This window comes from Pseudoalteromonas sp. PAR1 (genome assembly GCF_947311895.1).
GTDB lineage: Bacteria > Pseudomonadota > Gammaproteobacteria > Enterobacterales > Alteromonadaceae > Pseudoalteromonas > Pseudoalteromonas lipolytica_C.
On sequence record NZ_CAMZMY010000013.1, the window covers coordinates 57,672 to 115,342 of the forward strand.

The 57,671-nt window shown below is 41.1% G+C and carries 53 protein-coding genes (2 of these 53 cut by a window edge); 31 read left to right on the forward strand and 22 right to left on the reverse strand.

All coding sequences use genetic code 11. From position 1 onward, the window contains the following. Both QL229_RS12310 and QL229_RS12315 read left to right on the forward strand, forming a co-directional pair. Positions 1-121: the end of a hypothetical protein gene (locus tag QL229_RS12310; RefSeq protein ID WP_253038513.1), read on the forward strand. Its footprint begins 266 nt before the window's first position; 121 of the gene's 387 nt are visible here — the last part of the coding sequence; the start codon falls outside the window, past its left edge; the stop codon is at positions 119-121. Further along, positions 122-622, forward strand: coding sequence for a prolyl-tRNA synthetase associated domain-containing protein (locus QL229_RS12315; RefSeq protein WP_281546937.1), 501 nt, complete (start codon positions 122-124; stop codon positions 620-622). Here the strand turns inward: QL229_RS12315 and QL229_RS12320 are convergent. Next, positions 589-1,725 carry an MFS transporter gene (locus tag QL229_RS12320; RefSeq protein ID WP_281546938.1) on the reverse strand — a complete coding sequence of 379 codons (1,137 nt, stop codon included), beginning with the start codon at positions 1,723-1,725 and terminating at the stop codon, positions 589-591. The genes QL229_RS12315 and QL229_RS12320 overlap by 34 nt on opposite strands. Before the next feature lie 232 nt (positions 1,726-1,957). On the opposite strand from QL229_RS12320, the gene QL229_RS12325 reads away from it, so the two are divergent. The 5 genes from QL229_RS12325 (at position 1,958) to QL229_RS12345 (ending at position 8,435) form a co-directional block, all read left to right on the forward strand. Beyond that, positions 1,958-2,497 (forward strand): DUF2058 domain-containing protein, encoded by a 540-nt coding sequence (locus QL229_RS12325; RefSeq protein WP_135923280.1) that lies wholly within the window; start codon positions 1,958-1,960, stop codon positions 2,495-2,497. A gap of 105 nt (positions 2,498-2,602) precedes the next feature. Next, a complete protein-coding gene (locus tag QL229_RS12330) occupies positions 2,603-2,926 on the forward strand; it encodes a c-type cytochrome (protein WP_135923281.1) in 324 nt (107 codons plus the stop codon). Between the two features lie 128 nt (positions 2,927-3,054). Continuing rightward, entirely contained in the window at positions 3,055-3,822 is a 768-nt protein-coding gene (locus tag QL229_RS12335) for a class II aldolase/adducin family protein (protein WP_054552449.1), read from the forward strand. Between the two features lie 9 nt (positions 3,823-3,831). After that, positions 3,832-5,007, forward strand: a complete 1,176-nt coding sequence (locus tag QL229_RS12340) for a mandelate racemase/muconate lactonizing enzyme family protein (protein WP_281546939.1) — start codon at positions 3,832-3,834, stop codon at positions 5,005-5,007. Positions 5,008-5,414: 407 nt separating this feature from the next. Then, positions 5,415-8,435, forward strand: coding sequence for a TonB-dependent receptor (locus tag QL229_RS12345; RefSeq protein ID WP_199527642.1), 3,021 nt, complete (start codon positions 5,415-5,417; stop codon positions 8,433-8,435). Positions 8,436-8,553: 118 nt separating this feature from the next. Here the strand turns inward: QL229_RS12345 and QL229_RS12350 are convergent, their stop codons facing one another. Beyond that, complete coding sequence (locus QL229_RS12350) at positions 8,554-9,504, reverse strand: FHA domain-containing protein (RefSeq protein ID WP_281546940.1); 951 nt, start codon at positions 9,502-9,504, stop codon at positions 8,554-8,556. 120 nt (positions 9,505-9,624) lie between these two features. Between QL229_RS12350 and QL229_RS12355 the strand changes: the two genes are divergently transcribed. Further along, positions 9,625-12,189, forward strand: a complete 2,565-nt coding sequence (locus QL229_RS12355; protein ID WP_281546941.1) for a serine/threonine-protein kinase — start codon at positions 9,625-9,627, stop codon at positions 12,187-12,189. A gap of 1 nt (position 12,190) precedes the next feature. Here the strand turns inward: QL229_RS12355 and QL229_RS12360 are convergent, their stop codons facing one another. The 10 genes from QL229_RS12360 to QL229_RS12405 all read right to left on the reverse strand — a co-directional run bounded on the left by QL229_RS12360 (position 12,191) and on the right by QL229_RS12405 (position 18,915). Beyond that, entirely contained in the window at positions 12,191-12,670 is a 480-nt protein-coding gene (locus QL229_RS12360; RefSeq protein WP_138556689.1) for a hypothetical protein, read from the reverse strand. 70 nt (positions 12,671-12,740) lie between these two features. Next, complete coding sequence (locus QL229_RS12365; protein ID WP_135923286.1) at positions 12,741-13,103, reverse strand: hypothetical protein; 363 nt, start codon at positions 13,101-13,103, stop codon at positions 12,741-12,743. 152 nt (positions 13,104-13,255) lie between these two features. Then, on the reverse strand, positions 13,256-13,630 hold the full coding sequence (locus tag QL229_RS12370) for a hypothetical protein (protein ID WP_281546942.1): 375 nt from the start codon (positions 13,628-13,630) through the stop codon (positions 13,256-13,258). Positions 13,631-13,690: 60 nt separating this feature from the next. Further along, positions 13,691-14,533, reverse strand: coding sequence for an amidohydrolase family protein (locus QL229_RS12375; protein ID WP_235383132.1), 843 nt, complete (start codon positions 14,531-14,533; stop codon positions 13,691-13,693). After that, positions 14,530-15,255, reverse strand: coding sequence for an SDR family oxidoreductase (locus tag QL229_RS12380; RefSeq protein WP_135923288.1), 726 nt, complete (start codon positions 15,253-15,255; stop codon positions 14,530-14,532). Before QL229_RS12380 ends, QL229_RS12375 begins: the two co-directional genes overlap by 4 nt. A gap of 9 nt (positions 15,256-15,264) precedes the next feature. Beyond that, the gene (locus QL229_RS12385) at positions 15,265-15,753 is read right to left on the reverse strand and encodes a peptidylprolyl isomerase (RefSeq protein WP_135923289.1); all 489 of its coding nucleotides are present in this window, start codon (positions 15,751-15,753) and stop codon (positions 15,265-15,267) included. 64 nt (positions 15,754-15,817) lie between these two features. Continuing rightward, a complete protein-coding gene (locus QL229_RS12390) occupies positions 15,818-17,317 on the reverse strand; it encodes a LysM peptidoglycan-binding domain-containing protein (RefSeq protein ID WP_281546943.1) in 1,500 nt (499 codons plus the stop codon). A gap of 28 nt (positions 17,318-17,345) precedes the next feature. Further along, positions 17,346-18,332 carry an MBL fold metallo-hydrolase gene (locus tag QL229_RS12395; RefSeq protein ID WP_281546944.1) on the reverse strand — a complete coding sequence of 329 codons (987 nt, stop codon included), beginning with the start codon at positions 18,330-18,332 and terminating at the stop codon, positions 17,346-17,348. Between the two features lie 65 nt (positions 18,333-18,397). Beyond that, complete coding sequence (locus QL229_RS12400) at positions 18,398-18,685, reverse strand: cell division protein ZapA (protein WP_135923292.1); 288 nt, start codon at positions 18,683-18,685, stop codon at positions 18,398-18,400. Then, positions 18,685-18,915: a DUF904 domain-containing protein gene (locus QL229_RS12405; protein ID WP_130050403.1), complete on the reverse strand. Its 231-nt coding sequence runs from the start codon at positions 18,913-18,915 to the stop codon at positions 18,685-18,687. The genes QL229_RS12400 and QL229_RS12405 overlap by 1 nt, the downstream gene beginning before the upstream one ends. Positions 18,916-19,145: 230 nt before the next feature. Between QL229_RS12405 and rlmJ the strand changes: the two genes are divergently transcribed. Continuing rightward, positions 19,146-19,985: a 23S rRNA (adenine(2030)-N(6))-methyltransferase RlmJ gene (gene rlmJ, locus QL229_RS12410; protein ID WP_235383130.1), complete on the forward strand. Its 840-nt coding sequence runs from the start codon at positions 19,146-19,148 to the stop codon at positions 19,983-19,985. Between the two features lie 102 nt (positions 19,986-20,087). Here rlmJ and QL229_RS12415 read toward each other — a convergent pair whose 3' ends face one another. The 3 genes from QL229_RS12415 to QL229_RS12425 all read right to left on the reverse strand — a co-directional run bounded on the left by QL229_RS12415 (position 20,088) and on the right by QL229_RS12425 (position 22,412). After that, a complete protein-coding gene (locus QL229_RS12415) occupies positions 20,088-20,897 on the reverse strand; it encodes an META domain-containing protein (protein WP_138556694.1) in 810 nt (269 codons plus the stop codon). A 112-nt stretch (positions 20,898-21,009) separates the two neighbouring features. Next, positions 21,010-21,576: an alkylphosphonate utilization protein gene (locus QL229_RS12420; RefSeq protein ID WP_135923295.1), complete on the reverse strand. Its 567-nt coding sequence runs from the start codon at positions 21,574-21,576 to the stop codon at positions 21,010-21,012. Positions 21,577-21,656: 80 nt separating this feature from the next. Then, a complete protein-coding gene (locus tag QL229_RS12425) occupies positions 21,657-22,412 on the reverse strand; it encodes a transporter substrate-binding domain-containing protein (protein ID WP_281546945.1) in 756 nt (251 codons plus the stop codon). Between the two features lie 112 nt (positions 22,413-22,524). Here QL229_RS12425 and QL229_RS12430 point away from each other — a divergent pair, with 112 nt between their 5' ends. The 7 genes from QL229_RS12430 (at position 22,525) to QL229_RS12460 (ending at position 31,443) form a co-directional block, all read left to right on the forward strand. Beyond that, the gene (locus tag QL229_RS12430) at positions 22,525-23,802 is read left to right on the forward strand and encodes an HDOD domain-containing protein (protein ID WP_240704490.1); all 1,278 of its coding nucleotides are present in this window, start codon (positions 22,525-22,527) and stop codon (positions 23,800-23,802) included. A 53-nt stretch (positions 23,803-23,855) separates the two neighbouring features. After that, the gene (locus tag QL229_RS12435) at positions 23,856-24,470 is read left to right on the forward strand and encodes a paraquat-inducible protein A (RefSeq protein WP_281546946.1); all 615 of its coding nucleotides are present in this window, start codon (positions 23,856-23,858) and stop codon (positions 24,468-24,470) included. Positions 24,471-24,513: 43 nt separating this feature from the next. Beyond that, positions 24,514-24,867: a hypothetical protein gene (locus QL229_RS12440; protein ID WP_138556696.1), complete on the forward strand. Its 354-nt coding sequence runs from the start codon at positions 24,514-24,516 to the stop codon at positions 24,865-24,867. A gap of 104 nt (positions 24,868-24,971) precedes the next feature. Further along, positions 24,972-26,294, forward strand: a complete 1,323-nt coding sequence (locus tag QL229_RS12445) for a TolC family protein (protein ID WP_281546947.1) — start codon at positions 24,972-24,974, stop codon at positions 26,292-26,294. After that, positions 26,287-27,744 (forward strand): efflux RND transporter periplasmic adaptor subunit, encoded by a 1,458-nt coding sequence (locus QL229_RS12450; RefSeq protein WP_281546948.1) that lies wholly within the window; start codon positions 26,287-26,289, stop codon positions 27,742-27,744. The genes QL229_RS12445 and QL229_RS12450 overlap by 8 nt, the downstream gene beginning before the upstream one ends. Further along, positions 27,741-30,845: an efflux RND transporter permease subunit gene (locus tag QL229_RS12455; RefSeq protein WP_281546949.1), complete on the forward strand. Its 3,105-nt coding sequence runs from the start codon at positions 27,741-27,743 to the stop codon at positions 30,843-30,845. The genes QL229_RS12450 and QL229_RS12455 overlap by 4 nt, the downstream gene beginning before the upstream one ends. Positions 30,846-30,987: 142 nt before the next feature. After that, positions 30,988-31,443, forward strand: coding sequence for a hypothetical protein (locus QL229_RS12460; protein WP_135923302.1), 456 nt, complete (start codon positions 30,988-30,990; stop codon positions 31,441-31,443). A 21-nt stretch (positions 31,444-31,464) separates the two neighbouring features. Here the strand turns inward: QL229_RS12460 and ppx are convergent, their stop codons facing one another. The 3 genes from ppx to QL229_RS12475 form a co-directional block, all read right to left on the reverse strand. Next, positions 31,465-32,952 carry an exopolyphosphatase gene (gene ppx / locus QL229_RS12465; RefSeq protein ID WP_281546950.1) on the reverse strand — a complete coding sequence of 496 codons (1,488 nt, stop codon included), beginning with the start codon at positions 32,950-32,952 and terminating at the stop codon, positions 31,465-31,467. Next, positions 32,945-35,026, reverse strand: a complete 2,082-nt coding sequence (gene ppk1, locus QL229_RS12470; protein WP_281546951.1) for a polyphosphate kinase 1 — start codon at positions 35,024-35,026, stop codon at positions 32,945-32,947. The genes ppx and ppk1 overlap by 8 nt, the downstream gene beginning before the upstream one ends. A gap of 149 nt (positions 35,027-35,175) precedes the next feature. Continuing rightward, positions 35,176-35,682, reverse strand: a complete 507-nt coding sequence (locus QL229_RS12475; RefSeq protein ID WP_281546952.1) for an ACT domain-containing protein — start codon at positions 35,680-35,682, stop codon at positions 35,176-35,178. 344 nt (positions 35,683-36,026) lie between these two features. Between QL229_RS12475 and QL229_RS12480 the strand changes: the two genes are divergently transcribed. The 10 genes from QL229_RS12480 to QL229_RS12525 all read left to right on the forward strand — a co-directional run bounded on the left by QL229_RS12480 (position 36,027) and on the right by QL229_RS12525 (position 47,006). Continuing rightward, positions 36,027-38,261 carry an ABC transporter permease subunit gene (locus QL229_RS12480; RefSeq protein WP_281546953.1) on the forward strand — a complete coding sequence of 745 codons (2,235 nt, stop codon included), beginning with the start codon at positions 36,027-36,029 and terminating at the stop codon, positions 38,259-38,261. A 15-nt stretch (positions 38,262-38,276) separates the two neighbouring features. Then, positions 38,277-39,926 carry a phosphate ABC transporter permease PstA gene (gene pstA, locus QL229_RS12485; RefSeq protein WP_135923307.1) on the forward strand — a complete coding sequence of 550 codons (1,650 nt, stop codon included), beginning with the start codon at positions 38,277-38,279 and terminating at the stop codon, positions 39,924-39,926. Positions 39,927-39,952: 26 nt separating this feature from the next. Then, positions 39,953-40,780, forward strand: a complete 828-nt coding sequence (pstB, locus tag QL229_RS12490; RefSeq protein ID WP_135923308.1) for a phosphate ABC transporter ATP-binding protein PstB — start codon at positions 39,953-39,955, stop codon at positions 40,778-40,780. A 47-nt stretch (positions 40,781-40,827) separates the two neighbouring features. Then, positions 40,828-41,529: a phosphate signaling complex protein PhoU gene (gene phoU, locus QL229_RS12495; RefSeq protein WP_054552476.1), complete on the forward strand. Its 702-nt coding sequence runs from the start codon at positions 40,828-40,830 to the stop codon at positions 41,527-41,529. 150 nt (positions 41,530-41,679) lie between these two features. Continuing rightward, positions 41,680-42,357, forward strand: a complete 678-nt coding sequence (locus QL229_RS12500; RefSeq protein ID WP_135923309.1) for a TIGR00153 family protein — start codon at positions 41,680-41,682, stop codon at positions 42,355-42,357. A 41-nt stretch (positions 42,358-42,398) separates the two neighbouring features. Then, positions 42,399-43,667 (forward strand): inorganic phosphate transporter, encoded by a 1,269-nt coding sequence (locus QL229_RS12505; RefSeq protein WP_135923310.1) that lies wholly within the window; start codon positions 42,399-42,401, stop codon positions 43,665-43,667. A gap of 249 nt (positions 43,668-43,916) precedes the next feature. Then, positions 43,917-44,843: a hydrogen peroxide-inducible genes activator gene (locus QL229_RS12510; RefSeq protein ID WP_135923311.1), complete on the forward strand. Its 927-nt coding sequence runs from the start codon at positions 43,917-43,919 to the stop codon at positions 44,841-44,843. A 118-nt stretch (positions 44,844-44,961) separates the two neighbouring features. Beyond that, positions 44,962-45,504, forward strand: coding sequence for an RNA polymerase sigma factor (locus QL229_RS12515; RefSeq protein ID WP_253038484.1), 543 nt, complete (start codon positions 44,962-44,964; stop codon positions 45,502-45,504). Beyond that, positions 45,497-46,096 (forward strand): hypothetical protein, encoded by a 600-nt coding sequence (locus tag QL229_RS12520; RefSeq protein ID WP_281546954.1) that lies wholly within the window; start codon positions 45,497-45,499, stop codon positions 46,094-46,096. Before QL229_RS12515 ends, QL229_RS12520 begins: the two co-directional genes overlap by 8 nt. Position 46,097: 1 nt before the next feature. Continuing rightward, complete coding sequence (locus QL229_RS12525) at positions 46,098-47,006, forward strand: hypothetical protein (protein WP_138556704.1); 909 nt, start codon at positions 46,098-46,100, stop codon at positions 47,004-47,006. A gap of 29 nt (positions 47,007-47,035) precedes the next feature. Here QL229_RS12525 and QL229_RS12530 read toward each other — a convergent pair whose 3' ends face one another. After that, the gene (locus QL229_RS12530; RefSeq protein WP_135923315.1) at positions 47,036-47,239 is read right to left on the reverse strand and encodes a hypothetical protein; all 204 of its coding nucleotides are present in this window, start codon (positions 47,237-47,239) and stop codon (positions 47,036-47,038) included. 233 nt (positions 47,240-47,472) lie between these two features. Next, positions 47,473-49,983 (reverse strand): EAL domain-containing protein, encoded by a 2,511-nt coding sequence (locus QL229_RS12535; RefSeq protein ID WP_138556705.1) that lies wholly within the window; start codon positions 49,981-49,983, stop codon positions 47,473-47,475. Between the two features lie 169 nt (positions 49,984-50,152). Here QL229_RS12535 and queA point away from each other — a divergent pair, with 169 nt between their 5' ends. From queA to secF, 5 genes are all read left to right on the forward strand, one after another. Then, entirely contained in the window at positions 50,153-51,184 is a 1,032-nt protein-coding gene (gene queA, locus QL229_RS12540; RefSeq protein ID WP_138556706.1) for a tRNA preQ1(34) S-adenosylmethionine ribosyltransferase-isomerase QueA, read from the forward strand. Positions 51,185-51,334: 150 nt separating this feature from the next. Continuing rightward, entirely contained in the window at positions 51,335-52,462 is a 1,128-nt protein-coding gene (gene tgt / locus QL229_RS12545; protein WP_058583935.1) for a tRNA guanosine(34) transglycosylase Tgt, read from the forward strand. A gap of 29 nt (positions 52,463-52,491) precedes the next feature. Continuing rightward, entirely contained in the window at positions 52,492-52,830 is a 339-nt protein-coding gene (gene yajC, locus QL229_RS12550; RefSeq protein ID WP_036973302.1) for a preprotein translocase subunit YajC, read from the forward strand. A 22-nt stretch (positions 52,831-52,852) separates the two neighbouring features. Next, entirely contained in the window at positions 52,853-54,712 is a 1,860-nt protein-coding gene (secD, locus tag QL229_RS12555) for a protein translocase subunit SecD (protein WP_135923318.1), read from the forward strand. A gap of 8 nt (positions 54,713-54,720) precedes the next feature. After that, positions 54,721-55,668, forward strand: coding sequence for a protein translocase subunit SecF (gene secF / locus QL229_RS12560; RefSeq protein ID WP_135923319.1), 948 nt, complete (start codon positions 54,721-54,723; stop codon positions 55,666-55,668). Between the two features lie 115 nt (positions 55,669-55,783). Here the strand turns inward: secF and QL229_RS12565 are convergent, their stop codons facing one another. Together QL229_RS12565 and QL229_RS12570 are read right to left on the reverse strand one after the other, a co-directional pair. Beyond that, complete coding sequence (locus QL229_RS12565) at positions 55,784-57,292, reverse strand: mannitol dehydrogenase family protein (RefSeq protein WP_138556707.1); 1,509 nt, start codon at positions 57,290-57,292, stop codon at positions 55,784-55,786. Between the two features lie 3 nt (positions 57,293-57,295). After that, a protein-coding gene (locus tag QL229_RS12570) for a hypothetical protein (protein ID WP_281546955.1) crosses the window boundary here: on the reverse strand, positions 57,296-57,671 show its 3' portion. It continues 1,349 nt past the right edge of the window; only the last 376 of its 1,725 coding nucleotides appear in the window; its start codon lies off the right edge, out of view; the stop codon is at positions 57,296-57,298.

The following is a 57,671-nucleotide window of genomic DNA, read 5'->3' on the forward strand; positions in this document are numbered from 1 at the left end:
TCAAGCGGTCGAATTATTAAATGAAGAACTTAAAGCACGAAAATACTGCGACGATAAACACATTATTGACGAAGTATTATGGCGTGATTTAAGTGTGCAATTACGAGGACGTTGTTTGTAAATGTATGCAGATAAGAGCAAGTTGGCAGCTACGCTAGCTCAGTTAGATATCAATTATGAGGTGATTGAGCATCCACCATTGCACGGCAGCTTAGATGCCGACAAATTTATGCTCGATAGACCGGGCACACGATTAAAAAACCTGTTTTTACGAGATAACGAAGGCAAGCGCCACTTTTTAGTGATCACCGCTCACGATAAGCAGCTTGACTTAAAAGCTATTGCTCAGCAGCAAGGGCTATCGCGCTTAGGATTTGCATCTGATGAGCGATTAGCGCGTTATCTTAAAATGCCACCGGGCTGTGTTTCTATGCTGGCACTTTTAAACGATAAGCAAAATAATGTTACCCTTTGGCTAGACCAAGAAATTTGGTTTAACGAGCTTTTTCATTGTCATCCTTTTGAAAATACGGCTACATGGCTGATGAAAAAAGACGACTTAGAGCTATTTTTTGAAAGTACCGGCCATCAACCGCGTATTGTATTTCTCCCTGCCAAATAAACTAAGCTTAAACCTACTAAGCAAACTAAAAGTAGCACGGTCATAAAAGCAATTTGGCCGTGTTGCTGATACACCAGCCCTGGCAATAATGAGCCCAGTGCGCCACCACTGTAATAAAACGAAACATATCCCCCATTGGTTACACTTGCAGGAGCGTTGCTGATTTTATTAACCAGTGGGGCTGCACTAGAGTGGATCACAAACATTGCACCGCAAAAACCAGTAAAAGCAATGACAAAAAGTAATAATTGTTGGCTCATTAAAAGCACCATCGTCAGGCTATAAAAGACAAATACCCATGTTAGTAAGCGCCAAGGAGTTGATGACTTTCGTAACAGCCAAGGGGTAGCTATAGAGGCAAGTGCTCCCAATAAATAGCCACTGTAAACCAGACCAATATCTCGAGTATTAGTGATAGCAAAGCTATCTTGTAAGATGAAGGGCAAATAATTTAACAGCGCCGCAAAGCAAAAGAACATACAAAAAACGGCTCCGTAGAGCTTTAGCACAAGCGGATCTTTTAATTGTTTCAGATATAGCAGTGGTGACTGTGCTGCATGAATTGTGGCAGTTTTGCTTGATTTAGGGATAACGACAGCAAACAGTATTAACCCTAGTGCTATCACATAATAAAAACTTTGCCAGCTTAAAAAGTCAGTGAATAAGGCTGCAAGCATACGACCAAAGTATCCACCGACAATGGTGCTACCAATATAAAGAGTCATATTACGTTGTAATTGGTCAGCCTGATAAGTTACACCAATATAACTGGTCATGGCTGTGAGCGCAGCAGGCAGGGTGATCCCTTGAATAAAGCGTACCAGCAACAGCAGCTCAAAGCTTGGTGCTAAAGTAAAAGCAACGCAGCTTATAGCCAACACAAACATGGCAATCTTTAAAATTGTTAGCGGGTTTCGCTTAGCTAAAAATAAGCCATACACCAAAGGAGCAATGGCTAGTGGCAGCATAGTCGCGGTCATTAAGCTACCAGCAGTGGCTGGCGAGACAGAAAAATGACTAGCAAATAATCCAAGTAACGGTTGTGGGGCGTATAAAACAAAGAAAATAAATACAGAGCAAAGTAACAAATGTCGCAGCTGCATTTTTAGCTCCCAAGAGGAAAAGCTTTAGCTTATAGGGTACAGGTTTTTTTACAAGTTCAAAGACGACTAAAATGATAAATCTTGCGTTAAATCAATATGTCATGATTTCATCGCATGTTAATCTCACAGCAATATACTCGATTGCAGTGAATCATCTAAGCTGAACACTGTTATTTGTTCGTATTGCTGATTAAAATAACCCTAATTAGGCATTTTTATATGGAATTTAGTCATGGGTTCATTACAAGATCAATTACTTAAAGCAGGGTTAACAACGTCACATCAAGCTAAGGTGGCTAAAACTGAAAAGCGTAAGCAGCAAAAGAAGAAGAAAAAAGGTGCTACGAGCAACCCAAGTGATTTACAAAAGCATATTGAACAAACAAAGCTTGAGCAGCAGAAAAAAGCCGACGAGCTTAATAAAGCACGTTTAGAAGAGCAAAAACAGCGTGAGCAAGTGGCTCGCGTAAAGCAGATTTTAGAGCACCACAATCAAGATGAAATTCGTGGTGATCGCACCTTTAACTTCACTTATCAAAATAAAGTGAAGGAGCTAGAGGTAAATGAAAAAACACAAAAAGCCCTTGCAGGAGGCCGTTTGGCAATTTGTGTTTTAGAAGGCCAATTTTTTGTACTGGAAGACGAGCCAGCACGAAAAGTCGCTGAAGTTAGCGAAGACTACATAGTGTTCCATGTTGAGCCTGAAGATAAGCAGAAAGATGAAGATGATCCGTATGCTGATTTTGAAGTACCTGATGATTTGATCTGGTAGTTATCTTATACCGGCCACCATTACAATTTTCGGGTGCAATATTGTTAAATCATGGTCTACACTAAAGAAAATGTTTAATAACCCGTCAAAAAAGAGAAGACTAATATGAGCAAGATTACAAAAGTTTTATGTGGGGCTGGCATTGCAATGGCAGCAAGCCTATCTTTTAACACAATGGCAGCAGATGGTGCAGCACTTTACACAGCTAAGCTATGTCAAACATGTCATGGTGCAGAAGGTAAAGCACCTATCATGCCTCAGTACCCTAAATTAAATGGCCAAAATAAAGAGTACTTACTAGCACAAATGAAAGACATCAAGTCAGGTGCACGTAGTAACGGTATGGCTGCGGCAATGAAAGCAATGGTTGCAAACGTATCTGAAGAAGAAATGGCTGCAATTGCTGATTATTTATCGCAAGTAAAATAAACGCCACTTTAGCAAGAAAAGGCCACATCTGTAGATGTGGCCTTTTTGTATCAGCTATTGATCATCGATTAATAGTGTTTTAGACTTCTATACATCTATTTGTGCTTGTCACATATACAAGGTTTCCCATGTTTGACTTACCAAAACTCGATTTAAAAAATAAAGTATCTGAACAAGAATGGCAGCTACGCGTAGATTTAGCGGCATGTTACCGTTTGGTTGAGCATTTCCGTTGGGGGGATCTAATTTACACCCACCTATCGGCGCGCTTACCTGGTACGGATCACTATTTGGTAAATGCATTTGGTTTAAGTTTTGATGAAGTAACTGCGTCAAACCTTGTGAAGGTGGATTTAGCAGGCAATATTCTTGATGACACGCCGTTTAAAATTAACCCGGCTGGTTTCACTATTCACAGCGCCATTCACGAAGTACGTGATGACGCACACTGTGTTATTCATTTACACACAAAAGAAACCATCGCCGTTGCAACGCAAGAAAAAGGCCTGTTGCCACTTAGCCAATACTCAATGTTCTCATTGCCATCATTGTCTTATCATGGCTACGAAGGCTTAGCGGTAAACAGTGATGAGAAAAAGCGTCTACAAGATGACTTAGGCACCACCAACCACATGTTATTGGTTAACCACGGTGGTTTAACCGTTGGCCCAACAGTGGGTGATGCGTTTATGCGTTTTTATGATTTACAGCGTGCCTGTGAAATTCAATTAGCTATCCAAGCCAGTGGTCAAACAGCAATCCCAGTACCACAACCTATTATCGATAATATTTATAATCAAGCGAATGTCGTGCATAGCGGCAGCACCGGTGGCCAGTTAGCTTGGCCGGCAATGTTGCGTAAAGCTTATCGTCTTGATCCTAGTTTTGCTCAGTAAGGAGTAACCATGAAAGTTAATCGCGTCGAAGTGTTCGATATTCATTGTCCAGACAGACCTGTTTGGACACCTGTTTTTGTGCGTATTCACACTGATGAAGGTATTAGCGGTGTGGGAGAGGCAGGCCTTGCTTATGATTTAGGTCACAGTGCTGCAGCGGCAATGATCAAAGAAATGGCTGATGCATTTTTAATTGGTCATGACCCATTTCAAACAGAGAAATTATGGTCAAGAATGCTACGCGAAAGCTTTTGGGGTTTAGGCGGTGGTCCTGTTGTGTATGCCGCAATGAGCGCTATTGATACCGCACTTTGGGATATTAAAGGTAAAGCATTAGGCTTGCCTGTTTACCAGCTATTAGGTGGTAAAGTTAACGATAAGCTACGTACTTATGCATCACAATTACAGTTTGACTGGGACAGCGAATTTAAAGCACTTGTTCACCCACAGGAATACGCAGAAGCAGCGCTTAAGGCGATGGCTGAAGGTTATGATGCGGTTAAAGTTGACCCAATTCAGTACGATAAAAACGGTAACACTTATTACGATCGTACTAACATCATTTCTCGCGCAGAAATGAAATTGTATCGTGCACGTATGCAAGCCATTCGTGAAGCGGTAGGTGACGAAGTTGATATTATTTTTGAATGTCACAGTTTGCCAGGTGCGACATCTGCAATTCAAATTGGTGAAATTGCTGAAGAGTTCGATTGTATGTATTACGAAGAGCCAGTGAACTACTTAAATCACTCATTACATGCAAAAGTTGCCGACAAAGTAGCGGTGCCAATTGCTGGTGGTGAGCGTTTGTATAACCGATGGGGTGTGCGTCCATACTTAGAAGATCAAAGTATTGATGTGCTACAGCCAGACTTAGGCCTATGTGGTGGTTTCACTGAAACTAAAAAAGTGTGTGATTATGCCGATATTTTTGATGTGCGTATTCAAGCTCACGTGTGTGGCGGCCCAGTAGCAACCGCAGCTTCGTTACACTTAGAAACCGCAATTCCTAACTTCTTAATTCACGAGCATCACACTTATGCAATTAAAAAGTGGAACCGTGAATTGTGTATTCAAGATCCACAACCTAAAAATGGTTTCTTCCAAGTATCAGAAGAGCCAGGTATCGGTATTGAGTTAAATGACGAAGTGGTTATGCGCTCACAACGTGTTGAGATTAAATAACACTAGTTCACATTATCAGAGTTGAAATTTATCTTTAAACAATAAAAAAGCCCGTTAGGGCTTTTTTGTAAGAAAGTGTAATTGTTAACATTTGTTTATTAAGCTTTTTTATTAAATAATAGGTGTGTAGCTCAATGTTGATACCTTATTTTAACTCTTTAAAATGTTAAATATTTTGGTCTATTTTGTTGTTTTAACATTTTTCATATATTTATTGTTTATGTTTCTAAAATTATACATGTAAAATCAATTGATTACAAATGGTTACATTTAACCCGTAATTCTAATAAATATGGATTTTTTGTAATATATTTATATTTTTTAATTTACATTTTTGTTTCACTTTACTAATGTAATTGTGCCTTTTAAAAGGCGTGAATAATTATAATTTAAACAGGGATACAAAAATGAAATCAATGTTTCGGAAAAGCATAACCGCGATAGCAGTTACTGCATCGCTAGGTCTAGCCCTTCCCGCATCAGCATCAGACGTTATTGGTTCTGTTCAGAATGTGGCAAATACCTCTTCATACACTGTAAAAGTAAAAAACCCAGCAACAGGTTTAGAGCGTACTTTAAATATTTCAGAAAATGGAACGTTCCGCTTTGCATCACTACCTTCAGGTAACTATGACATTCAGATTCTAAAAGACGGTAATGTTGTTGCTGAAGACAAGGTTCGTGTTTCTTTAGGTGCTAACTCAAAGGCAAACTTTGATTTAGCAAGTGTTTCAAATTCGGGTCCTGAAGTTATTCAAGTTGTCGGTGCGCGTATTTCATCTATCGACTTATCTACAGCTGACTCAGGTTTAGTTATTACTGATGCTGAAATTGACCGTATGCCTATCAGCCGGGATCTTACGTCAGTTGCGTTACTTGCTCCTGGTGCGGTTAAAGGTGATAGTGCATTTGGTAACACAGCGTCATTTGGTGGTTCATCTGTTGCTGAAAATGCGTGTTATATCAATGGTCTTGAAGTAACGAATACGCGCCAAGGTTTGGGTTGTGGTGAAGTTCCATTTGAGTTTTACGACCAATTCCAAGTAAAAACGGGTGGTTACTCAGCGAAGTTTGGCCGAGCGACTGGTGGTACGATTAACACCACAACTAAAAGTGGTACCAATGAGTGGGAATTCTCTGCAGTTGTGCAATATGCTCCTGACTCGCTTCAAGAAGAAGGCTCAATTTCACGTGGTAATCAAGGTGCGGGGCAAATTTTCCGAGATGAAAGCTTAGCCTCTGATAATAGCGCTGATATCACCTTGGCAGTTGGGGGCCCATTAATAGAAGATACTTTATTCTTCTACGGCTTAGTGAACCCTCGTGATACAGAGTCTACATACACTTGGGGTGGTGACGAATTCTCACCAAACGATCAATACCGTAAAGAGTCAGCATCAGGTGGTGATAACCTTTTCTGGGGTGGTAAGCTTGATTGGGATATTACAGATAACCATCGATTGAGTTATTTTGCTTACTCAAACCGTCGTGATATTGAACGCTCTGTTTATGAGTATGATAATGGTGCAATTGGCGATCGTATTGATGGAGCACTTCTAAAGCGTGGTGGTAAAGCACAAAGCTTAAGCTATACCGGTATCTTAACAGAAGACTTAGTAGTTACTGCAATGGCAGGTAACATCAAAACTGAATATGAAACTCAGTCTGAAAATCTGGTTTGTCCAAGTGTAACTGACTCACGTGGTACTTCAAACCCAATCACCGGCTGTGGTGCTGGGGGTAGTTTTGGTGCAAATAACGATGACAATACACAATATCGCTTAGATGTTGAGTATGTGTGGGATGCACACGAAATTAGCTTTGGTATCGATTATCAAGAGCGTAAATCAGAGCGAATCAGCCAACCAATTGGTGGTCATAGCTATGACTATCGTACACTTGCTGCAAATGGTAGCTGGCAAGCAGATAATGGAGCGCTTACCAATAACACAGGTGCTGCACTTGATTATGTTGAAGATCGTATCTTTGACGGTGGTGGTAGCTTTGAATCAGAATTAACAGCTTACTATCTTGAAGATAACTGGCAGGTAACTGATGACTTTGCTGTGAAAGTTGGTTTACGTATCGATGAGTTCGATAGTTGGGGTACTACAGGTAAGCTATTAACGAGCTTCAAAACTGATATTGCACCGCGCTTAGGTTTTACCTGGGATCCAACAGGTACAGGTGATACGAAAGTTTATGGTACTTACGGCCGTTACTACCTACCAGTTGCAAATAACACGATTTTCCGCGCAGCATCAGGTGTAAGTGATATTACAACTGCATACACATATACTGGGGTTGATCCAACAACAGGTGCACCAACAGGACTTGCTCCTTTGGCTGACGCTATCGGAAGTGGTGGTTTAACTAATTCACAACAAGTAAGTGGTGTACCAGTTATCCCTGAAAAAGATATTTTCCAAGCAAAAGAAGCCGATCCGTTCTCTAAAGATGAGTACATCCTTGGTGTACAACAAGCGCTTAACGATGAATATACAGTGGGTCTGAAAGGTACCTATCGTGAAGTTGCAACTGCACTTGATGATTACTGTGGCCGTTATGCATACCCATATTGCGTCATGATTAATCCAGGTTCAACATCAAGCTGGTACAGCGATGGTTACTACTGGAATGGTACTGATTGGGGTGACTCAAGCTTTGATAATGATGGTGTTCCTGACGAAGGTTCACTGACAACTTACTCAGCTGAAACAATCGGCTTACCGAAAGCAAATAATGAGTATACATCAGTTGAATTCAGCTTAGATTACCGCGCAGAAACTATCCGTTATCAATTTGGTTATACTTGGGCACGTAGTGTAGGTAACTTCGAAGGTGCTGTTAAATCAGACATCGGTCAAGCTGATGCAGGTATTACGCAAGACTTCGACTTCCCAGCAGTAATGGATGGTTCACAAGGTTATCAACCTAACGATCGTCGTCATACCTTTAAGTTCTTCGGTAGTTGGGAGCCAGTTGAAAACTTAACTGTTGGTTGGAATGCAACACTTCAAAGTGGTCGTCCACAAAGCCTATTTGGTCAAGGTTACCCATCAAAAGATCCAAACCTAAATGGTGGCTGGGGTGATACTTTCTACATCTATACGAATGAGTGCCCAGACACGAATGGTGATGGTGAATGTCAACAAGACGAAAAAATCTATGAAAAACATAGCCGTGGTACAGCAGGCCGTACTCCATGGACATTTAACTTAGATTTATCAGCTGCATATAACTTCACAGTATCTGATATTGATATGCGTGCGACTATTAATGTATTCAACGTTCTTAATAGCCAAGAAATTACATCAGCTAATGAGCACTATGAACAAAATGAGGGTGAAGTTAACTCTTATTATGGTTCAGCGTATACATGGCAAGCACCTCGCTATGTGCGCTTAGGTTTTGAAGCTCGCTTCTAATATAAGAACAATCAATTTGATTGTCCCCTGACTAAAAAAGCCCGTAAGGGCTTTTTTTATATCTACTTTTACTGCTGTCATCGCCTTGCAACTGTGATACAACAGCCGATTTATCAGGCTACTCTGTTGATTCACATGTCTGTCCTTTGTAAATCACATAATGCTCACCACCAAAGCGAACTTTTCCTCGCTTACGTTCAATAAGTGTATCTGCTGACATATTATTAAATGATTCAATAAATTGCTTACGAGCACGGTGGATTTGAATATTGACATGGCATTCATTAATACCTAAATCGCGGGCTAGTTTTTTTACTTGCACCCAGCCTTGCACCTCGGGTGCAAATTTATTTTTAATATCTGCTAGTTTATAGCGCGCTAATAACACGGTGAGGTAATGATGCGAGCGTACATCAAAGTCTTGTAGTCCATCATTGTGCTTCACTTTTAACTCAGTTTGTTCTTCGTCTAAGCTTAAGCTGAAGATAAATTCTAAATCATTGGTGGAGATAGGGCTTAGGTCAATCGTGTTTTCTTGTGAGGTCATTTCAGCTTTAAACAACTGCCACTGTTGACCGTCGATAGCTATGGTTTGACCTTCTTCGAGGGGAGAGACCTGGTGATCATCGGTACTTTCGTAGCACCACATGTAATTGTGAGGATCAAAGTAGACGATTATTACGGGGTCGTGGTTGTTAGGCAGAAAGTGATATCGTTCCAGTACAATAGCATCAAGCGAATCATTAGCAACGGGTAATAAAAGATCCTTCGGTGACTCAATTGAGGTTAATTGATAAGTTACCTTATTAAGTTCAGAAAAGCTGATTTTATCATTTAAAGCTAATTGAGATTTGCTGTGTTTTTCAAGCTTTCTACCATTAAGCCACACGCCATTTTTACTCAAATCACGAATGTACCAATGTGGCTCAACCCACTCAATCACAGCATGTATCCGAGTGATTTCTGGATAATTTAATAGTGTATCTACAGAATGAGCTAAACGGCCAAAGCGATGGAAGTCGCGTAAATAAATGCTTTTACCAGAGTCTTTACAGGTAAGTAATGCCATAAATACATCCTTATATATGGAGAAATTATTTTATATTAGCATTTTATTATCATTTATTTTGCTTTTAATTAACATTGGGAGCTAAACTAATAAATATGCACTTAACTGACCGAGTTGTTTGTGTTTTTATTAAAGGATTACTATAAACAGGTACAAGTACTGGCGCAAGGAGGGATGAGCACAATATACCTTGCGACAGACGTGCAACTGAACAGGCAAGTTGTACTTAAAGTCATGAAGCTAAAGAGTGACAATGTTCAACGTGCCATAAACGAAGCACAGCTCATTGCAAGCTTTAATCACCCAAATATCGTGCAGCTCTATAGAATCCTTCATGAGGATGAACAGGTTTTATTAGAAATGGAATACGTTAAAGGGACCACACTTGCACATCTAATAAAAGAGCGGCAGCTCAGTATAACTGAGAAAATAGATATACTTTCGCATATTTGTGATGGCTTAGCAGGTATTCATGAAAAAGAGATTCTGCATCTCGATTTAAAGCCCGCCAATGTATTGATCAGTGAAAATGGTGCAGTGAAAATTGCAGACTTTGGTATTTCAAAAATAAAGCACAAAGACATAAACACACAGACTACAAGTTTTGGTAGTTTGAAAGCAATGTCACCAGAACAACTTAATAACGAGACATTAGATTTTCGCAGCGATCTATTTTCATTGGGGTTAATGGCATATCAACTATTTAGTGATGTTCATGCTTATATAAATCAAGCTAAAAGTACAGCAGATCAAGATATTGCTGCAGCAATAAAATCATCCCCTTGCCGTGCAAATTATGAATCTATTTATACTATATCACCCGATTTGGCAGTACTAATTAAAAAGCTATTGGCCTTTAAACCAGAAAATAGACCAACAAGTGCGGGCTTGGTAGCTGCACAGTTTAAAAGTATTTTAGCAACGCTCAGTTTTGATTGCCCTACTGTTGAAGTGAAAGATATCGAAAAGCAGCAAAGCGTCCCCCTAGTTGATAAAAGGCTTATGTACTTAATCGGCTTTACAGTGTGTTTTGGTTTGCTGATTTGGGCTTATTTGGCGATGCAAACGAAGGAGTATATTGCGCTTTTACCAATTGATTTTACATCGACAAGCGAAGTGACAGAAACACAAAAGAGGTTACTTAACTTGGGAGTCACTGACGCAGTAACTGAGTTATTGTTAGAGAGTCGGCATTATGCTTTGATTTCAGAACAAGAAATTAAACAAACACAAAACGTATTGGGAAAAGAAGCTAGTTTGAGCGGGTTGGCAAGTGCACTCGGTGCATCAAAGTTATTAGTACCAAAACTAGACTGCAATCCTTTGTCGTGTGATTTTAGTTTGAGTCAGCTTGATCAAAATGCCACAGTAGTGAGTAAATATCGTACCGCGACAGATAAAGAAAACTATCTAAATATATACAATTCGGCACTTTCTTCGGTGCAGAGCTTGCTTGATGTAAAGGTTGCTGAGCACAGTCGGTTATCCTTGTCTGATGAATTTGTTGATAAATATGTGTCACTTGTGGCACTCGTTGCCAATAACTTGGAAAGCTCTAAAGTAGAGAAATCAATAGCAGAGTCGTTGCTTTTTCAGCGTGCTGATTTTAAACCTCTTTACCCGCTTTATCGAAAAATTATGTTGCGACTTTATAAGATGACGCAAAATATTGCGCTTATAAAAGAGCTACAAACTCAGCTAGATAATTCACCCGAATCTTATCGTGAAAGCCCTGCTTACTTAATTGATTTGTTGGAAATATATCAACACGCAGGTGAGCAAAGTAAAGCTTACAAGGTTATTAAGCGAATTCAAAACTCATCATTAGAGGCATATCAAAAGCAGAGTATTTTAGCTGTTTACTATAATCGAATTGGCGATCTAGAAAGCGCATTAACGCATGCTCGCAATGCATACACACTTAGACCAACTTTGCTCGCAACAAGAAATTTAGCGATTGCTTACCTCACTCAAGGACATCGTGCTGAAGCTGCCACTTATTTAAAAGAGGTTTTACGCTACAACCCTTCGGATATTGTGACGCTAAAAACATTGGCTGATATTTCATTGTTATCTGGAGAATTAAAAGAGGCGCAACAACATTATCAAAAATTAATTGATTCAGGGCAGCAGAGCCCTTCTATACTTAGTAATTACTCTATCGTTCTCTCCTTGCAAGGCGAGTTAGATGAGGCATTAATATTTGCGAATCGAGCTATGCTATTAGCGTCAGAAACATCTACCTTGCAGCTAAATTACGCTGACTTACTTTATTTAAAGGGCCAGACTGCTGAGGCACTCTCCTTATATGCAAGAATTAATAAGCGCCTTGATGCTTCGCCAAAGAATATTGCTGAACAATTAGAAAAAGCGCAGGTATTGATTCATCTAGAGCAAAATCAATATGCTATGAATCAAATTGAGCAGGTATTAATTGCGCAACCTGATCTGGCAGAAGCATATTTTGTTAAAGCAATACTGCAAAGTGTACTAAATGAAAAATACTCAGCGCTAGCGTCAATAGATCAAAGCATTAAGCTGGGCTGGAGCCCAGTTTTTTATCGCTTAGGTTGGTTTAAACCGTTATGTTCCGAGCGTAAACTCGCCACTTTAATTGGTCAGTCTCATTATTTATTTTTATGTAATCATAATAAAAGCGCAGAGATAGACTCTGCGCATTTATAAATTAGGTTGGCTCCATGTCCTCAATGATGACACGAGGATCTTGAGAGAAGTAACGCATAAGCGAGTTAATGTCTCCATCTCTTTTGGCAATTAGTCGAAAATTGATCTCATAATTTGCTTTTTGATCTAATTGTCCTGCAATAGCCTTATTTGGACTGTTAGCTAATAATTTTGCTAGCTCTTTTGATAATGCTTGATGAGGTAAAATGTTCGAAATAGTGACAACCAATGCTTTGCCATTATTTGCGACAATACTGTTGAGTTGATAGTTGAAATTGTCTTTAGCATCAGAGAAGTAACTGCCATTTTCGGCGAAACTCCAATCGGATTCTTTAGCAAGTTCGTAATAGAGGTTCAGGCTGTCACCTGCAAGTAGATCTTTGTAGTTAATTTTAATTTCTTCGGCACTCGCGCCAGACTGAGAAGTGATTTCCCATGGGCCGTTGTCATTGGGAATAACAAAAAAGCTAAGATCGTTCATGATATAAAATCCTGTTTTCTAATTGAGGAGCTGCTTATTTAATTCATAAGCAGCTATAACTATAGGTTGTTTAACAAGAACCCCAAATTGTGCCGCTCCATAGCGGACTATTATTTGCGTATACCGTTGCTTTAATTCCATTAAATGGAGGAACACCAAAGCGAAATCCACACGTTTGCATACATACTTTAACCGATGTACCGCTTGGAATTGGTAAACTCACTGAAAAACAGATATTGCCGACTACTGGAAAATTAACGCAAATTTTGCCATTTTCATAACTGGCGCCAACGCACGCTGAAATCTGTGCGGCTAACGTGGATGGATGAAACTCAAGAGGTTGATTAGCTGCCGTCTCGCTGGTCGCTAAACTAATAGAATGATCTTTGGTTAGATCGGGTACTAAGTTGGTATTTTTATCGCTGTCACACATAGTCAAATTCTCCTTGCATAATTTTGAAGTGGCAACAAACAAATCTCTAAATAGGTAATTTGCTGTTTGCCTGTTTGTGCAAGGAAAAGGATAGGTAGTTCTATTACAGCTTGTTATTACAGATTATTACATGATGGTATTTTGTTTTAATATCAATTGATTGGTTTGCATTTTACCAAAGGCAGTGGCTCGGTTGCTTTACTATCTAAATGGCGAACAAAGCAGATTTGGTTTTTAATTAACAGCTCAAAGCGTTCTGGTATATTTGGATCTGAACCGCTGAGTGGATTCCCTTGTATATCAACGCCATTCAAGCTTTCGATGACAAGTATGCTGCTATTGATAAATGCCTCGTCGGATACCTGAATAGGCTTACTGTGCATTAACCTTGAAATGCCTTGTGCTATTAAGGTGCTTTGTGGCTCAGTAACGCGTGCGTGTTGAAGTTTAGGGGTTGGTTGTTGGGTATGTGAACTACAGCCAAACAAAACACTAAGTAGCAAGATACAGGTTAGATGGGCTCTCATCATAGCTCCATTAAGTTTACAGTGCCTAATAAAGGTTATCATATTGAATATAGTCAGCTTCTAATCAATTAGATAGATTGCACGGGCATTTTTAAAACTGAGTTGTTGCCATACATTGTACTGTTTACACAATGAAAAATAATGCTGCCAACATTGCTCATAGCTGGTATTGATTTGGCAAACAGGGAAGTTACTGGCAAACATGATTCGATGTTCACCAAAATAGTTTAACAGTTGATCCAGTAACCAGCGGTGCTTATTGGCCGCGAGCGTTGTAAATTCTAAACCAGAAAACTTAATCACGATATTATCGCAGCGACTTAATTTTATAATCGCACGTAGCCAGTTTTGCTCATTATTAATAAAGCCTAAATGATTTATAACCACCTGTAATTTAGGAATAGCACGACAGTAATGCAGTAACTGTTCGGTTACCTGTTGATTTTCAATCTCGAACTGAGCTTCAAATATTAAGTGTTTACTAGCAAGATAAGCAAGGTTCTCTTGGCAATGCGGGTCTAATAAACGCATTGAGTCACTCCCTTCGGTTATATCACGAATGCCAGCAAGTTGAGGTTGCTCTAAGGCTGACATTGCAGCGATAAACTGATTGCTAGGAGCATTAATGGCGCTAAAGCTAATTGCTTTATAGGGCATACTTTTCAAGTGTTTGCTAAGCCAGTTAAGCTCATTGACCGGCGCTTGGTTGTCGAAGCCTGCTTCAATATGCACCAGTGCTTCTAGTTGAAATGGACACGCTGCTTTAAGCTCTGCAGCGGTTGTTTGCGCTTTAATTTTATCGAGGTTTGGCCAAGCAGGAGGAGTGTTGCCTTGAAGCCAAGTATATTGACCCTCAGTGAGGTTAAAAAAGTGCACATGGGGGTCAATAATCTTGTCGCTCATTGTGTGGTGTATCCACCATCAATGCTTTGCAAGCTACCAGTGATAAAGCTCGCTTCAGGACTGATTAAAAAGTTCACCAAAGCGGCAATTTCTTCTGGTTGCCCTAAGCGACCTAAAGGTTGCAGCGCAGCTTCTTCAGCAACAACCTCAGCTTTGTTGGCACCACTTTGCTGACAATATGCATCAATCGCATTATGGAAAAGCGGCGTTTCTATCGTGCCCGGACAAACCGCGTTAGCACGAATGTTAAACGCGGCATAATCCAGTGCTGTGGTTTTTGCCATTGAAGCCAGTGCATGCTTGGTTAGGTTATAAGCAAACGAATTTGGTTTGCCAATAATTGCCTGATCAGAAGCAACCAATACAATGCTGCCACCTTGCTGGCTTTTCATGCTAGGTAATACGGCTTGAATTGCAGCATAAGCACCTTTTACATTGAGCGCAAACAGGGCATCAAACGTTGCTTCATCAGTGTTTTCAATGTTGGCACTCAAATGACGACCTGCATTGGATACTAAGGCATCAACGCGACCCGTCTCGGCAATGATATCGGCGATAACCGACTTCACCTGCTGAATATCACTAACGTCACAGTGGCGATAATTGCCCTCAGATGGGGTGATATCTAAATTATAAACGGTGTAAGCTTCACGCTCTAAACGCTCAACAATCGCTTTGCCAATACCTTTACTGCCGCCTGTGACAATTGCAACGTTTGTCATCATTTACCCTTAGTGGCTGTGGCCACAGCCGCCTTCACCGTGCACATGACCGTGTGATAACTCTTCGGCTGTTGCTTGGCGAACATTAAGCACTTCAACGTCAAAAGTCAGTGTTTTACCAGCAAATGGGTGGTTTAAGTCACAATCTGCATTGAAACGACCTACTTTAACGATCGTTACTTGATGACGACCTTGGTTTGAATGAACAATAGCAGTCATACCTGGCTTCCACACTTTTGTGTTGCCTTGTAAGTGCTTAAGTGGAATACGTTGGATCAGATCATCAACGCGTTCGCCGTAAGATTCGCTAGGCTCAAGTGTTACGCTGAAGTTATCGCCAGTAGTTTTTCCTTCAAGCGCTTTTTCAAGACCCGGAAGCATGCCTTCAGTGCCATGGATATATGAAAGTGGCTCGCCATCTTTGCTAGATTCAATTTGCTCGCCCGCTTCACTCAAAGTGTAGTGAAACTCAACCACTGCGTCTTTACTGATTTGCATGTTATTACTCTTTAGAATTTAAAATATAAGCGTTGATTTTACGCTAAGCGCTTTGGCTGAGCAATCAAGGCTTTTTCAATGAGCTTTCAATACCAGATAACATTACTTCGCTGGCTGATGCTTGCGGCTCGGGCTGCATTATTTGTGGCAAGTGCAAAGTGAGTATGGTGCCAGGTTTAATTATGCTGGTGGCGGTTAGTTTATTCCACTTTGCAACATCTTTGTGAGGAACATCGTAAAGCTGACTGATACTCCAAATAGAGTCCCCAGGTTTTACTTGGTAATTAACTGCAATAGTTGATACCACATCTTCTTGTTGCTCTAAGTAAGGACTAATATCGTAATCCACGATGAGTGATTTTGGCATGGTGTGAGGCTTTGTTAAACTCAACTGCTCGCCAATTTTAATTAAGTTCGAAGACTTGTTATTCATCTTTTTTAAATCAGCTACTTGCATACCAAAGCGGGTGGCGATGCTGTATAACGTATCACCTTTTTGTACCGTGTACTCTCCAGCAAAATTATTTCTAAATAGCTTACTTTGCAACAAGGTTTGTTGCTCGACAGGCAGGAGTAAGGTATGGGGGCCGTTTGGAGAGCTTTGGTTTTTTAAATAACCAGGGTTCAATTTGTGTAGCTGTTTACGCCCCACCCCTGACAAACTAGCAATAACTGAAAAATCGAACTGCTGGCCGATATTAAACTCAGTAGTCAGTGCTTTATTTGCTAGCCTTGGGCGCTTAAGGCCGAGTTCAGGATGTTTTAGTAAATAACTCAGTGCCATTAACTTTGGGATATAGTCGGCAGTTTCTTGAGGTAATGAAAGAGACCAATAATCTGTTTTTTTACCCAAGTGTTTGTTTTTTGCTATGGCTTTTTTTACTCTGCCTTCGCCACTATTGTAAGCTGCTAAAGCATGCAGCCAGTTACCATCAAACCGTTTATGTAAGTAACGTAGATAGGCCAAAGCAGCATCAGTTGAGGCTAATACATCTTGACGACCGTCATACCATTGATCGCTTTGTATGCCAAAGTGATAGGCGGTTGCTCCAACTAATTGCCACACCCCTACGGCATGTTCTGATGAGCGAATTGTAGGCCTGAAGTCACTTTCTACAAAAGGTAATAATGCCAACTCCATTGGTAACTTTTGTTGCTCTACACGGCGGACAATATGATACAGATAGGGTGCAGCACGTTTGTTTACTTTCAGTAAGTAATTAGGTTGTGCTAAATACCATTTAAGACGAGCGGTGGTATGTGCATTGGTTTGGAAAACAAGGCTTAAATTATTCGCAATGTGTTGCCATAACTCTTCGGCACGTGCAGTTGGTAATGGAGTATTATTTACTGGCACAGGCTCTTTTGGTGACACCTTTATTTGGGGCGTCGCCACAATAAACTCGTTTGCTTCGAGTTGGGGGGCTAAGTCAGGTTCATAGTGGCTGAAGATAACTGGCCGCTCTGAGTGTTCCTGAGCAGTGTCTTGCTGAGTAAGTTGGCATCCTTGTAAGCCAATAATAAAGCTCAGCAAAAGTATGTATTTCAATTTTATACGAGCCATATAATAAAATCCTTTTATTATTTTAGCGCTATTTTGACAATTTGGCCTTCTTAAGTCCAGCTTCTAGAAACATAGTGAATGCCCGATTACCAATTTCATCAAGCTGATATTGCTGTTTGATCTGTTCAGGAAAAAGCTCAATTAACTCCTCAACCGATTTATCGGGCTGCGCTTTTGTAAGGGTAATAATTGCGTTTAAAAATGCGATTGGTTTAGCTAGTTCAGCTGTATTTAGCTGTTCGCCATGGCCGGGTAAAATAGTCACGAGCTCAGTATTATTGTGAATTTTTTTGAGCGTTGTTAGCCAGTTTTCTAATTCGCCATGACCAGGGTAGGGTAAGCTATCAACGATATCTGCGCCAACTAACACTCTGCCATGATCAGCGGTAATGGTTAAGTCACCTTGAGTGTGAGCCCGATAAGGCGTTAATGTAATAGGGTAGTGACCTAATTCAAGACTAGTCTGCTTTGATACGCTTATCGCTGGTGGGTTTAAACTAAGCTCTCGCCAACGAAATAAACGTTGTTTAGCAAGGGTTAATTTGTCGCGCCAAATAGTTTGCTGATCTTCAGGCTGATTCGCCAAGCGTTGGTAGCTAAGCTCAATACTTTTTTCATAACCATCTAGTTTATCTTTTAATGCTTGTTGCATTGCTGCAAATTCACTAGCCACTTGCTGATGTACAATTAGTTTGGCATCAGGAAATTCAGCTTGTAATACGGCTAACCCTAACAAGTGGTCATCGTGAAAATGACTCGCCACTAGATAACACAAGGGGGTTTTTAAACGTTGTTTTAATTGCTTGGCAAGGCTTTCAACTTCTGCAAAGTTACCACTTGCATCTACCATCAAAGCACATTTTTTTCCTTCAATGAGCACTTGGTTTGAATCATAAAAGCGTAACTTACTTTGTTGTTTTAAAAATTGAATTTCAGGCGTGATTGTATGCCAGCTAACATTTGCTTGTGCGTTTAACCCAGTAAATAAAAAAAGTAATGCAGCAGCAATTCGCATATTTATTTGCTCGAATATGAGTGAATATGATCGATTGTAAACAAAAAAAGCGCTGTGTGCGCTTTTTAGGGATCGAGATGTTGGCTGAGTTTATCAATTAAACTGTCATGTTGCTGTTCTTGTTTTGCTTGTTGCGATTTCACTTCAAGCAATTCATGACTTAAATGTAATGCAGCCATTAGCAAAGCGTTTTGTTCATTACGAACTGTTGAGCGTTGTTTCATTTGCTCCACCAAGTCATTTAAATTTTGAGCTGCGGCTATAAGGGCATGCTCTTGCCCTTGTGGGCAAGAGAATTCATGTTCCTTACCCAGTAGCTCGACAGTGACTCGCTGACTTTGTGGGGAGCTCATTAGCTAGCCTGTTGAACGCTTTGTAATTTCTCAAGCAGACCGGTAAGTGTACTGCTAGCATCTTTTTGTTTCTCTTCGTTTTCGAGAACTTCAAGTTGCAGAGTTTCGTTTTCATCTAACAGTTTTGCTGTTTGTTCTTGTAAGCTTTTAACTTCGCTTTCAAGTTCACTGTTGCGAAGGATTAATTTGTCGATCAGTTGTTCGAGTTGGGAAAGAGTTTCGTTATTCATAAATGCGCTCATAAAACTGTGATTATTGTCATGCAAATGTAAAGGAAAGTGCCTTGATATGCCAGCATTTACGGCTGTTTTAGCAGATTTTTATTTATTATTAAGGCGTAATTCAGTGTAATGGCTTTTTTATTCATTTATGGTTCACTGAAGCGCCACATTTTCTGTTTATCATGTACAATATGACTATTCATTTTTAATGCAGCTTTTGCATCTGGCGACTTATAAATATGCTTAGTTATCGACATTCTTTCCATGCGGGCAATCCTGCCGATGTTTTAAAACACCTTGTTTTAGCTGAAGTACTTAAATACCAAACTATCAAAGATAAGCCACTCGATTATGTGGATACGCATTCTGGTGCAGGTTTTTTTGAACTGGCTGGTAGTGATGCACAAAAAACACAAGAATATTTAGATGGCATCGCCAAGCTTTGGCATCACCGTAGTGAACATGCGGAACTAAATGACTATATTGAGCTTATTAAGTTGTTTAATGAAAATGGTAATTTAGATTTTTACCCAGGCTCACCGAAAATTGCAGAGCACTTCCTACGCCGCCAAGATAATGGTTGGTTTTTTGAATTACATCCACGCGACTTACAGCTTTTGCAAGACAACATGAAAGGAAAGCGTTCAATTCGCGTGCGTGGCGAAAATGGTTTTCAAGGCTTGGTAGGCTTGTTACCACCAGCCTCTCGGCGTGCGTGTGTATTGATTGACCCTCCATATGAAATTAAAGATGACTATGACACTGTTGTAAAAACGCTTGTCAAAGCACATAAACGTTTCGCAACAGGCACATATATGATTTGGTATCCGGTAGTCGACCGTGAACGAATCGATAGAATGGAAGCAGGATTAATTGCGTCGGGTATGCGTAATATTCAACTTTTCGAATTAGCAACTGAGGCCGATACCGACGTTCATGGCATGACAGCATCGGGTATGATAGTGATCAACCCGCCATGGAAATTAAAGCAAACAATGGATGCGGTATTACCAGAACTTGTTTCATTACTGAGTGATAGCAGTGGTTTTTATCGCAGTGAACAGTTAGTTGAAGAGTAAATTGTTTTCCATATAAAAAGCCCAACAATCACTGTTGGGCTTTTTTATGCGTTGCCTAAATTTATCTTTATAGTTGTTTATATAAAGTTTAGGTTGCTTTATTTAGTTCATATAAGTGGCTGCAAAGGTAGCAACAGGTTCGCTACTATCATCAAGCAATATGAGCTTTTCACCATTTATTGTAAATTGAGCAGTCGCAGCTAAAGCTGCAGACATAGCTGCTTCTATATCCATTTGCGAAATACACATTTTTTCGGTGCTTGCTAATGGGTTAAAGGTCAGAGTTTGGCCACTGACTTCATAGCTACCAGAGAAATTATTGCAGCCCAAGAAACCATTGGTTGAGCCATCTTCTTTGAATTGAATAAAAGGCTCTTTGGTTTCGACCGTCACTGCTTCATCATTAATGGTGATAGCTTTCCAGTAAGTGTTTACCAAAGTAACATCTGGCTTTTTAGCAGATACTTTAGAAACGGTTACTTTATAAACCTCAGCAGTTTCATCTTCGACAAATGGATTGTTATGAGTCGTGCTTATATAAAGCAATTTACCTTGGTTTTCGATGCGAGCACTTACGCTGTAACGGTGACGATCAACGATTTTACTATCATCATATTCAAGAGCCACAGTGTAAGGTGGTGCACCATTTAGTTCAATCTCTTGCTCGCTGATTACATCAGCTTTTGCGTCCATTTTTGAAACATCAGCAAGTTGCACCTTTAGTACTGAGCCTGGTGGTAACATGCTGCGGTCTAAGTAAGTAACCTCAGTAGTAAGAGTTTTCATTGTAGATTGCTCTGCTTGTTGGGTACTAGAATTGTCCCCACAACCCGTTAATACAACGCTGCTACCTAACAGCATAAGACTACAAATAGAGGCGTTTTTTAAAGATGAGAAGGTATCCGAAGCCATGATTATTTTCCTTGCGTTACACTATGTAAATAATTAGAAAAGCATAAAGTTCGCTGACTTAATCATAGCTTAATTAATTGAAAATGGGCACAAGGCCCATTTATTTCATGTATTATTTTTTCACGTACTTAGTGAGAATAACAATACGCTGACCTTCTACGCGCCCTTCGATGTGTTCAGGGTTGCTAGTCAGGCCGATATTTCTAACAGCTGTGCCTCGTTTTGCAACTAGGCTACTGCCTTTTACGTCAAGATCTTTAATCAGTGTAACGGTGTCACCAGCTTGAAGAACCACACCATTGCTATCGATATGTTTAATGTCATCTTCTTCGGCAAGGGCCATTTGCGCCCATTTAAGGGTATCTTCTTCAAGGTAAATCATGTCTAGCGCGTCTTGTGCCCAACCATTATCCGCAGCTAAGCGTTTTAACATGCGATAAGCCACAACTTGCACAGCGGGTGTTTGACTCCACATGCTATCGTTTAGGCAGTGCCAATGGTTTGCTGTTAGCTCTGCGCTATTGTCAATTTGGTCTTTACAGGTTTGGCACACATAAATGCACTTGTCTGAATGAGCCTCTGTAACAGGGGGGACTTCGTAAACAGATAGGTTATCTGTATTAGTACAAAGTTCACATTGGTTATTACTGCGTTCGATAAGGGCTTGTTCAATGCTCATAGGAGGCTCTTTTAAGTTAACAAGGTAAGAAAAACAGCGCGCAGTATAGCAAAAGTAGGTCCAAAGCGGAATATCCTTAGTTATTGTGGGGGTATGTTTTTCGTATATTTGTTGATGATGGCATCAAGGCGGGCGGATTGTTTTAACTCATCGATAGCCATATTTATCTTTGGTAGCAATGCTTGGTGTTCAGCACGTAGGCGAATTTTTAGGTTACCAAGCGAGTGTAGCGCGCCAAAGTCGATATCAGCATTAAATTGCTGAGCCCAATACAGCGCAGGCAGTTTATCTAGAATGACTACCTCAATACGTTTTAGTTTTAGAGCTTCAATAAGTTGCTTTTCAGAACTAAAATCGACCCGTTTAAAGTGGTTGTCGTCGTAGTAATAATAGCCAAGTATAGTACCAACAGGTTGATTTTTTATGGCCTCAAGTTGTTGCCAATTGGTCACATTACTTTTCAAACTTACTAGGTATTCTTCAATGGTAAATAAGCTATCTGAATAAATAAATTGTGGGTTTTGCTTTTCGGTTTGGCTTAACCATTCAAGGCTAATTACATCAAAGTCGATGTGCCCAAGATGAAGATATTTAACGGTACGTTTGGCTGGCAGCTCTACATGTTTTGCTTGTATGTCAGCGAGCTGCATAACTCGCATGATAATTTCAGGCAATATCCCCGGTTCACGTTTATCGTTTGTGTAATATGGGAAATAGTTTCCAGACCCCGTGACATTGTATTTAAGTACGGGTGGTTGTTCCGCTTGTACAGACCGTGAAAGAAGTAATAAAACTAAGAAAGCCGAGTAAATTAGGGGCAATGGATTATTTGACATCGTTTTCATGTGCCTAGTGTGGTCGGGTTTTTATTTTTTAGCAAGGTGTTCAGCTTTCACTATACTAAGAACAGGAGTAAAGTGGGGGGACAGTATCTGAGCGAGATGTATAATGTCAGAATTAAGTATGGAAGGTAACAAAAGTCAGAGCATGACGCAGTATATAGCCCGGCAGCCAATATTTAATGCTGACAGAAACCTGTATGCCTATGAGTTATTGTACAGGGAATCAAATGATAATGTCTTTCCGGTGGGGACCAGTGATGGTCAAGCTACAGGTCGATTGTTTTTCAATGCCTTGATGTTGATGGGGTTAGAGAAGCTTACAGGTTTTCAACCAGCATTTATCAACTTATCAACTGACGCTATTTTAGATGACTTTCCAAAGTTGTTGCAGCCAACCAGTGCTGTGATAGAAATTGTCGAGCGTGCGACAAGTATCCCGCAAATTATTGGTCGAGTTAAACAATTAAAGCAAGATGGTTACCTTTTTGCATTAGATGACTACGACGGTGATGATAAGTGGCAAGATGTATTGCCATTAATGGACTTCATAAAAATAGAGGCTGCTGACCCAATCATTAAAACCAATATGACGGTTAAAAAGCTTAAACGCAGTTACCCAAAAGCAAAAGTTATTGTTGAGAGAGTAGAAAGCTACGAAGATTTTCAACAATTAAAAGCGGCTGGTTGTGATTTATTTCAAGGGTATTTTTTTGCGAAGCCAGAATTGCTAAGGTTTGGTAATGTGGAGCCTTCAAAAGTGGCTGTTCTAGAGTTACTCAGCTGCACTGCTCAAACGGCTCTAAATTTTGACCAAATCCAGCAACGTGTAGCCAAAGATATTGCCTTAACAGCTAGAATCTTAAGGCTGGTAAACGCACGAACCAGCAGTACACAACAGACAATTCGCTCAATTTCGCAGGCGGTTATTTATTTAGGTGAAGATGCAATTAGGCAATTTGTTCGTGTATTAGCACTAAGCGAGTTAGGGAACGATAAACCGCAAGAGTTAACTAAGCTTGGTTTAACTCGTGCTAAATTTATATCACTGATGCTTGAACCTGCGGGTAAAGAGCTTTCGGAGCAAGGTTATTTAGTGGGTCTTTTGTCTGTATTGGACGCTATTTTAGATGTAAAGCTTGATGCGGTTGTTAAAGAGTTCTCGCTTGGAGCAGAACTTACAAGTGCACTGGTTAAGTTTGATGGAATGCAAGGAGCCAGTTTGCAGCTTGTTATAGCTATGGAAAAAGAACAGTGGCAAACAGCAACTAAGTTACTAAAGATAATTCGTCCAGCAGCGAATATGGATATTGTGTATCGTGCAATGTATGACGCTCGTGCCTATGCTGACAATGTGTTTGACACTTTAGCATCGGTTGCAGACTAATCTCGTTAAGTTAGCTATGATGCCCGCAATGTTTACAGGTAAGGGTTATCAATATGCGTGTTTTTTTCCCCATTGTAATGATTATTGTGGCGTTAGCTTTACTTATACCGGGCGTGACGAGACCTGTTTTAACTTTAGAAGGTAAAATAGATAAATCGAAGCTTGCTAAAACAGGTATTGAAATGATTGCCGATGAAGGCGATCGCAATACGCGTAGTGTACTAATGATGGCATCAAGCATGTTGGGGCTTGATAAGCTTGAAGGCGAAATCGATGCCTACAAAAAAACGCGCAGCATTTGGGGCACAGTAAATGAGCTTGCCAATAACAAAAACTACCTTGTTGCTGCGCTGGTTGCGGTGTTCTCGATTGTTATTCCCACTTTAAAACTCCTGATGCAATTGCTTTATTGTTTCTTACCGATGAATAGATTTAAGCATTTACTCGGTCAACTCATACAAGGCTTAAGTAAATGGAGCATGGTTGATGTGTTTGTGATTGCATTAATCGTGTCTTATTTGGCTGGTAACGCCGATGGACAAATGGGCGAACTGATAAAAATGCATGCCGAATTAGGCGATGGATTTTGGTATTTTACTGGTTATTGCCTGTTTGCTATTGCTGCCAGCAGTAGCATTAAAACAGATAAACCCTTGTCGAGCGCGTAAATTTCGGGCTACAATTTGGGCAACTAATTTTTAAGGTATGATGATGACGCGACTTTCAAGCTACTTATTGATAGCTATGATGCTGCTCACTTTTGTGGGTCAGTCAGTTGCGTCTGTTGCTATGGTATGTGATATGCCACATGCCAGCATGCAAATGGACCATCATGCTACTATGAGCGCTGACAGCGACATGAGTGATATGGACTGTTGCCATGAAGACGTAATGGATACCAGCGATTGTGCGTGTCCGTTCAATGCCTGTACAGCTCACTCACTCCTGCCGCTAAATGATTTAGTTGTTAAATCAATTAAGCAATCAGAAAAAGTCACCGTGTTAGGCGCCAGCCAGCTTAGTTTCCGTGTAAGTTCTTTATATCGTCCACCTATTACTGCTTAAGCAGGATAGGTCTGTCTAAAATTTAGCAAAACGCTGAAATACACCTCATCCTGCAACCAAAATCTATTGTTTTTTAACCATTTTTAAGATTTTTGGAGCATGTGATGATTCACAGCAAATTGATTAAGGCGCTTTCTCTTGGCGCAGTATTGGTAACCTCAAGTTTAGTGAAAGCAGAGCCGTTGGCACTCAATCAGGTGATTGATTATGCATTGACTCACGAGCCTTGGTTACAGGCAAATAAATACCAGCAACAGGCGATAGAAGCGCAAAGCATTGCGGCCGGTACCTTGCCAGATCCAGTATTAACCGTTGGACTCATGAATTTACCAACCGATGGTTTTGCCTTTGATCAAGAAGGTATGACGCAATTCAAAGTGGGCTTGTCACAACAATTTAGCCGAGGTGATAGCCTTGCCCTACAGCAGCAAGCATTAAAACAATCAGCTGAGCAATACCCTTGGCTGCGTGCAGACCGCCAAGCGCAGGTTAAAGCCATTGTTAGCGAAGCATGGCTAAATGCCTATCGCGCGCAAAAAAGCATTCAACTGATCAACCAAGATAAAGCCTTATTTAATCAACTTATTGATATTACAGAAGCAAGCTATGCCAATACACTTGGCGCAACTCGCCAGCAGGATATTATTCGCGCTCAGCTAGAGCTGACTCGGCTTGAAGATAAGCTGGTGATGTTAGAGCAACAGTTTGATAGTGCCAAAAAGCGACTAGCACAATGGCTACCTATTGAAATGCTAAACGGTGCAGTGAGCGATGACAATACTAAGGTGGCTGCACTAATGCCTTATCAAGAGCTTGCACCGTCTGGGGTGACTGAAGTGTTGATGAGTCACCCGGCAATTATTGCTATTGATCATGCAATGCGTGCTAAAAACACCCAAGTACAAGTGGCTAAAGAAGCGTATAAGCCGCAATTTGGTATGAACCTAGGCTATGGCTATCGTGACGATACACCTATGGGTGACTCTCGCGCTGACTTGTTCTCTATAGGGGTGAGTGTTGATTTACCGCTGTTCACTGATAACCGTCAAGATCAACAAGTCAATGCCGCAATAGCTAGTGCAGAGGCAGTAAAAACCAACAAGCTTATTACCCTACAAAAATTGCAAGGTCAGTATTTTAAAGAGCTTAGCCAGTTGAGCCGACTAGCCCAGCGCAAAGCACTGTATCAACAGCAGCTATTACCGCAAATGGCAGAGCAAGCCGAAGCGACTTTAAATGCTTACACCAACGATGATGGTGACTTTTCAGAAGTGATGCGTGCACGTATCAGCGAACTTAACGCAAAAATTGATGCGTTGAATATCGAAATAGACAAACAAATAACCCTCGCTCGCCTTAACTATTACGCAGCAGCAAAAGATAACCAAATAAATGCAGTACAAAGCCAAGGAGCTAGCAATGAATAACACAGTGAAATTAGTTATCGCCTTGGCGGTAGGTGCAGCATTGGCAACGGCTGTAAATAAATTGGCTGAGCCAGAGCATACACAAATGCCAAGCGCTGAGAAAAAGCCGCTATATTGGGTGGCGCCTATGGACAGCAATTACCGCCGTGATGAACCGGGTTTATCACCAATGGGTATGGAATTAGTCCCCGTTTATGAGGAGCAAAGTAGCGCTGAAGACAGCCCGGGTACTGTGAGGATCTCACCAGCGGTCGTTAATAACTTAGGGGTAAGAACGGCGCCTGTACGTTTTAAATCATTACAAACGACGGTTGATACGGTTGGCTATGTGCAATACGACCAAGACCAATTAGTGCATATTCACCCTCGTGTCGAAGGCTGGATAGAAACCTTATATGTAAAAGCCGCAGGTGACCAAGTTAAGCAAGGCGAGCCACTTTATACCTTATATTCTCCACAGTTAGTGAATGCGCAAGAAGAGCTACTGCTTGCCCTTAAACGTAACAATGCAGTGCTTATACGTGCGGCAAAAGCACGCTTGGCCTCACTGAATGTTTCTGACGATTTTATTGCGCGATTAGAGCAAAGCCAAAAGGTTAGGCAAAACATTACCTTTTATGCCAAGCAAAGTGGCGTACTGGATGAGCTAAATATCCGCGAAGGTTTCTTTGTGAAACCAGGCACAACTATGATGAGTATTGCTCACCTAGAAGAAGTATGGGTCGAGGCAGAAGTTTTTGAGCGTCAAGCAGGGCTAATTCATAAAGGCTTGCCTGTTACCATGAGCTTAGATTACTTACCAGGCAAACGCTGGCAAGGCAAGGTCGATTATATTTATCCAACCCTTGATGAGAAAAACCGTACCCTGCGTGTGCGTTTACGCTTTGCTAACCAAGATGGCTTACTCAAACCGAATATGTTTGCTGAGGTTAGTATTACTACTAAGCCAACTGAGTCACAATTAGTGATAGCCAAAGAAGCGGTGATCCGCACCGGTAGCCAAGACCGTGTCGTCATTGATTTAGGTGAAGGGCGCTTTAAATCAGTCGCTGTGACGCTAGGTCGTAGTGATAATCACGATGTCGAAATTTTATCAGGCTTATTGAAAGACGATAACGTAGTGGTTTCAGCGCAGTTCTTAATAGACTCAGAATCAAGCAAAAGCTCTGACTTTATGCGTATGCAAGAGCCGGATACTGATAGTGCAATGGTCAATGGCGTGATCAACAGCATTGACCGCGAAGCCCGAACTGCTGTGATCAGTCGCGAAGCCATCCCTAAATGGGGGCGAGATGCAGCAACCATGGAGTTTCATTTTTCGCCACGCATCGATATGTCTAGTTTGCAAAGCGATGATGAAGTGCATTTTACCTTTAAGCTGGTTGATGGTGAGTTTGTGATTTTTGACATTATGACCATGAGCCACCCTATGCAAGGAGAAATGCAATGATAGCAGCCGTGATCCGTTGGTCAGTCGGTAATCGCTTCTTTGTATTACTGCTGTCTTTAATGTTGGCGGGCTTTGGGATTTTTTCTTTAAAGAATACCCCAGTTGATGCCTTGCCTGACTTATCTGATATACAGGTTATTGTAAAAACGTCTTACCCAGGACAAGCGCCACAGGTGGTGCAAGATCAAGTAACGTTTCCGATCACCACGGCCATGTTATCCGTGCCGGGTGCTGAAACGGTCAGGGGCTTTTCGTTTTTTGGTGACTCTTACGTATACGTTATTTTTAACGAAGACACCGACCTTTACTGGGCTCGGAGTCGGGTGCAAGAGTATTTAAGTCAAGTAAGTGCTCGCTTACCTGATTCAGCAAGGCCTGAACTTGGCCCTGATGCAACAGGGGTAGGTTGGATTTACCTGTATGCGCTGGTGGATAAAACCGGTAAACACGATATTAGCCAGCTACGAAGCCTGCAAGATTGGTTTTTAAAGTTTGAGCTGCAAACTGTGCCGGGCGTATCAGAAGTAGCTTCTGTTGGTGGTATGGTTAAGCAGTATCAGGTGAATGTCGACCCGGATAAATTACGTGCTTATGGTATTCCGTTAAGTTTAATTCAAACAGCAATTAAGCAAGGTAACCAAGAGCGTGGAGCCTCAGTGGTCGAAATGGCAGAAGCCGAATACATGGTATCGAGCACAGGTTACATCAAAAGTGTGGCCGATTTAGAAGCCATTCCGCTGGGTACTAATGCCAATGGTACGCCACTGCAATTACGCGATGTGGCCGATATAAAGCTTGGGCCACAAATGCGCCGTGGTATTGCTGAATTAAACGGCGAAGGCGAAGTAACTGGTGGTGTGGTAGTGATGCGCTTTGGAGAAAACGCCGAAGCAACCATTAAACTCGTAAAAGAAAAGCTAGAGTCGCTCAAAAAAGGACTGCCAGAGGGCGTCGAAATCATTCCAGTGTACGACCGTTCAAACCTTATTACCCAAGCACTTGATAACTTAAGTTCAAAGTTAATTGAAGAGTTAATCGTCGTGGCCTTAGTGTGTGTGGTGTTTTTATTCCATATACGCTCATCGATCGTAGCCATTATCACGTTGCCAATGGGTATTTTAACGGCTTTTGTGGTGATGTATTGGCAAGGTATAAACGCCAACATCATGTCGCTTGGCGGCATAGCGATTGCTATTGGTGCAATGACAGATGGTGCTATCGTGATGATAGAAAATATGCACAAGCATATGGAGAAAACCCCTCTGACCGATGAGAACCGCTGGCAAGTCGTGATGGACTCAGCCGCAGAAGTAGGGCCCGCGTTATTCTTTAGTTTATTAATTATCACCGTCAGCTTTATGCCAGTGTTTATTCTAGAAGCACAAGAAGGGCGTATGTTCTCGCCACTGGCTTATACAAAAACCTATGCCATGGCGGCCTCGGCTGGTTTAGCCATTACATTGGTGCCGGTGCTAATGGGCTACTTTATTCGCGGTAAGGTTATTTCGGAGCAGAAAAACCCTGTTAACCGGTTATTGGTAGCAGCGTATAAACCCTTATTAAATGCGGTATTAAAAGCGCCGAAAACAACTCTGTTACTCGCTGTGGTTTTGGCTGCTATTGGTTTTTACCCAGTTAATAAAATTGGTAGTGAGTTTATTCCTCCCCTTGATGAGGGCGACTTAATGTACATGCCAACTACTTACCCGGGTATTTCAATAGGTAAGGCCCGTGAAATCTTACAGCAGACCGATAAGCTAATTGCCAGTGTGCCAGAGGTTGAGTCGGTGTTTGGTAAGGTAGGTCGAGCGGATACTGCCACAGATCCTGCGCCGCTTACCATGATCGAAACCTTTATTCAGTTAAAGCCAAAGTCACAGTGGCGCGAGGGTATGACAACCGAGAAACTGAAAAAAGAGCTCGATAATCTGGTTAAGTTCCCAGGGCTTACCAATGCGTGGGTTATGCCAATCAAAGCACGAATCGACATGCTTGCCACTGGTATTAAAACGCCTGTGGGGATCAAAGTTGCTGGTCCAAAGCTGAGTGAAATTCAAAAAATCGGTGAGCAAATTGAAGTCATCTTAAAAGACTTACCGGGCACAGCTTCGGTTTATTCTGAGCGCGTAGCCGGCGGTCGCTACATCAAAGTCGATATCAACCGTGAAAAAGCAGCGCGTTATGGTTTGAATATTGCTGATGTACAACAGGTTGTTGCTACTGCTATCGGCGGTATGAATGTGACCGAAACCGTTGAAGGGCAAGAGCGTTACCCTGTTAACTTGCGTTACCCGCAAGATTATCGTGACTCGCCAGAAGAGCTTAAGTTGCTACCGATCGTGACGCCAAATGGACAGCGTATCGCATTGGCTGATGTTGCTCATGTCTTTATTGAAGATGGCCCGCCGGGTATTAAAAGTGAAAATGCGCGTATTAATGGCTGGAGCTTAATCGACATTGAAGGCAGTGATATCGGCAGTTATGTTGAGCGTGCGCAACAAGCGCTGCATGAGCAACTCGAGCTACCAGCTGGTTACTCAATTACTTGGGCGGGGCAATATGAGTATATGGAGCGTGCTAAAGCTAAGCTTAGCTACGTATTGCCATTAACCTTGGCAATTATTGTGGTGCTGTTATACCTCAATTTTAGAAGCTTTACTGAGGTAGCAATGATCATGTTGACCTTACCGCTTGCAATGATTGGGGGTATTTGGTTGATGTACCTTGAAGGTTTTAACTTCTCGGTAGCCGTTGGAGTCGGCTTTATAGCCTTAGCTGGGGTTGCTGTGGAAATTGGCGTGATCATGCTGGTTTATCTCAACCAAGCTTATCAAGATGCTAAAGCGCAATCAGCACAATTTACGGTTACAGAGCTGCGCCAAGCAATCATCAATGGTGCGGGCCTTCGGGTGAGACCTGTAATGATGACAGTTGCCACCATTATTATCGGTTTACTGCCGGTGCTTTATGGCACTGGAACGGGTAGTGAAGTGATGAGCCGAATAGCAGCGCCTATGGTTGGCGGGATGCTTAGTGCCATTGTTTTAACGCTACTTGTGTTACCTGCGCTTTATTTTATTTGGCGTAAACGAGATCTATAAATTTTACAGTCAGTGTGTAACTTGTACGCTTTTACTTGCTACAAGTTACACTTTTTATTTTTAAAATTATGATAATTAAAGCGTTTTTTACTGGTGTGATTTATGCAAAGTCTTATTAAATTGATTTTGATAAGGAATGCACATGCAAGTTAAAACAATACAGCAAGTTTATGATTGGACCGTGTTATTTCATACCCAAATGGCGGCCAACTTCCATAATGTTAAAGACTTACTGGACGAGCACAATCAAATGCTGGTGGAGTATTATCTGCAATACGAGAAAAAATTGGCAGAAGATCTGGTTGGCTTTAAAGCCATTACAGAACTGAACACACTGGATACTTATTGCTACGAGTACTTTTCAGACAACCCAGATTTGATCACGTTTGATGATATTAGTACTGATCAAAAAATTGATGAAAAGGCCATTCAAGTATATTTAACGACACAGCATCAAAAGGTTATTGATTTATATGAATACCTTGTATCGCGTGCCGAAACTGCTGCAACGATTGAAAAGCTCGAGCGTTTACTAGAGCTTGAACATCAAGGTCTTAAGCAAATGATGCAAAGCTCAAACCGTCATATGGATATGTAATCGATTAATTTATTAATCCGCTTAATGAAAATCGAGTAAGAAGCCGACCTTTTTAAGGTATTTTTGCTCTTGCTGTAAATCCGCAAAAAACAAGGTATGTTCTTTAAGCCACTTATTGTGAAACTTTAAGAACATACTATTTTGCTTGGCTGTGACCTCAAGTTCAAAACCTTGGTCAGTAATGCGCTTTTGATTTAGCAATACTGCTAAGCGCAAAATAACAATTAACTGCAATATTTCGTAATGCTGCATGGTATGCAGAGCTGGAAAATCTTCTAAACGGATCTTTTTACGATAAAAGCGGATCATACAGCTAAGTAGTGTTTGTTGTTGCTGTGTGAAGCCCGGTAATTGACTGTTTGCTACGATATACGCACTGTGTTTATGTATTCCTGATGAGTTAACCCCTAAGCCAATTTCATGCAGCTGTGCGGCCCAATCCAGTAAGTTGATATAGTCAGGGTCGGTAAGTTGCCATGCCCCTTTTACCTGTTCAAACAGCCACTTTGCAGTTGTCGATACACGATTAGCATGCTCTTTATCTATGGCATTACGCTCAGATAGGTTCGCTATAGTATTAGTGCGAATATCTTTATGGGCGAGCTTTTGCTGCATTTCATGAAGTAAACCTTCACGTAACGAGTAATCGCTGTATTGCATCGCGTCGATGTTAAATAGTCTAAATACCGCTATTAAAATAGCCAAACCACCACAAATACTCGCTTGTCGCTCAGGTGTAAGACCTTCAATTTGCAGCACTGCTATTTGTTTAGCAGCAATAAACTGGGTTTTTAGTTCTAATAAACGCTCTAATGTGATCAGCTCTTGCTCGGCATCATTGGCATTAATCATGGCAAGGATAGATTTTATCGTGCCTGATGTTCCCACTACAGATTGCCAGCCAGCCGATAAGTAATTGGCAAAGATCACTTCGAGTTCTTGTTCAGCTCGAACCTCCGCTTTGGCAAAGCGCTTAACTGTGATTTGTCCATCTGCAAAAAACTGCTTGGTATAGCTAACACAGCCCATGTTGCGACTAGCAAGGAGTTTGTGTTTAAAGTGTTTACCAATGATGAGCTCGGTACTGCCGCCACCGATATCAATAACTAAGCGGTTTTCATCGTGATGAATGTAATGGGCAACGCCTTGGTAAATTAAACGGGCTTCTTCTTGCCCTGAAATCACTTCAATCGGGTAAGGAAACACCTTACTTGCTTGAGTTAAGAATGAATGAATGTTTTTCGCGCGGCGTAATGTGTAAGTGGCAGCCACTTTGACATTCTCTAAAGGGAAGTCTTGTAAGGTAGTGGCAAATTGTTTGAGAATAGCCAGTGCGCGCTCGATAGCTTCTTGGCTTAAGTGATTTTTATCATCTAAACCATCAGCTAAATAAACGCGCTGCTTTTCTTTGTGTAAGATTTGCAAAGAGCCATCGACCTCTCTTGCCACCACTAAATGAAAACTGTTTGAGCCTAAATCAACGGCAGCAATTGAGGGATAATCATTCATTATTATAGTTACTTTCCCATTTTTTAAGGTGGTCATAAATGGCAATTTGCGAACGAATTTTCTTACGATTGCCACGGCGTACATAGCTGTTTTTTTGTTCGCTATCGATTATGCGCGCTTTTGTTCTATCTTTAAACTGTAGCTCAAGAATATCAATTATGAGCTGCTTTAATTTTTCATCATAAATGGGTGTAGCTACTTCTACACGGTGATCTAGATTCCGGGTCATCCAGTCAGCTGATGAAATATACACTTTTTCGTCACCATTATTGTGAAACACCATAACCCGAGGGTGCTCTAAAAAGCGGTCAACAATACTAATAATACGAATATTATCGTTAACGACAGAGGGCACTAACGAACACATGCCACGCACAATAATACGAATTTTTACACCGCGTCTTGCTGCAAAATAGAGATGGTCAACCAGCTCTTTATCAACAAGATTATTTATTTTTAGCGTAATTCGACCAGCTTTTCCGTGTTCTACGTTGGTAATCTCATTATCTATCAAGGAGGTAATAGTTTGTCTTGCGTTGACTGGTGAAATCATTAAGTGATCAAATTGAAATGGCTTATAGCTGCTTTCGATAAACTTAAACACACTATCGCACTCTTCACTAATACCTTCATGCCTAGTAAATAAACTAAAGTCAGTGTAGATTTTGGCGGTTTTTTCATGGAAGTTACCCGTGCCAATATGGGCGTACTTCACTATGTTGTTTTTTTCTTTACGGTGAATAACGCATAGTTTGCTGTGCACTTTTAGTGCAGGAATACCAAAAATAACTTTAACACCCGCATTACTCAGGGTTTTTGCCCATTCAATATTGTTTTGTTCATCAAAGCGCGCTTTCAGCTCAACCATTACAGTTACGTGTTTGCCATTTTTGGCGGCATTAATAAGCGTAGAAACCAAGCGAGACTGACTCGCAACGCGATAAATATTGACCTTAATTTGGGTTACATCTGGGTCAAACGCCGCTTGGCGTACAAACTCAAGTAAGTGGTTAAAGGTGTGGTAGGGGTAATACAGTAAAATATCTTGCTCTGAAATGGCATCAAACACACTTGAGTGATTGTTAAAGGCTGTGCTTTGTAATGCAGGCAGTGGTTTGTTTTCTAAATACTGACGGCCAACATTCGGAAACGCAATGAAATCGCGGAAATTACGGTAACGGCCGCCGGGGATCAACGCATCATGTTGGCTTATATTAAGGCGCTTTTTCATCACTTTAAGCATTTCAGCAGGCATGCTCTCGTCATAAACAAGGCGCACAGGCTCTGCAGAAATACGTTGTTTTAGACCTTTTGACATTTTATCGAGCAAGCCTTCTTCAAGCTCGTCATCTAAGTTGTATTCGGCATCACGGGTCAATTTGATGGCATAACATTGAATATCATCAAAGCTAAAAAAGCTGCTAAACACATCGCGAATAAAGTAGGCGATAATGTCATCAAGCATCACAATGGTTTTGTGACGGCGCGTTTTCTCTGGTGGTAAAATAACAAAACGAGATACGCGGTCGGTTGGTACTTCCATCATGGCATAATGACTTTTTTGGTTGGTCATCTCGACAAACAAATAGGTCATGGTGTCGTTGATTTGATCTGAGTAGTCTTTCTTTTCAGAGAGTAAAATCGGCAATATGTGTTGCAGCACATTGTCGTGGAAGAATTTTTTCAGCCAACTCAAGTGAAATTCAGATAGCTCCTCAGGTAACTCAACGTGAATATTGTGCTCGTTTAAGTCATTTAAAATGTCTTTATGAATTTGGTTAAACTTTTTACCAAGCTGCAGCACCTTACTTTGGATCTGATGAAGTAGTATTTCGTCTTCTTCAAAGTTCGCATCAGGAATTTTATTAAGTAATATTCGGCGTTTAACATCGGCAACACGGACACGGAAAAACTCATCCATGTTGTTTGAGTAAATACCTAAAAAGCGCATGCGCTCAATAATCGGGTTAGATTTATCTTTAGCTTCTTGCAGCACGCGTTCATTAAATGACAGCCAACTTAGCTCTTTGGCAAAGTAATTGATGGCTTGAGAAGAAGAATGTGATGCGTTCATCTGGTTTTCCAACGTTTATAGCTAGTTAGAATATAGAGGATGCAGATGACGTTTATGTGACGTTCTTATCACTTTTATGACATACATGTCAGTTTTGTGACATGTATGTCGTTAATTTAAAGCATAGTTTAAGCTTAAATACTTGCTTGTTATGCGTCCTCAATATCAACAATTAAGTCTGTGGTAATAGATTCAAGCGCACTGATCACTTCGTCTTTGCTCATACCAACGGGCAGGGCAACGGTTGCAACGGCACTGAATATAGGTACTCCCCAGTTAGGTGCACTTTGTTGTTTTGAATTAAGGTGAGTGATATTTGCTCCTTTGTGACGAATAACACTGGCAAGCTCTTGGACAATGCCGGGTCTATCATTACCGGTGATCACAAAGTTAATTTGTTCAGATTTAACCTCTTCGAGTGTTTCTGAACCACGCTCAATTCTCACCTCTAGATGAGGAAGGCTATGTAGAGCATCTTGCAATTCTTGTAAGTGTTCTTCAGGAACAGCAGCTTCTATAATGCCCGCAAAATGACCGGCTAGGTGGCTTAAGTTACTCCCTAACCAATTGCCATTATGGTTTAAAATTGTTGCTGATAGATCTTCAACTAGGCCAGGCTTATCTGGCCCTAAAATAGTAACTACTAACTGCTTCATACTTAAGTCTCTTAAAAAAGCCTCTGTAAAATGCAATGAAAAGAGGAGGCGTTGGTTGATGATAATTTTTATTTTGGGAAAAATAACACTTATTCAGTATTGTTGCAGATTTATTGTTTGTCCAATATTTTCCATATAGTAATAAAAAATTAGTTATAACAAATCGTTAGCCCATTGTATGTTAGTGACTCATAACTCTAAAACAATATTTATTTCGCTTATATTTACAGGCTAAAAACAACACCCAAGCATGTAGTTTATTACACTGAAATATGACGGTTGTAACATTACTGTCATCTTCGTGAAATATAATCCGCGCAACGTTAAGATTTAAGGGTGTTTTGATGACTTCCAATCCGAATAAACCGACCTTTCATACGGATAGAAGCCGTCTATTTAAAGACCGGTTTGCCGAGTGGGGTATTTCCGCAGGCGGTGTCATGGTGCTTATCGCACTGCTACTGATATTCTTTTACCTTCTATATGTTGTTCAACCTATTTTTGAGTCAGCAAAAGTTGAAACACGTAACAGTGTAAAACTAGATAATGCCTCAGAAATTGTTGGTCTAGGTATTGAAGAGCAAACTGAAGTGGCTTTTTTACTAGGTGAAAAAGGCAATGTCGACTTTTATAATGTCGAGAAAGCGCAGTTTGGTAAAAAGATCACCACTCTTAATACTGAATTACCAAGTGACGTGAGCAGCTTTGCACGCTCTGCACCATTTCAGAACCAATATGGCTATGGCCTAGAAAATGGCTCTGTGGTTATCGTGTCACCAAAGTTTTTAGTTATTTTCCCTAATAATGAACGCAAGCTAACCCCTCGCTTAGATTATCCGTTAGGTGATTTGGCGCTTGAAGTAGACGATCAAGGTGCGGCGATTACTAAGTTCGCATTTAGCCACTACGAAGATAAAACAGCCGTTGTTGCTTTAACCGCTGATAAGCGTGTTTTATTTAGTAGCTTTGTGGGTGAAGAAAATATGTTCACCGGCGAAGTTGAATGGGTTGTTGAGCGCACTGAGCTTGATATTGAAGGCCGCGTTGATGAGCTATTAATCTCACCTGACACAACGCGTACTTTTATTCGTTCTGCAAATCAGATTTATGTTTACGATACGCGTTATCCTTCTGAGGTTGAGCTAATTCAATTGCTTGCAGCAAACGAAGAAAACGCTAATCTTGTTTCAACGCAGCTGTTAGCCGGTGCTAACTCACTAATGCTTGCTAACGATAACGGCGAAGTATCGCAGTGGTTCGAAGTAAACACGGAAGATGGTCGCGAGTTTCAAAAAATCCGTGCATTCGAAACGACTAAACAATCTAAATTAAATATCTTCACAGAGTTTTATCGTCGAACTTTCTTTACCGCTGGTGCAAATGGTGAGCTAGGTATTTATTACACAACCAGTGAAGCAAAACTATGGCAAGGCAAAGTAAGCGACGGTCCAATTCAAAATTTTGCAATTGCACCACGTTCTAATGCGGCACTTATTCTTGCTGATGATGCATTAAAAGTAATCGAAATTCATAACGAGCACCCTGAAGTAACCTGGTCTGCGTTATGGCAAGAAGTATGGTACGAGGGCTACCCAGAGCCGGCTTATATCTGGCAGTCAACGTCTGCAAGTGATGACTTTGAATCTAAATTCTCACTAGTACCAATTTCATTCGGTACGATTAAAGCTGCTATGTATGCGATGTTATTTGCAGTACCGATTGCACTTTCTGCGGCTATTTACACAGCTTACTTTATGTCGAGTGAACTACGTAAAGTGGTTAAGCCGACGGTTGAAATCATGGAAGCATTACCAACGGTAATCTTGGGTTTCTTGGCAGGTCTTTGGTTAGCGCCACTGATTGAAGAGCATTTACCAGCCATCGTCGGATTACTGGTGTTGCTGCCAATTGGTATTCTATTAACCGCATTTGGTTGGAACAAGCTACCGGCGTCAATTCGTCACCGTGTTCCTGAAGGTTCGCATTCAATTTTACTTATTCCAGTGGTTATCTTTATTGGTTGGTTATCATTTGCGATGAGTAACTCAATTGAGCTTTGGATGTTCGATGGTAACGTTCGTCAGTACCTAACTAATGAATTAGGAATGACATTCGACCAACGTAACTCGTTAGTTGTTGGTATTGCAATGGGCTTTGCAGTTATTCCAACTATCTTCTCAATTGCGGAAGATGCGGTATTTAGTGTTCCTAAGCACTTATCAAATGGTTCATTAGCACTCGGTGCTACGCAGTGGCAAACATTGGTGCGTGTAGTATTACTAACAGCAAGCCCAGGTATCTTCTCAGCTGTGATGATGGGTCTAGGCCGTGCTGTGGGTGAAACAATGATTGTACTAATGGCAACAGGTAATACACCTATTATGGACTGGAGTATCTTCCAGGGTATGAGAACGCTTGCAGCGAATATCGCGGTAGAAATGCCAGAGTCTGAGGTAGGCAGCTCGCATTATCGCATTCTATTCTTAGCAGCATTTGTACTATTCATATTCACATTCGTTTTCAACACAGTGGCTGAGTTTGTTCGTCAGCAACTGCGTGAAAAATACAGTTCAATGTAGGTGGAGAGACACGACATGGTAAAGCAGTGGTTTAAGTCTGGTTCTCCTTGGATTTGGATGACCGGCGGTGCGGTAAGCATCAGTTTAATCTCGGTTCTTGGCTTATTAGCCATGATTGCTTGGAAAGGTTTAAGCTTTTTCTGGCCATCAGAAGTAGTGCAACTTGAGCTGCAAGGCTCAGTTGCTAAACAAACAGTGATCGGTGAAGTTTATGACCGTGAGCTAGTTGCAAAATCACGTATTGAGGCGACGGGCGTTGATTTATCTCACTACGACAAAGAGCAACTAGAGCGCTTACTAATCAAAACAGGTAACCGTGAGTACGTAGATCTCGATTTCCGTTGGGTATTAGAGACAGACATCACATCGCGTACTGCACCCGCTGAACTTGCAGTATTCGAGCGTAGCAAAAACGGTAACTTTTACGGTTATGTAGAACAGGTTATTAAAGACGGTGAAGTTATTACAGATAACAAAATCGAGGTACTTTATGATCTTGTTGACCGTGCCGTTGACCTAAACGACCAAGCACTCGATTTACAAAATGGTGATATTGGTCATATCAACTATGAACTTGAGCGCTTGCGCTTAAAAGAAAAAGCGTATCAGCTTGATAACGAGTTAACGGATGAGCGTGTTGCTGAGCTAGCACAAACACGCGCTGAGCTACGTGCTGAATATGCCGTGCTAGAAAAACAGTTATTTGCACTTCGTAAAGAAGCAAAGCGTGACCAAGTAACGGTTAAAGACATGCGTGGTGAAGTGGTTACTTTACCTCTGTATCAAGTTCTTGATGTATGGTTCCCAAATGACATGGGCTTCTTTGCAAAGCTTGGTCATTACTTTGTACAGCTAGGTAAGTTCGTAGCGGACGACCCGCGTGAAGCCAATACTGAAGGGGGTGTATTCCCTGCAATTTTTGGTACTGTATTCATGGTATTACTGATGGCAGTGATTGTGACTCCGTTTGGTGTTGTTGCAGCGATTTATTTACATGAATACGCAGCGAAAAATGCGATTACGAAGATGATCCGTATCGCGGTAATCAACCTTGCGGGTGTACCTTCAATTGTATACGGTGTATTTGGTCTAGGCTTCTTTGTATACATGCTAGGTGGCAGTATCGACCAATTGTTCTATCCAGAGTCGTCGCCAAGCCCAGTATTTGGTACACCTGGTGTGATTTGGTCAGCATTAACCTTAGCGATTTTAACCTTACCGGTTGTAATTGTTTCAACGGAAGAAGGTTTGTCACGTATTCCAAGTACTGTTCGTCATGGTTCACTGGCGCTTGGTGCAACAAAAGCAGAAACGCTATGGCGCATCATCATTCCGATGGCAAGCCCTGCGATTATGACTGGTTTAATCTTAGCGGTTGCGCGTGCAGCCGGTGAAGTAGCACCACTAATGCTTGTTGGTGTTGTTAAGATGGCACCAACACTGCCACTTGACGGTAACTTCCCATACGTACATTTAGATAGAAAATTTATGCACTTAGGTTTCCACATTTATGATGTTGGTTTCCAAAGCCCTAACGTAGAAGCGGCGCGTCCGCTGGTATATGCCACGGCATTCTTACTGGTATCAGTAATTATCGCCCTGAATATCACCGCGATTGGTATTCGTAACCACTTACGCGAAAAGTTTAGAGCTCTTGAGCATTAATACAGAATTTTTATAGGTAGACAGAGATGATTACAGTTGCACCACAAGTAAACCAAGCGAAAAGCGCGGCAAAGCTAGATTTAGAAAATCTAACCGCAGAACAAACAGCGTTAGAGATTAAAAACTTAGATCTATACTACGGTGATAAACAAGCGCTTAGCGGCGTAAATATGAACATCCCGAAAGGACAGGTAACGGCGTTTATCGGTCCATCTGGTTGTGGTAAATCAACACTTTTACGTTGTATCAACCGTATGAATGACCTAGTTGATAGCTGTCGTATCGATGGTGAGATCTTACTTCATGGTCACAACATCTATGATAAGAGCGTAGATGTTGCAGCATTACGAAGAAATGTTGGGATGGTGTTTCAGCGTCCTAATCCATTTCCAAAATCAATCTACGAAAATGTCGTTTATGGCCTACGCTTACAAGGTATTAAAGAAAAGCGTAAACTAGACGAAGTGGTTGAACAATCTTTACGTGGCGCAGCGTTATGGGATGAGGTTAAAGACCGTTTACACGATAGTGCATTTGGCCTATCGGGTGGTCAGCAACAGCGTCTTGTTATTGCTCGCTCAATTGCTATCGAGCCTGAAGTATTGCTTCTGGATGAGCCAACATCGGCACTTGATCCAATTTCTACTTTAGTTATCGAAGAGCTAATTAACGACTTAAAGAACAAGTTTACCGTGGTAATCGTTACTCACAACATGCAACAAGCTGCTCGTGTATCAGACCAAACTGCGTTCATGTACATGGGTGAGTTGATTGAGTATTCAGATACCAATACGTTATTTACAACACCAAGCAAGAAGAAAACAGAAGACTACATTACAGGCCGTTACGGTTAGTCAATAAAGTCACTTGGTACCGTAAACGAAATTTATAGAGGTAGACAATGGAACATAATATCAATAAACACATTTCGGGCCGCTTTAATGAAGAGCTTGAAAATGTGCGTAACCATGTATTAAACATGGGTGGCTTAGTTGAGCAACAGCTAAACAGTGCACTGGATGCTGTTAGCAATGGTGATGCGGATCTTGCACAAAAAGTTCGTGAAAACGACTATAAAGTAAATGCAATGGAAGTAAATATCGACGAAGAGTGCACACGCATTATTGCTCGTCGTCAGCCTGCTGCAAGTGACTTACGCCTTGTGATTGCAATCGCTAAAACAATTGCCGATTTAGAGCGTATTGGTGATGAAGCTGAGCGCATTGCTAAAGTTGCGCTGGACTCATTCACTAAAGATCAGCAAGACCTACTGGTGAACATTGAAAACATGGGTCGTCAAGTATCGAAAATGCTTCATGATGTACTCGACGCTTTTGCACGTATGGACGTGCAATGTGCGTTTGAAGTGCACAAAGAAGATGCCAAAGTTGATCGTGAATACGAAGCAATTACACGTCAAATCATGACTTATATGATGGAAGATCCACGCTCAATCCCGAAAATTATGGATTTAGTGTGGTCAGTACGCTCATTAGAGCGTATTGGCGACCGTTGCCAAAATATTGCTGAATACATTATCTACTTTGTAAACGGTAAAGATATTCGTCATACATCTCAAGCAGATATAGAAAAGTCGCTGTAATTTTAACCGCTACTTTTCATTATTAAACCGAGCGGCCTTTGGCCGCTTTGTCTATTATTGGTGATGTAAGGCAGAAAAAGCGTTCACAATCGAACACAATGCTGTAAAATTCGCAGCTGCCAAAGCATACTAATTTATAAAGGGTCAGTTATGCCTACAAATGCATTTTTAGGGGTTTTTGCTAAATCACCTATTAAGCCTATGGAAGATCACATCAAGAAAGCACATCAAGCAAGTAAAGCGTTGATCCCTTTCTTTAATCACGTGTTTAAAGAAGAATGGCAAGAAGCGGAAGAAATCCGCCTAAACATTCGTAATTTAGAGCGTGAAGCTGATGAAATGAAACGTAACATCCGCCTTCAACTACCTCGTGGCTTATTCATGCCTGTTGAGCGTACCGATTTGCTTGAACTTGTTACTCAACAAGACAAGATTGCTAACAAAGCAAAAGATATTGCAGGTCGTGTAGTTGGTCGTGAGATGACTATTCCTGCAGAAATTCAAGAAGATTTCCTTGCTTATGTAACTCGTTGTGTTGATGCAACTAAACAAGCATCAAAAGCAATCAACGAGCTAGATGAGCTTCTTGAAACGGGCTTCAAAGGTCGCGAAGTGACTTTAGTTGAAAAGATGCTCGTTGAATTGGACGCAATTGAGCAAGACACGGATGACATGCAAATCAAAATACGCCGTCAATTGCGCGCTATAGAAAATGAACTTAACCCAATCGACGTAATGTTCTTATACAAGATCATTGAATGGGTTGGCGAGCTGGCTGATATTGCTGAGCGCGTAGGTTCTCGTCTTGAGCTGATGTTAGCTCGTTAATTAAAAATCAGTTCAAATTCGAAAAATTAAAGGTTCACACAATGGATATCATTGCAAATTACGGCACGTTACTCGTTTTAACTGCCGCCGCAGTCGGTTTCTTCATGGCTTATGGTATTGGTGCAAATGACGTTGCCAATGCGATGGGTACATCTGTAGGCTCAAAAGCACTTACAATTAAACAAGCAATCATCATTGCGATGGTGTTTGAATTCGCTGGTGCATACCTTGCCGGTGGTGAGGTTACATCTACAATTCGTAAAGGGATTATAGATGCCGCGCCATTTACGGACATACCAGAACTTATGATACTTGGTATGATTGCCGCGCTATTCGCTGCTGGTAGCTGGTTATTAATTGCCTCTTTCTTGGGCTGGCCAGTATCTACGACTCACTCAATCATCGGTGCCATCATTGGTTTCGCATTGGTTGCTGTAGGTAGCGAAGCAATTCAATGGAACAAGGTAATGGGCATTGTAGGTAGCTGGATTGTTACCCCTGCTATTTCTGGTTTTATTGCTTATTTGATTTTCATGAGTGCGCAAAAGCTAATTTTTGACACTGATGCACCACTTAAAAATGCTAAGCGTTTCGTACCTGTATACATGGGTCTAGCTGGCTTCATCATGTCGCTTGTAACCATCAAGAAAGGCTTGAAGCACATTGGTATTAACTTAGGTGCTGTTGAAGGTTATGCGCTTTCTATCGCAATTGCAGTGGTTGTTGCAATCATTGGTAAATTCGCAATTTCACGACTTAAAATTGACCCTAAAGCTGACAAAAAAATGCAATTCAACAACGTTGAGAAAGTGTTCGCAGTACTGATGGTACTAACAGCATGTTGTATGGCATTCGCACATGGTTCAAACGACGTTGCTAACGCAATTGGTCCACTAGCTGCTGTTGTAAACATTGTTGAGCACAACGGTGAAATCGCTAAGAAAGCGGCTATCGCATGGTGGATTTTACCACTGGGTGGTTTCGGTATTGTTGCTGGTCTTGCTATTTTAGGTAAGAAAGTAATCAAAACAATCGGTGAAGGTATCACACACTTAACACCTAGCCGCGGTTTTGCTGCTGAGCTTGCAGCTGCTTCTACTGTTGTTATCGCATCAGGTACTGGCTTACCTATCTCTACTACACAAACACTTGTGGGTGCAGTATTAGGTGTAGGTATGGCACGTGGTATTGCGGCACTTAACATGGGTGTAGTAAGAAACATTGTAGTTTCTTGGGTAATTACATTGCCAGTTGGCGCAGCCCTTGCTATTGTTATTTTCTACGTACTGAGAACTGCCTTCGGGGTTTAAAAAAAGTACTAACAGACTTTTAGCTTGAAAAGATCTCAATGCCTTAGGTATTGGGGTCTTTTTATTTGCAGGTAGTAATATCAATCCGCAATAATATTTAATCATTTTGAAGGATAAACCTGTCGCTATCTGCGTTAAAGATTTCTCATTAAGAGCAACTTAATAGCGAAATTTTTGCCTTGTTATTAACGAGGTTTTATTGCCTCAAAATAGATCACTTAATTAAGCGATTTGGTATAAAAACAGAATATGAATAACTTACCAAGTATAAAACAGCTACAGTATTTATTAGCAGTCCATCAGCATCAACACTTTGGCCGCGCAGCCAGCGCCTGTTTTATTGGCCAATCTACATTAAGTAGTGCAATTCAAAACTTAGAAGAAACGTTAGGTTGTCAGCTTATTGAGCGTGAAAATCGCAGTTTAATGTTTACAGCTATCGGTGAAGAAGTCGTAGAGAAAGCTCGTAAAATTATAGACGATACCTTAAGCCTAAAAGAGCTAACAAAAAGCTTTTTGACACCGTTAAGCGGCACGCTCACCCTTGGCGTGATCCCAACGATTGCCAGCTTTATTGCCGCGCCTTTATATCATTTCTGCAAACAAACTTTTACTGAGTTAGAGTTAGTCTTGGTTGAAGATACCAGTGATAAGCTACTCGATAAATTAGAGCATGGCCAAATTGATATGGCATTGCTTGCATTGCCGTATGATACTGACAAATTTCATACTCAAGTGCTTGCAAAAGATCACTTTAGTTTGGTGCATCACAAAGACTATACGCCTGCAGCTGGGGTGGAAGATTTTAATCTACTACCGGATGCCAGCGTGTTTTTACTCGAGCGTGAGCATTGTATGACTGGCCATGCGCTAAGTGCCTGCCACTTGAATCGTTCAAGTTGTATTAATCCATTTGAAGCGGCAAGCTTACATACTTTGTTAAGTATGGTTGAGCACCAGCTAGGTGTGACTTTCTTACCGCAAATGGCTATTAATGCCGGCATTTTAGACAAGAAAGAAATGGTTGCTACGCCATCCCAGAGCGATGCGTACCGTGATATTGGTATTGTATGGCGTAAAACCACAGGCCGGATAAGAGACTTTAGGCTGTTTAGTCAGCAGTTAGAGCTGTTTCTTAATAGGCAATGTAGCTTAGATGGTCAGTGTAACGAATAATAAAAAACCCCAAATAAAAAATTTGGGGTTTTTTGTTATTTAAACAAACTATTTTTTTCCTTCCCTCGACTAACATAATAACAAAACCATTAAAGGCAGATCAGATGACGAGGCTAGCGTGTTTTTTCAATCACTTGAAACATTAATTGCCAAAGCGCAACAGGGCAATAAACGGGCGTGGTTGAAATTAGTCAAGCAGCACGAAACACAGGTATATAACTATTGCTTAAGGATGTTAAGCCATCCCGATGATGCAATGGATTTGATGCAAGAAGTGTTTATTTCTGTGTATAAAAGCTTACCGAGCTTTCGTGGTGAATCGAGCTTTAATACTTGGCTCTATCAAATAGTGCATCGGCGTAGTGTCGAATATTATCGTCGCCGTAAATTGCATCAAAGTTTGGATTCTGCGCCAGAAGAAAGCTGTGAGCGTAGCGAGTTAGAAATGAATCAACTGCAATCCGAGCAGCATCATGAACTAAAAGAAATGATGAATAATTTACCCTGGGAGCAGCGTTTAGTGGTGGAGTTAAAGTTTTTTCAGCACTGTACATTTGAAGAGATAGCTGAGCAATTAGGCATTTCGACCAATACAGCTAAATCAAGACTATACAGTGCGCTTGGCAAATTAAAAGTGCATTTGGAGGCCGTAGATGGCTAATTTAGATTCATTATTTACCGCATGGTTAGAAGGTGAGAGCTTAACTGATGAGCAAATAGCCTTGCTGCAAGCTAATGCTGAGTATGCATTAATGATGAACAATGCGATGCAGTGGCAACAACAAAGTAAAGACTATGAAACGGTGCCAGTACCAAACTGGGACAGAGAATCAAGTATGCCGAAAGTGCAAAAAGCTAACGTATTTTTTGGCTCTGGTATGTGGGCAATGGCGGCATCAATTGCGTTTTGTGCGTGGCTTTTTGTTAGTAATCCGCAGCAACAAAACCAGCAATTACTTGAGCAAGTTGCTAAACAAACCAACTTATTAGAGTCACAACAAAAGCAAATTGATCAGCTGCAAAACATTCTTACAGCACAAAATGAAGTGCAACAGCAGCAGATGTACCAGATGGCTAAAGAAGCGATTAAAACTGGGCGAGTAGAGCGTCAAGAAGATATTGCTAGCGTGCTTGCCTATATCAAAACGCAGCGCGCTCAAGACCAAGCGTACTTACGTATGCAGTTAAATGATTTAGCAGAGCAAGTGGACGGCCGATCTATGCCAACCGTTGCCAACAACTTGGAGTATTAAGATGTCAAAATACACATTAACCTCAGCTGCCTTATTGCTTTGCTCAGCCGTAAGCGTGCAAGCACAAGCAAACGATGAACTAGATAAAATTCAGCGAGAAGTCGGGATCATGGAAAAAATCCTCACCGCAGCTTTAAAACAAGATACCGATAACAAGGTAAGAAATGTATCTTCAAGCTATCTACAACACCAAGGCGTGGTATTTAGCTTTGATGTACGAGGCAGTTCACGGTGGTCTTCGGTGTTTGCGTCTGTACCTGACGCGCCTCTTCCACCATTGCCAGATATCGACTTTGAAGAACTGGCTGAAATTGAGGTGTTAGGTGATCATGTGCAAGTAATAAGTGATGCCGTGGTAGTGAAAACGCAAGAAGCCTACCAGCAAGCAATGGAAGTGATGCGTGAAAGTGCTGAGCGAGTGCGTGATGTTGCTGAACAAGAGCGAGATATAAGCCGTGAAATTCGTGATCTTGAACGTGAAAAACGTGATTTGGAGTTTGACCGTCGTCACGACAAAGACGCCAAAGATCAAGAGCTCGAACAACGTAAAAAAGAGCTACAAGCAGCAATCAAAGAACTTGAAAAGCAGCAGCAAAAATTATCGCAAAAACAGCAAGTAATGCGTAAAGAGTTAGCAGAAAAAAAACAAGCACGGGTGAAAGAGCAGCAGCAACAATTAGCTGAGCTTGTACAAAAGGTAAATAACAGCTTATCGCTTACCTTATGTGATTATGGTAGTGGCTTAAGAAACTTACCAAACGATGAGCATGTTAGTTTTGTCATTCGTGGTATTAGCGAAGATAAAAGTGAACAGGTTAAAGTGTTTAAAAAGTCAGATATTAAAAAGTGTGTGCAAGGTGATATAAAAGCCACGCAACTGCTTGAAAAGGCATCAAGCTATAATTTTTAGCTTGGCTAGCTCCCCAACTAAAAAGCAGCCTAGAGAGGCTGCTTTTCATTCATTGAAAAAGGTTTCAAGTCGGGTAAAAACAATAAGTAAACCCATACGACTAAATTAAAATACGGCACGAGACCTAAGCCTGTAAATATCTTTACCGGATACCCCTTGAAGGTTGCATTACGGTAACATTGATACGCTATCCCTAAATTTACGAACAGCAACAAAACGATTAGTTGTGTCATCACTTTTCTCCTTTATACCGTTAATACATGAACTTATTAATATTAAGTTATTTTCAGTATGTATAATGTAATTGGTAATGTCATGTATTTTTTAAGTAATCACTATAAAAATACGACATTAGTTCCTGCTGTGGATTTAAGTATAGATGAGTATCGTGACTTTGGAAGTACTAAAAATAGGCAAAAAGTAGCAAAAATGCCGTTTTTTTTCACTTTATAATGCTAGCTAATTGTTAGTTAAATAAATTATTTTCAGATATTTTTTTTAGTTCAGCAGAAATTTTTTCAACCGGTACTGGGCGGGCGATAAAGAAGCCTTGGCCGTAATCAATTCCAATTTCTTTTAATGCTAAAAATATTTCTTTATTTTCAACATATTCAGCAACAGAACGCTTATCAAGCGAACGACTAATATCGTTAATAGCTTTAACTAAAGCAAGATCGATAGGATCATTTAGCATGTCGCGAACGAATGAACCATCGATCTTCACATGTTGTGCTGGTAATTGTTTTAGATAATTGAACGTGCTAAATCCAGTGCCAAAATCATCAATCGAAAAGTGACAGCCCAAACCGTTTAAACGCTCTATCATTGCACGGGTTGCTGACAGGTTTTTGATGCTTGCCGACTCAGTTATTTCAAAAATTATGCGGCTCGGTGCCACTTCATACTCTTCTAAGCTTGATTCAATATGCGGAAGCAAACGCTCATCTAAGAATGATTGCGCCGATAAATTGATAGCAATTTGATTAAGCTCTGGATGTTTTGCAACACTTTGAATAGCATTTCTAATAACACATTGGTCCATCAAAAATGTGTCATTTAATAACTCTAATGCAGGGATAAACTGGTTCGGGTAAATTAGCTCATCATTTAATTTCAAGCGCAGTAATGTTTCAAAGTAAGCAACATGATTACGTTTAAAATCCCAGATTGGCTGATAATGAAGCTCGATGGCATTTTGCTGAAGAGCCTGACGAATACTGTGTCCCCACTCTAAACCAACTTGTAGACTATTGTGGTTACTATCTTCTTTGGAATAACAATGAACTAAGTTTCGGCCCAAACTTTTTGCCACATAAAGCGCGATATCTGCTTGTTTTAAGCATTCGCTGGGATCATTATTCTGTGCTGTAATTTGTGTCAAACCAATAGAGCAGCTAATTGAGTATATTTGCCCTTCAGAGTGAAATTGGTGTTTTTCAATAGCAACGCAAATGCTCTCAGCAACTAAGTGTGCATCAAGTAAGTTGGTATTTTTTAAGATAACAGCAAATTCATCACCGCCAATACGACAAATCAAATGCTCTTCGCTAATGTTAGCGGTAAATAGCTGGGCAACCTCTTTTAAGACAATATCGCCTTGTTGATGGCCTTTACTGTCGTTAATAATCTTAAAGTGGTCTAAATCGATATAAATAAGTGCGTGCTCAATATCGTCATTAGTGTATTTCTCTTGGCAAATACGCTGTAATTGTTGGTCAAAGTAATAACGATTGTGCAGCTCTGTGAGTGTATCGTGTAAAGCTAAATGGCGAAGCTGAAGTTCAGCTTGTTTTCGTTCATGAATATTATCAATGGTTGCAGTGATCGTAGCCGAGTTTTGGCTATTTTTAATCAGTTGTAAGCGGCACTCGACCCAAATTGCATTGCCATTTTTGTGTTTAAGTTGTATTTCAACTTGTTGTTGCTGCTCGCCACCATGCAAAATACTTTGAATTGTATTTTGTAACTTGGTTTGACACTCTGGAAGACAGAAATCTGTGAGTGACTTTGATAAGCTTGATTTTATGCCATAACCAGTAAGGCTTTCCCAAGCAGGATTAATGAAGCGAATATTTCCGTGCTGATCAAATTCAAGAACAACCGTATTAAGGTGCAATAAAATTCGTTGGTGCGCTGAAAACAATTCTTTGTAGCGACTTTGGCTTTGGCTTAGCTGTTCGACCTTTTGCGCAAACTCAGCATAGCTAACCATAAAATCTTCGCGTCGGGCAGCATGATCGCACACCTTACTTAACAGTGATTGATCATAAGGAGCACGGATAAAGTCAGTCACACCCGATAATAATAACTGTTCAGCGTAGTCAGCATCATTATTATCAATAATGGTTACGATTGCTTGTTTTGGATTATGTTGCAAAATTTCGCTGATGAGTCCAGCTGCAGTATCAGAATGTGACTCAGTGGCATCAATCAAAACAATCGCAAACTTATGCTGTAAGTATGTTGCAAGCGTCGCTTTAGTTGAGATGGTATGCGTTACCGCAAAGCTAAGTTTTAGTTGTTTGCTTATATCTTGTGCTTTGCGGCTGTCTGTTTCGAGTAGCAGTAAATTTAGGCGACTACTTTTTTCTAAATGGGTTGAAAGTACATTGGCAAGTACTTGCGGTAACATATCTTGGCGTTCGAATGGCAATACGGCATCAATACCGTAGCTTCGCGCAGTGGTTTCGGCAATGCGTTCGCAGTATATAGGAGGTGTTAATAGGATAGGCGTGTTTTTAGGTGTTTTTAACAATCCAGAGCGGATCATACGTGAAAAGCGCCAGCCATCAATTTTACCAACCTCAAGGCCAGTAATAATAATGTCCACCGGGTGGCTTTTGAGTATTTTTAACGCGTCCTGAGAGTCGCTTGCTTCGATAAACTGAAATACATTTAGTTTATTGAGCGTAGACTTTACCGTCTCACGTTCTGCAACGCTAGCGTTCAAAATTAGCAGTTTTAACTGCTTTGCCATGGCGCTACTACCTCTTAACGAACCCATGTTTAGTGAATAAGCTAGAATAATGACATTTTGCCTAATCTACAAGCAAACTTTACCTAAAAGCGGTTATTTGGCCTTTGCTTGAGGTAGTGGGCGTATCAGAGTAAACTTGGCGCGTTTTTATTAATGAGAGATATGCTCCATGCGCGTAGCTGATTTTAGCTTTGACCTTCCAGATGAATTAATTGCTCGTTTTCCTAAAGCAGATCGAACTAGCAGCCGTTTGCTGACCCTTGATGGCCCATCAGGGAAAATGGAACATAAAGTGTTTAGTGATATTTTATCACTTGTTAATGAAAATGATTTACTCGTTTTCAACAATACTAAAGTAATTCCTGCACGTATGTTCGGGCAAAAAGAGTCGGGTGGCAAACTTGAAGTATTAGTTGAGCGTGTGCTTGACGAACATCGGGTGCTTGCCCATGTTCGAGCAAGTAAATCGCCAAAGCCTGGCTCAAAAATTATTCTTGAAGGTAAAGCCGAAGCTATCATGGTTGCACGTCATGGCGAGCTTTTTGAGCTTGAATTTGCCAAAGACGAAAATGTATTAGATATCTTAAATGACATTGGTCACATGCCTTTGCCACCTTACATTGATCGTCCTGATAACGAATCAGACCGCGAGCGCTACCAAACTGTTTATGGTGAAAAGCCAGGTGCAGTTGCAGCGCCAACGGCAGGCCTGCACTTTGATGACAAGTTAATGACGGCATTAAAAGACAAAGGTATAAATATGGCGTTTGTGACTTTGCATGTAGGTGCGGGGACATTTCAGCCTGTGCGTGTTGACTCAGTTGATGAGCATGTCATGCACTCAGAGTACATCGAAGTACCTGATGATGTGGTTAAAGCGGTAGCCGAAACGAAAGCAAAAGGTGGTCGCGTAATAGCCGTAGGGACTACCTCAGTTCGCTCGTTAGAATCTGCTGCTAAAGTGCACGGCGGCAAACTTGATACCTACTTTGGTGATACCGATATCTTCATCTACCCGGGTTATCAGTTCAACGTGGTTGATGCTATGGTGACAAATTTCCACTTACCAGAATCAACCTTGATCATGTTAGTCAGTGCCTTTGCTGGCCAAGAAAACATCATGGGTGCCTACCATACCGCAATAGAGCAAAAATATCGTTTCTTTAGTTATGGCGATGCCATGTTCTTAACGCGAAAATAACGACAGTTTAGATTTTAAAAAGCCCAGTTTTTTTACTGGGCTTTTTATTTTCGAATTTAGCCCAATTAATAGTAATAAAGCTGCAAACAGGGTAGAATCGAGCGGTTAAATTATAGCTTGTTGGACTGTTTTTCCGACACTGAGGATAATATGAAATTTGAATTAGACCGCACTGACGGTAAAGCGCGCCGCGGCCGCTTGATTTTTGAACGTGGTGTTGTAGAAACGCCAGCATTTATGCCTGTAGGCACATACGGCACCGTTAAGGGTATGACGCCGGACGAAGTGAAAGACACTGGCGCGCAAATTTGCCTAGGTAATACTTTTCACTTAATGCTGCGCCCTGGTACAGAAATCATTAAGCAACACGGTGACTTACACGACTTTATGAATTGGGATCGCCCAATTCTTACTGACTCAGGCGGCTTCCAAGTATTCAGCTTAGGCGCAATGCGTAAAATCACTGAAGAAGGCGTGATGTTCAGCTCACCAGTTAATGGTGAAAAGATCATGCTTTCACCAGAAAAAGCGATGCAAGTTCAGCGCGATTTAGGCTCTGATATTGTGATGATCTTTGACGAGTGTACGCCATACCCAGCGACTGAAAAAGAAGCTAAAGATTCTATGGAGTTATCACTTCGTTGGGCTAAACGCTCAAAAGAAGGTCATGGCGATAACCCTGCAGCGCTATTTGGTATTATCCAAGGTGGCATGTACCCTGAGCTTCGTGCACAATCACAAAAAGGCCTAGAAGAAATTGGCTTTGATGGTTATGCATTAGGTGGTTTATCGGTGGGTGAGCCGAAAAACGAGATGATCAATATCCTTGATCACTGTGCTTACAAAATGCCGGAAGACAAGCCTCGTTACTTAATGGGGGTTGGTAAACCAGAAGACTTAGTTGAAGCGGTTCGCCGTGGTATCGATATGTTTGACTGTGTAATGCCTACACGTAATGCCCGTAATGGTCACTTATTTGTAACGGGTGGCATTGTTAAAATCCGTAATGCAGTACATAAAACAGACACGGGCCCACTGGATCCTGAGTGTGATTGTCATACGTGTAAAAACTATTCACGTGCATACTTGCATCATCTTGATAAATGTAATGAAATCTTAGGCGCACGTCTAAACACGATTCATAACTTACGTTATTATCAACGCGTGATGGAAGGCTTACGTAATGCCATCAGTAATGGCAAACTAGACGAATTTGTTGCAGATTTTTATGCACGCCGCGGCCAAGAAGTGCCAGAGCTTGCAGATACATCAGATTAAATTTTTAGAAAAATTAAAGAGGAAGTGAAATGAGTTTATTCATCTCAAACGCCCACGCAAGTGCGGCAGGTGCAGCACCAGCAGGTGGTGGCATGGAAATGCTAATCATGTTGGGTATTTTCGGTTTGGTATTTTATTTCTTAATTTACCGCCCTCAAGCTAAACGTGTAAAAGAGCATAAAGCCCTGATGAGCGCAATGGCAAAAGGCGACGAAGTACTAACGCAAGGTGGTTTAGTAGGTAAGATCGCTAAAATCGCTGATGACAAAGACTTCATCGTGATTTCATTAAACGACCAAGCAGAAGTAACAGTACAAAAATCAGCTGTTTCTGCAGTATTGCCAAAAGGCACTATGAAGTCGCTATAACAATAAAAATAAGGACTCACACGTGTTAAACAAGTTTCCATTATGGAAGTATTTACTTGTTCTTGTTGTGTTAGTCGTTGGTATTCTGTATGCCTCACCTAACTTGTATGGCCGCGACCCGGCCATACAAGTATCGGGCACTAAAGGTACTGATGCTGACCTCAGCGTACTCGATAAAGTAAATGCGACCCTCAAAGAACATAACGTTACTGTTAAATCAAGCAAACTTGAAGACGGACAAATCCTGGTTCGTTTTAAGAATGTTGAAGAGCAACTAAAAGCGCAAGATATACTGCGTGATTCCCTTAGTGAAGATTACATCTCTGCAATCAATATGGCTCCGGCTCAACCTGAGTGGTTAAAAGCATTGGGTGGTAACCCGATGAAGCTAGGCCTAGATTTAAGCGGTGGTGTTCACTTTACTATGGAAATCGACATGGCGACGGCGGTTGATACTCAGCTTGAGCAAATGGAACAAGATTTCAAAAGTGACTTACGTGAAGAAAAGCTACGTTATCGCACTATTCGTAGAGTAGCAGGTAGTGAGCGTCTACGTGTTGAGATGCGTAACGAAGAAGACAAAGATGCCGCAGAGCGCTTCTTATCTACTCGTTACCCGTTAAACGTATACATTGATGATAGCAGCAGTGATAACGCTTTTTTTGCCAGCATGAGCGAGCAAAAGCTAAAAGAAATTCGCGATTATGCTATCAAACAAAACGAAACGATTATTCGTAACCGTATTAACCAAATCGGTGTTGCAGAGCCTAACGTACAGCGCCAAGGTGCTGAGCGTATTATTGTGCAACTTCCGGGTGTACAAGATACTGCACGCGCTAAAGAAATCTTAGGTGCAACAGCAACGCTTGAATTCCGTGAAGTTGACGAAAATGCCGATGCAGGTGCCGCTTTACAAGGTCGTGTACCGCCAGGTACTGAAGTGATCATGGCACGTGATGGATACCCAGTGGTACTTAAGCAACGCATCATCCTTGAAGGTAGCCACATTACTGGTGCGCAATCTGGTATGGATGAGTATCAGCGTCCACAGGTTAGTATTACGCTAGACAGCAAAGGTGGCGCAAAAATGAATGCGTTCACTAAACGTGCTATCGGCAAACGCATGGCCACAGTATTTATTGAATATAAGCCATCAGGTAAAACAGATGAAAACGGTAAAGCACTTCCACCTATTAAAGTTGAAGAAGTGATTAACGTGGCGACGATTCAAGCCCGCCTTGACCGTTCATTCCGTATTACTGGTATCGATAATCCAGCAGAAGCACATAACCTGAGCTTATTACTTCGTGCCGGTGCACTTGTTGCGCCGATTCAAATTGTTGAAGAACGCACGGTAGGTCCAAGCTTAGGTCAAGAGAACATTGAAGCGGGTATGACTGCGGTTGTGCTAGGTTTCGTGTTTGTGCTTGTATTTATGCTTTTTTATTACAAAGGTTTCGGCATGGTGGCGAACATCGCTCTGGGTGCCAACTTAGTATTGATTGTCGGTGTAATGTCGCTTATTCCGGGTGCTGCTTTAACGCTACCAGGTATCGCAGGTATCGTATTAACTGTAGGTATGGCGGTTGATGCTAACGTACTTATCTTTGAACGTATCCGTGAAGAGCTTGAAGATGGTCGTAGTCCTCAACAAGCGGTTCATTTTGGTTACGACAGCGCATTTAGCACAATTTTCGATGCTAATATCACAACGCTTATCGCAGCAGTGATCCTATTTGCAGTGGGCACTGGTCCTATTGCTGGTTTCGCAGTAACACTTGCGATTGGTATTATCACCTCTATGTTTACAGCCATTGTTGGTACCCGTGCGGTAATCAACTTATTCATTGGCGGTAAGCGTATTGATAAGTTGTCGATTTAGGAGTCAGCATGCAAATTTTAAAACTCGGTGGTAAAACACTCCCGTTTATGAAGTTAAGAAAGTTTGCCATGACATTATCAACTTTGTTGATTTTGGCTTCTTTCGTATCGTTTTTTACTAAAGGCTTAAATTTCGGCCTCGACTTCACAGGCGGTACTGCTGTTGAAGTGGGCTTTACTCAAGCACCTGATCTTAAAGAAGTACGTGATGCAATCACAGAAAGCGGCTTTGAAGATTTCTCGGTGCAGCTGTTTGGCTCAAGTAAAGAGATTCTAGTCCGTCTTGCTCCACAAGGTGCTGGCGTAAAAGCAGAAGTGATTGGTAACCAAATCATTACGGCATTACAAAAAGTTGAGCCGACAGTAGAAATGCGTCGTATCGAGTTTGTTGGCCCAAGTGTTGGTGAAGATCTAAAAGAGCAGGGTGGCCTTGCCATGTTAACTGCACTTATCTGTATCTTAATTTACGTTGCGTTTCGTTTTGAATGGCGTTTTGCGGTAGGGGCGGTATCAGCACTATTACACGACGTTATCATTACATTAGGCTTATTCTCAATACTAGGTCTTGAGTTTGACTTAACGATTCTTGCGGCAATCTTGGCGGTAATAGGTTACTCACTGAACGATACCATCGTTGTTTCTGACCGTATCCGTGAAAACTTCCGTAAAGTGCGTATTGATGACACCATTGAAATTATCGATATCTCATTAACGCAAACGTTAAACCGTACCCTAGTAACATCAATCACCACTATTCTAGTATTGATTGCGTTATTTGGCTGGGGTGGTCAAACGATCCACGGTTTCGCAACGGCATTACTGTTTGGTGTGTTCATCGGTACTTATTCATCTGTTTATGTTGCTTCAGCTGTAGCAATTGCAATGGGTGTAAGTAAAGAAGACTTAATTCCAGAAGTAATTGAAAAAGAAGGTGCGGATCTCGATCCTATGCCTTAATAAGTGATACAAAAAGAAACCGCCCTAATTAGGGCGGTTTTTTGTTTTTATATACACTGGCAATGATATTTAATCATTCAAGTGACAAAACTAGTCACTAATCACGTTTTATCGTCTAATTATAAGCTTGCTTCGCCTGAGCCTGATCTAATAGTGATACTATAATGTGCTCAATAGCCACACCTGCATAGAGCTTACTAATGTAAGATTTATATTCATTACAAAATGACGTGTTTTCAACAAGTGCGCCAAAAATGCTCGGTTGCTCCAGAAAAGCGAGCGGGGAAATTCGCGATGCATGAGCTGCCTGTTGTAATGTTTCAGCCATATCATCGATGATCTCTAAAGGCTCTCCTTTTTGGGTTAAATGCGTATCACTGTATAAACACCATCCAGCAATAACTAAACTCGCAATAGCAGTATTACCGTTGCTTTTGAGGTTTTCCATAATTGTTGGTACCAAAAAAGTAGATACTTTGGCTGCGCTTTGTGAGCAAATTCTTGTAAGGCTATCTTTGATATTTGGATTTGCAAAACGGGCAATTAGTGTTTTTTTATAGTCACTAAGGTCAATACCCGGTACGGCATCTAAAATAGGTGTGACCTCTTTATCCATAAACTCGGTTATAAGCTTAGTGAACAAAGGATCGCAGATTGCTTGTTCAATAGTTTGATAGCCGCGTAAAGAACCTAAAATGCCAAGCACTGAATGGCTAGCATTAAGTAGACGAATCTTCATCGTTTCGTAAGGTGTTACATCATCTACAATCTGGGCACCAACAAGTTCCCATGCTGGGCGTTGTTGACTAAACTTGTCTTCAATCACCCATTGATGAAATGGTTCACAAGTAACAGGCCATTTATCAATAATGCCCAAATTCTTAGCAAGTGCTAAGTCGCTTTGATCCGTTGCTGGAGTTATTCTATCTACCATGGCATTGGGGAAACAAACATGGCTTTCGACCCAATCGGCAAGTCCGTGATCGAATGCTCGAATATAAGTAACAAGCATTTTTCGAGTAATGTCGCCGTTGTGTTGGATATTGTCGCATGACTGAATGGTAAATGGCGGCCTATCGGTTTTTCGTCGACGTGCTAATGCAGCAGCCAAATAACCAAAGATAAGCTTAGGTTTATCTGGGTTAGCTAAATCATGCTGAATATCAGGATTAGTAAAGTCAAATTCACCGCTAGATGGATCGTAGTTATATCCTCCCTCGGTAATTGTTAATGATACAATATACGTTTCGTCAGCAGCCATTTTACTAATGACTGCTTCAGGGTCGTCAGGGGCCATTAGAAAATCCGTCATGCAGCCAATAACTTGCACTTGCGTATGTCCATCAGGGTGCTTCGTCAAAATTGAGTAAAGGTAGTCTTGTGATTCTAGATGTTGTTTTACTAAGCGGTCTGCTTCACGTAAACCAACACCACATATACCCCAGCGTAAATCATCACTAAGGTTAATATAGTTATCAGTGTAGAAAGCTTGGTGTGAGCGATGAAATCCACCCACCCCTACGTGAACGATACCTGATTGCAATGCTTGGCGGTCATATTCTGGGACTGCCACTGTGGTGGGTAATGAGCTCAACGTAGATTGCTGTAGTGAAATTACGTCCATATCTTAGCTCCTTAAACTTGCTGGCTGAAAATGGTTTCTACGATGCATCGCCCAGTAAGCTGTAGCAAAATAGATAATTGTGCAGGCAAATCCAATGTTAAAAAATAATGTTCGGTTAGCCTCGTATGAACTGATATCAGGTGAAAAGAACATGGTATTGGTAGCCAGTGCTATCGTTACACCTAAGCTTAACCACGCAAGTGTTGACAATAGTTTGGTAAATCCACGCTGATCAATGGCGAAATGAGGCTCTTTAGCTGCTTGCTCGGCATGAAATTCTTTTACACTTGTATCAAACGCAGCAAGTTCAGCTTCTTGTTCTGGGTATGAATCAGCAGCTCCGTATCTTTTAGCTAACTGGATATAAACGATGATGCTA

Coding starts and splice junctions, on each gene's coding strand:
- QL229_RS12420 (WP_135923295.1), bottom strand. CDS start 21,576: ATGAGCATTGAACAAGCCCTTATCGAACGCAGTAATAACCAATGTGAA.
- QL229_RS12475 (WP_281546952.1), bottom strand. CDS start 35,682: ATGAAGCAGTTAGTAGTTACTATTTTAGGGCCAGATAAGCCTGGCCTA.
- QL229_RS12425 (WP_281546945.1), bottom strand. CDS start 22,412: ATGTCAAATAATCCATTGCCCCTAATTTACTCGGCTTTCTTAGTTTTA.
- QL229_RS12520 (WP_281546954.1), top strand. CDS start 45,497: ATGGCTAATTTAGATTCATTATTTACCGCATGGTTAGAAGGTGAGAGC.
- QL229_RS12415 (WP_138556694.1), bottom strand. CDS start 20,897: ATGGCTTCGGATACCTTCTCATCTTTAAAAAACGCCTCTATTTGTAGT.
- pstA (WP_135923307.1), top strand. CDS start 38,277: ATGGTAAAGCAGTGGTTTAAGTCTGGTTCTCCTTGGATTTGGATGACC.
- QL229_RS12340 (WP_281546939.1), top strand. CDS start 3,832: ATGAAAGTTAATCGCGTCGAAGTGTTCGATATTCATTGTCCAGACAGA.
- QL229_RS12455 (WP_281546949.1), top strand. CDS start 27,741: ATGATAGCAGCCGTGATCCGTTGGTCAGTCGGTAATCGCTTCTTTGTA.
- QL229_RS12500 (WP_135923309.1), top strand. CDS start 41,680: ATGCCTACAAATGCATTTTTAGGGGTTTTTGCTAAATCACCTATTAAG.
- QL229_RS12385 (WP_135923289.1), bottom strand. CDS start 15,753: ATGCAAATCAGTAAAGACGCAGTGGTTGAGTTTCACTACACTTTGAGT.
- QL229_RS12350 (WP_281546940.1), bottom strand. CDS start 9,504: ATGGCATTACTTACCTGTAAAGACTCTGGTAAAAGCATTTATTTACGC.
- secF (WP_135923319.1), top strand. CDS start 54,721: ATGCAAATTTTAAAACTCGGTGGTAAAACACTCCCGTTTATGAAGTTA.
- QL229_RS12405 (WP_130050403.1), bottom strand. CDS start 18,915: ATGAATAACGAAACTCTTTCCCAACTCGAACAACTGATCGACAAATTA.
- yajC (WP_036973302.1), top strand. CDS start 52,492: ATGAGTTTATTCATCTCAAACGCCCACGCAAGTGCGGCAGGTGCAGCA.
- QL229_RS12365 (WP_135923286.1), bottom strand. CDS start 13,103: ATGTGTGACAGCGATAAAAATACCAACTTAGTACCCGATCTAACCAAA.
- QL229_RS12480 (WP_281546953.1), top strand. CDS start 36,027: ATGACTTCCAATCCGAATAAACCGACCTTTCATACGGATAGAAGCCGT.
- QL229_RS12565 (WP_138556707.1), bottom strand. CDS start 57,292: ATGGACGTAATTTCACTACAGCAATCTACGTTGAGCTCATTACCCACC.
- queA (WP_138556706.1), top strand. CDS start 50,153: ATGCGCGTAGCTGATTTTAGCTTTGACCTTCCAGATGAATTAATTGCT.
- QL229_RS12390 (WP_281546943.1), bottom strand. CDS start 17,317: ATGGCTCGTATAAAATTGAAATACATACTTTTGCTGAGCTTTATTATT.
- QL229_RS12530 (WP_135923315.1), bottom strand. CDS start 47,239: ATGACACAACTAATCGTTTTGTTGCTGTTCGTAAATTTAGGGATAGCG.
- QL229_RS12375 (WP_235383132.1), bottom strand. CDS start 14,533: ATGAGCGACAAGATTATTGACCCCCATGTGCACTTTTTTAACCTCACT.
- QL229_RS12460 (WP_135923302.1), top strand. CDS start 30,988: ATGCAAGTTAAAACAATACAGCAAGTTTATGATTGGACCGTGTTATTT.
- tgt (WP_058583935.1), top strand. CDS start 51,335: ATGAAATTTGAATTAGACCGCACTGACGGTAAAGCGCGCCGCGGCCGC.
- QL229_RS12380 (WP_135923288.1), bottom strand. CDS start 15,255: ATGACAAACGTTGCAATTGTCACAGGCGGCAGTAAAGGTATTGGCAAA.
- ppx (WP_281546950.1), bottom strand. CDS start 32,952: ATGAATGATTATCCCTCAATTGCTGCCGTTGATTTAGGCTCAAACAGT.
- QL229_RS12440 (WP_138556696.1), top strand. CDS start 24,514: ATGACGCGACTTTCAAGCTACTTATTGATAGCTATGATGCTGCTCACT.
- QL229_RS12510 (WP_135923311.1), top strand. CDS start 43,917: ATGAATAACTTACCAAGTATAAAACAGCTACAGTATTTATTAGCAGTC.
- QL229_RS12330 (WP_135923281.1), top strand. CDS start 2,603: ATGAGCAAGATTACAAAAGTTTTATGTGGGGCTGGCATTGCAATGGCA.
- QL229_RS12335 (WP_054552449.1), top strand. CDS start 3,055: ATGTTTGACTTACCAAAACTCGATTTAAAAAATAAAGTATCTGAACAA.
- QL229_RS12445 (WP_281546947.1), top strand. CDS start 24,972: ATGATTCACAGCAAATTGATTAAGGCGCTTTCTCTTGGCGCAGTATTG.
- QL229_RS12505 (WP_135923310.1), top strand. CDS start 42,399: ATGGATATCATTGCAAATTACGGCACGTTACTCGTTTTAACTGCCGCC.
- QL229_RS12320 (WP_281546938.1), bottom strand. CDS start 1,725: ATGCAGCTGCGACATTTGTTACTTTGCTCTGTATTTATTTTCTTTGTT.
- ppk1 (WP_281546951.1), bottom strand. CDS start 35,026: ATGAACGCATCACATTCTTCTTCTCAAGCCATCAATTACTTTGCCAAA.
- QL229_RS12395 (WP_281546944.1), bottom strand. CDS start 18,332: ATGCGAATTGCTGCTGCATTACTTTTTTTATTTACTGGGTTAAACGCA.
- QL229_RS12325 (WP_135923280.1), top strand. CDS start 1,958: ATGGGTTCATTACAAGATCAATTACTTAAAGCAGGGTTAACAACGTCA.
- QL229_RS12435 (WP_281546946.1), top strand. CDS start 23,856: ATGCGTGTTTTTTTCCCCATTGTAATGATTATTGTGGCGTTAGCTTTA.
- QL229_RS12315 (WP_281546937.1), top strand. CDS start 122: ATGTATGCAGATAAGAGCAAGTTGGCAGCTACGCTAGCTCAGTTAGAT.
- QL229_RS12430 (WP_240704490.1), top strand. CDS start 22,525: ATGTCAGAATTAAGTATGGAAGGTAACAAAAGTCAGAGCATGACGCAG.
- QL229_RS12450 (WP_281546948.1), top strand. CDS start 26,287: ATGAATAACACAGTGAAATTAGTTATCGCCTTGGCGGTAGGTGCAGCA.
- QL229_RS12525 (WP_138556704.1), top strand. CDS start 46,098: ATGTCAAAATACACATTAACCTCAGCTGCCTTATTGCTTTGCTCAGCC.
- QL229_RS12400 (WP_135923292.1), bottom strand. CDS start 18,685: ATGAGCTCCCCACAAAGTCAGCGAGTCACTGTCGAGCTACTGGGTAAG.
- rlmJ (WP_235383130.1), top strand. CDS start 19,146: ATGCTTAGTTATCGACATTCTTTCCATGCGGGCAATCCTGCCGATGTT.
- QL229_RS12345 (WP_199527642.1), top strand. CDS start 5,415: ATGAAATCAATGTTTCGGAAAAGCATAACCGCGATAGCAGTTACTGCA.
- phoU (WP_054552476.1), top strand. CDS start 40,828: ATGGAACATAATATCAATAAACACATTTCGGGCCGCTTTAATGAAGAG.
- QL229_RS12370 (WP_281546942.1), bottom strand. CDS start 13,630: ATGAGAGCCCATCTAACCTGTATCTTGCTACTTAGTGTTTTGTTTGGC.
- QL229_RS12360 (WP_138556689.1), bottom strand. CDS start 12,670: ATGAACGATCTTAGCTTTTTTGTTATTCCCAATGACAACGGCCCATGG.
- QL229_RS12535 (WP_138556705.1), bottom strand. CDS start 49,983: ATGGCAAAGCAGTTAAAACTGCTAATTTTGAACGCTAGCGTTGCAGAA.
- pstB (WP_135923308.1), top strand. CDS start 39,953: ATGATTACAGTTGCACCACAAGTAAACCAAGCGAAAAGCGCGGCAAAG.